At 60.4% G+C, this 42,467-nt stretch carries 37 protein-coding genes; 21 read left to right on the top strand and 16 right to left on the bottom strand.

Translation table 11 applies throughout. The annotated features are described in order from the left end of the window. Positions 1-1,175, top strand: a 1,175-nt coding sequence (locus tag NCR98_RS32775) for a hypothetical protein (RefSeq protein WP_250528543.1), incomplete at its 5' end; no start/stop codon positions are given. Between the two features lie 217 nt (positions 1,176-1,392). Here NCR98_RS32775 and NCR98_RS32770 read toward each other — a convergent pair. Continuing rightward, positions 1,393-2,475: a DUF1521 domain-containing protein gene (locus NCR98_RS32770; RefSeq protein ID WP_250528542.1), complete on the bottom strand. Its 1,083-nt coding sequence runs from the start codon at positions 2,473-2,475 to the stop codon at positions 1,393-1,395. Positions 2,476-3,052: 577 nt separating this feature from the next. On the opposite strand from NCR98_RS32770, the gene NCR98_RS33610 reads away from it, so the two are divergent. The 5 genes from NCR98_RS33610 to NCR98_RS32745 all read left to right on the top strand — a co-directional run bounded on the left by NCR98_RS33610 (position 3,053) and on the right by NCR98_RS32745 (position 9,888). Continuing rightward, entirely contained in the window at positions 3,053-4,519 is a 1,467-nt protein-coding gene (locus NCR98_RS33610) for a YadA family autotransporter adhesin (RefSeq protein ID WP_350029552.1), read from the top strand. A 146-nt stretch (positions 4,520-4,665) separates the two neighbouring features. After that, on the top strand, positions 4,666-5,211 hold the full coding sequence (locus tag NCR98_RS32760) for a fimbrial protein (RefSeq protein ID WP_250510015.1): 546 nt from the start codon (positions 4,666-4,668) through the stop codon (positions 5,209-5,211). Between the two features lie 82 nt (positions 5,212-5,293). Beyond that, positions 5,294-6,037: a fimbrial biogenesis chaperone gene (locus NCR98_RS32755; protein ID WP_250528540.1), complete on the top strand. Its 744-nt coding sequence runs from the start codon at positions 5,294-5,296 to the stop codon at positions 6,035-6,037. A gap of 219 nt (positions 6,038-6,256) precedes the next feature. Then, positions 6,257-8,770 carry a fimbria/pilus outer membrane usher protein gene (locus NCR98_RS32750; protein WP_250528539.1) on the top strand — a complete coding sequence of 838 codons (2,514 nt, stop codon included), beginning with the start codon at positions 6,257-6,259 and terminating at the stop codon, positions 8,768-8,770. Continuing rightward, entirely contained in the window at positions 8,767-9,888 is a 1,122-nt protein-coding gene (locus NCR98_RS32745; RefSeq protein ID WP_250528538.1) for a fimbrial protein, read from the top strand. Before NCR98_RS32750 ends, NCR98_RS32745 begins: the two co-directional genes overlap by 4 nt. 351 nt (positions 9,889-10,239) lie before the next feature. Here the strand turns inward: NCR98_RS32745 and NCR98_RS32740 are convergent, their stop codons facing one another. The 12 genes from NCR98_RS32740 to NCR98_RS32685 all read right to left on the bottom strand — a co-directional run bounded on the left by NCR98_RS32740 (position 10,240) and on the right by NCR98_RS32685 (position 23,774). Further along, the gene (locus NCR98_RS32740; protein ID WP_244828222.1) at positions 10,240-11,220 is read right to left on the bottom strand and encodes a UDP-glucuronic acid decarboxylase family protein; all 981 of its coding nucleotides are present in this window, start codon (positions 11,218-11,220) and stop codon (positions 10,240-10,242) included. Positions 11,221-11,241: 21 nt separating this feature from the next. After that, entirely contained in the window at positions 11,242-12,201 is a 960-nt protein-coding gene (locus tag NCR98_RS32735; RefSeq protein ID WP_250528537.1) for a glycosyltransferase family 4 protein, read from the bottom strand. Continuing rightward, complete coding sequence (locus NCR98_RS32730) at positions 12,188-13,252, bottom strand: glycosyltransferase family 9 protein (protein ID WP_250528536.1); 1,065 nt, start codon at positions 13,250-13,252, stop codon at positions 12,188-12,190. Before NCR98_RS32730 ends, NCR98_RS32735 begins: the two co-directional genes overlap by 14 nt. Beyond that, the gene (locus NCR98_RS32725; RefSeq protein WP_250528535.1) at positions 13,249-14,316 is read right to left on the bottom strand and encodes a glycosyltransferase family 2 protein; all 1,068 of its coding nucleotides are present in this window, start codon (positions 14,314-14,316) and stop codon (positions 13,249-13,251) included. The genes NCR98_RS32730 and NCR98_RS32725 overlap by 4 nt, the downstream gene beginning before the upstream one ends. Further along, positions 14,313-16,058, bottom strand: a complete 1,746-nt coding sequence (locus tag NCR98_RS32720) for a carbamoyltransferase family protein (RefSeq protein WP_250528534.1) — start codon at positions 16,056-16,058, stop codon at positions 14,313-14,315. The genes NCR98_RS32725 and NCR98_RS32720 overlap by 4 nt, the downstream gene beginning before the upstream one ends. Before the next feature lie 12 nt (positions 16,059-16,070). Then, positions 16,071-17,234, bottom strand: a complete 1,164-nt coding sequence (waaF, locus tag NCR98_RS32715; RefSeq protein WP_250528533.1) for a lipopolysaccharide heptosyltransferase II — start codon at positions 17,232-17,234, stop codon at positions 16,071-16,073. Then, positions 17,231-17,818, bottom strand: a complete 588-nt coding sequence (locus NCR98_RS32710; RefSeq protein ID WP_250528544.1) for a D-glycero-alpha-D-manno-heptose-1,7-bisphosphate 7-phosphatase — start codon at positions 17,816-17,818, stop codon at positions 17,231-17,233. Before NCR98_RS32710 ends, waaF begins: the two co-directional genes overlap by 4 nt. Continuing rightward, complete coding sequence (locus tag NCR98_RS32705) at positions 17,818-19,098, bottom strand: glycosyltransferase family 4 protein (protein WP_250528532.1); 1,281 nt, start codon at positions 19,096-19,098, stop codon at positions 17,818-17,820. Before NCR98_RS32705 ends, NCR98_RS32710 begins: the two co-directional genes overlap by 1 nt. Before the next feature lie 189 nt (positions 19,099-19,287). Beyond that, a complete protein-coding gene (locus NCR98_RS32700; RefSeq protein WP_250528531.1) occupies positions 19,288-20,196 on the bottom strand; it encodes a glycosyltransferase family 2 protein in 909 nt (302 codons plus the stop codon). Then, positions 20,193-20,912 carry a PIG-L deacetylase family protein gene (locus NCR98_RS32695; protein ID WP_250528530.1) on the bottom strand — a complete coding sequence of 240 codons (720 nt, stop codon included), beginning with the start codon at positions 20,910-20,912 and terminating at the stop codon, positions 20,193-20,195. The genes NCR98_RS32700 and NCR98_RS32695 overlap by 4 nt, the downstream gene beginning before the upstream one ends. A 75-nt stretch (positions 20,913-20,987) precedes the next feature. Next, positions 20,988-21,995, bottom strand: a complete 1,008-nt coding sequence (locus NCR98_RS32690; protein WP_250528529.1) for a hypothetical protein — start codon at positions 21,993-21,995, stop codon at positions 20,988-20,990. A 162-nt stretch (positions 21,996-22,157) separates the two neighbouring features. Further along, positions 22,158-23,774 (bottom strand): FAD-dependent monooxygenase, encoded by a 1,617-nt coding sequence (locus NCR98_RS32685; RefSeq protein ID WP_250528528.1) that lies wholly within the window; start codon positions 23,772-23,774, stop codon positions 22,158-22,160. A gap of 219 nt (positions 23,775-23,993) precedes the next feature. Here NCR98_RS32685 and NCR98_RS32680 point away from each other — a divergent pair, with 219 nt between their 5' ends. The 12 genes from NCR98_RS32680 (at position 23,994) to NCR98_RS32625 (ending at position 36,040) form a co-directional block, all read left to right on the top strand. Continuing rightward, on the top strand, positions 23,994-25,322 hold the full coding sequence (locus NCR98_RS32680) for a glycosyltransferase family protein (RefSeq protein WP_250528527.1): 1,329 nt from the start codon (positions 23,994-23,996) through the stop codon (positions 25,320-25,322). 196 nt (positions 25,323-25,518) lie between these two features. Continuing rightward, on the top strand, positions 25,519-27,354 hold the full coding sequence (atzF, locus tag NCR98_RS32675) for an allophanate hydrolase (protein ID WP_250528526.1): 1,836 nt from the start codon (positions 25,519-25,521) through the stop codon (positions 27,352-27,354). Beyond that, positions 27,351-28,448: a BMP family ABC transporter substrate-binding protein gene (locus tag NCR98_RS32670; protein ID WP_250528525.1), complete on the top strand. Its 1,098-nt coding sequence runs from the start codon at positions 27,351-27,353 to the stop codon at positions 28,446-28,448. The genes atzF and NCR98_RS32670 overlap by 4 nt, the downstream gene beginning before the upstream one ends. 26 nt (positions 28,449-28,474) lie before the next feature. After that, the gene (locus tag NCR98_RS32665) at positions 28,475-29,608 is read left to right on the top strand and encodes an ABC transporter permease (RefSeq protein ID WP_244828204.1); all 1,134 of its coding nucleotides are present in this window, start codon (positions 28,475-28,477) and stop codon (positions 29,606-29,608) included. Beyond that, complete coding sequence (locus tag NCR98_RS32660; RefSeq protein WP_250466969.1) at positions 29,601-30,527, top strand: ABC transporter permease; 927 nt, start codon at positions 29,601-29,603, stop codon at positions 30,525-30,527. Before NCR98_RS32665 ends, NCR98_RS32660 begins: the two co-directional genes overlap by 8 nt. Before the next feature lie 23 nt (positions 30,528-30,550). Next, positions 30,551-31,243 (top strand): biuret amidohydrolase, encoded by a 693-nt coding sequence (biuH, locus tag NCR98_RS32655; RefSeq protein WP_250528524.1) that lies wholly within the window; start codon positions 30,551-30,553, stop codon positions 31,241-31,243. A gap of 4 nt (positions 31,244-31,247) precedes the next feature. Beyond that, complete coding sequence (locus tag NCR98_RS32650; protein ID WP_250528523.1) at positions 31,248-32,834, top strand: ABC transporter ATP-binding protein; 1,587 nt, start codon at positions 31,248-31,250, stop codon at positions 32,832-32,834. A 19-nt stretch (positions 32,835-32,853) separates the two neighbouring features. Further along, a complete protein-coding gene (locus tag NCR98_RS32645) occupies positions 32,854-33,852 on the top strand; it encodes a formamidase (RefSeq protein ID WP_250528522.1) in 999 nt (332 codons plus the stop codon). A 4-nt stretch (positions 33,853-33,856) separates the two neighbouring features. Next, complete coding sequence (locus tag NCR98_RS32640; RefSeq protein ID WP_250466976.1) at positions 33,857-34,522, top strand: cysteine hydrolase family protein; 666 nt, start codon at positions 33,857-33,859, stop codon at positions 34,520-34,522. Further along, on the top strand, positions 34,519-34,923 hold the full coding sequence (gene hpxZ / locus NCR98_RS32635) for an oxalurate catabolism protein HpxZ (RefSeq protein WP_244828195.1): 405 nt from the start codon (positions 34,519-34,521) through the stop codon (positions 34,921-34,923). The genes NCR98_RS32640 and hpxZ overlap by 4 nt, the downstream gene beginning before the upstream one ends. 139 nt (positions 34,924-35,062) lie before the next feature. Next, positions 35,063-35,719, top strand: coding sequence for a GntR family transcriptional regulator (locus tag NCR98_RS32630; RefSeq protein ID WP_250493385.1), 657 nt, complete (start codon positions 35,063-35,065; stop codon positions 35,717-35,719). Between the two features lie 141 nt (positions 35,720-35,860). Continuing rightward, positions 35,861-36,040, top strand: coding sequence for a hypothetical protein (locus tag NCR98_RS32625; protein WP_250528521.1), 180 nt, complete (start codon positions 35,861-35,863; stop codon positions 36,038-36,040). Here the strand turns inward: NCR98_RS32625 and NCR98_RS32620 are convergent, their stop codons facing one another. After that, the gene (locus tag NCR98_RS32620; RefSeq protein ID WP_250528520.1) at positions 36,041-36,427 is read right to left on the bottom strand and encodes an HPF/RaiA family ribosome-associated protein; all 387 of its coding nucleotides are present in this window, start codon (positions 36,425-36,427) and stop codon (positions 36,041-36,043) included. It lies immediately after the preceding gene. 103 nt (positions 36,428-36,530) lie between these two features. After that, positions 36,531-37,412 (bottom strand): LysR family transcriptional regulator, encoded by an 882-nt coding sequence (locus NCR98_RS32615; protein ID WP_244828187.1) that lies wholly within the window; start codon positions 37,410-37,412, stop codon positions 36,531-36,533. A 130-nt stretch (positions 37,413-37,542) separates the two neighbouring features. Between NCR98_RS32615 and NCR98_RS32610 the strand changes: the two genes are divergently transcribed. Beyond that, positions 37,543-38,313, top strand: a complete 771-nt coding sequence (locus NCR98_RS32610) for a TerC family protein (RefSeq protein WP_250528519.1) — start codon at positions 37,543-37,545, stop codon at positions 38,311-38,313. A gap of 28 nt (positions 38,314-38,341) precedes the next feature. On the opposite strand, the gene NCR98_RS32605 is transcribed toward NCR98_RS32610, so the two are convergent. Further along, entirely contained in the window at positions 38,342-39,955 is a 1,614-nt protein-coding gene (locus NCR98_RS32605) for a Na+/H+ antiporter (protein WP_250528518.1), read from the bottom strand. 131 nt (positions 39,956-40,086) lie between these two features. Here NCR98_RS32605 and NCR98_RS32600 point away from each other — a divergent pair, with 131 nt between their 5' ends. Together NCR98_RS32600 and NCR98_RS32595 are read left to right on the top strand one after the other, a co-directional pair. Further along, a complete protein-coding gene (locus tag NCR98_RS32600; RefSeq protein ID WP_244828184.1) occupies positions 40,087-40,290 on the top strand; it encodes a hypothetical protein in 204 nt (67 codons plus the stop codon). 123 nt (positions 40,291-40,413) lie between these two features. Next, positions 40,414-42,252 carry a glycoside hydrolase family 15 protein gene (locus NCR98_RS32595; protein WP_250528517.1) on the top strand — a complete coding sequence of 613 codons (1,839 nt, stop codon included), beginning with the start codon at positions 40,414-40,416 and terminating at the stop codon, positions 42,250-42,252. Positions 42,253-42,467: the final 215 nt, after the last annotated feature.

The following is a 42,467-nucleotide window of genomic DNA, read 5'->3' as shown; positions in this document are numbered from 1 at the left end:
ACTCGGGCTCGGGCAAGGTGTCGTCACACACTCATTTCAACGAGGACGGTAGCCGTACGTTGGATACGATCGACGCGGGCGGGAAAGCAACGCGCATGAGCGCGACCAATGACGGTCAACGGTCCACGGCACAACCCGCGACGTTCAGCGCAGCGGAACAGCAAGCATTGAAGGAACATGGCGAGCGTGCGTCGAAGATCGTGCCGCCGCAGCCCGTCGGCGCAGATACCGCATTGGGCAATCAGCGGACCTACTTCGACCCGGCCTCGAATCGGCTGACGAATCAGGACATCAAAGAGCCTGACGGCAGCACGACGAGCTATGCATATGACTCGATGAACCTGGTGGGCTACGAGCAGCACTTCGACCCGAACGGGCGCATTGTTTCCTCCAAGCACTACGCCTCGCACGTTGGTCCAGACCTGATTACTCAATACGCGCCTGACGGCAGCCGTCAGGTCATGAGGCCAAACAATGGTCAGCCCGTAATAGAGCACTACAACGCGGACGGACAACTGACGCAAAAACAATCGCTCCTGGACGCTGGATTTCGAACAGACAACTACGACGCGCAGGCCGGCCGCGTGGTCAACACGAATATGCGGAACAAGGACGGCAGTTATTCTGACTACGCGTACAACGATCTGGGTAACGTAGGTGCAAAGTTCGACTACGACTCAAACGGTAGAGCCGTCTCGTCTGTCGCCTTCGACCGCAATGAAAACTCCGGCACGATCACGGCTGTGAACTATAACGCGGACGGCGGCCGTGACGTCACAAAGACGAACAGCGCCGGAACCACTGTCCGTTCCATCGGCGGCGAGGGTCGCAACTCGAACACGCAATCTCGTCCGATGACTTCGGCTGATCGTGCAAGTTTAAATCAATGGATGTGGGGCGCAGGCATGACGCCCGGACGGGGCGCGAACGAGCAGCAGACGCAAGCACAACCGCAACCGCAAGCACAACCGCAAGCGCAGACGCAGACGCAGACGCAAGCACAACCGCTGACGCAAGCACAACCGCTGACGCAAGCACAACCGCTGACGCAAGCACAACCGCAACCGCAAGCACAGCCGGAAAGTGGCTCGAATGCGGGAGCTTCCGTTGACCAGTCGACGGCGGCGTCTCCCAATGACGCAGCTGAAGACACTTCCTCGGGCGATGATGCCTGAGTAGCCGAGCGTTAATGTGCCGCCACCTCACAGCGTTGTCAGCGGTGAGGTGGCGGCTCTCGAGCAGACGAGCCGTATCGAAAGAACCGTCCAGTTAGCGAAAGTGAGACGCGCATGCCGCGCTGTGCGCGATCAATTGGCGTGATGCCAGCGCCGCCGCCGGCGGCAGCTTCCGCTGACGCCGGCAGCCGACGCGCAAGCGCGCCGGGAAGGCTACTTAAGCCTTGAAGTCCGATGCGGTCACCGCCTGATGCGTCTGCGCATTGATCCACCCCGTGCCGCTCGAACTCGCGAAGAGGTTCATCCCATCGCGCGGAGTCTGCTGTGCCAGCGCGAAGCCGTCCTGACTGCGCTGCACGCTGAGCGGGGCGCTGTCTTGCTCGCTCAACCCCTTGACGACATATGCCCGATTACCCTGCGTAACCGTCACGTTATCGGCGAAGGATACGTTCGAATTGCCGTTAGCCGGTGTCGTGCCGATGCTCACGCGGGTGTGATCCGGCAAGTTGAAGTCGATCGAGCCATTGAACATCCCGCTCGTCTGGTTCGGTGTACCCGAATTGAGATCGATATGCGGATCGCCCCAGACCTTGGTTTGATTACCCGTCTTCTCATCGGTAAGGTTGATCGAGGACTTGGATTTGTCGAAGTCCAGCTTGTAGTCACCAAGGTCGATGGACGATTTGCCGTCGTGTACGCCCGTGTCCGACCATTGGCTTTGTTGACCCGCCGCGCCGTCACAGGCGTCCCCACGCATCCGGTTCAGATAGCTGCTCGATTGCATGCTGCTGTATTGCATGTCCTGTCTCGGACTCTCACGCTCGAAGTACGAGTAATTGGCCGAACTCGCCGACCGGCTGAATCCGTCCGGGCCGCGTGACATCTGCTGCGAAGAATCACGAAAGTCGCCGCGCATCTGGTTCGAAAAGCCGCTCGGTAGCATGCTGTTGTACTGCATGTCCCGGCCAGGACCCTGACGCTCGAACGACGAGTAGCTGGCCGAAGTCGCCGACTGGCTGAATCCGTCCGGGCCGCGCGACATCTGCTGTGTCGAATAACTGAAGTTCGAACTGGACATGCTGCTGCCACCGAATGCACGCGGCATGGCCGGCTGATTGAAGGGCTGACTGAAAGACTGGTCGAACGGCTGATTGAGCGACATGCCACCGTAGGGCATGGACATCATCTGAAGCGGCCGATTGCTCAAAAAAGACGAGTTCTGTTCGAAACCGGTAGTCGAGGACGGAAACCTCGGCAGGTTCATCGAGAACGAGGCACGGCTGTCGAAATTTGCTTGCATGGTTAGATATCCTTGTAAATAGGCGGATGTGCATAACTGAGTATCACAGAGCATCGGCGACCAATTTCCGTGATGGCTCGAAATTGCTCTGCAGAGGCAGTGTAGGTTTCGCAGATCTGCCCATGCACTAAATATTCAACGCGCGCGAAAGAAATCCGACATCGGGGGTCCCCGTCGAACGACATCGCTCGCATGTCTTGCCCCAAAAACGCACAAGTAATGAAGGAGTATCACCTTCGTCGCGTCCGGGATTTGTACGCTTCAGTCATGCGAATCACCTTCATGTTGGATGCCGCGTGCATTCGAGAAGTCGACCAAAATCTAATGAGGAAAACGAGTGACGTCATCCCGCGAATCGATCCACGTTGAACCAGCGCATGCCGCGGGTGTCGTCAAGACGGGCAGAGTGCGCAATGTCAAGCTCTTCAAACCGCGCGCGCTAACCGGTGCCGCGAAGGCTTTGCTCGTCGTGGGATTTGGCGGCACGGTTTCGTACGCTTCGGCGCAAGCCAGTGGAGACGCAGGTCACGAAAACGCAAGAGCGGCCAGAACGCGCGGTGATTATTCGTCGGTGGGCATGGACGATTCGAAATCGTTGAAGGCAGGCGCCATCGGCTCAGGCGTGTTGCAAGTCGAGTCATCCGAGCCGCTTCGATCGTTCGATTCCCCCAAGCTTCATTTGCAAGGCTGGCCGCACGATTCATCATTCGCGCAACGCTTCTCTATTAGATCCGATGCAACGGCAAGCAACGAGCTGCTGGCTAATACGATGCATACGCGGCCTCAACATGCCGTGTTCTTCGCCGCACCATTCGTGAGCAATGGGCTTGATAAAACCCCCGATTACGGCAAGGTATTCGACACGCACATGACCGTGCGTTCGTCCACGCCTTTATCGAACGACGCATCAAAACGACGCGCGCCACCGGACAAGCTTGCGGGCCATGTGCAAAGATTCACTAAGCGGCACGCCGCCCACGCGCGAGTTCATCAAGGCGTTGGGACACCGATGCATTCCAACCGAACGAGGCGGGTTGCGCCGCGAGTCGCGCATCACGCTGAGGGCGCATGGAAGCATCGTCACCACGCAGTCGTTTCGGGCAGCGGCATGGTCACCGCGCGGGTTGATGACATCGCCGCGCACTTGGATCATACGCGGCACGACGCGCCGGAAACGTCGCTTTACGCACTGGGACAGCAGCGCGCTGCGCAGATGCCACAGATGACACCAGCTTTGATGGCCGACGTCGGCAATGTCACCACGGCCGCAACCCATCCCACGAGTCGACTCGTCGCTACCATGTTGAGAGCGGATGAACCGGAAATCGTTCTCGGCGATGTGGTGAGTCGTTCCCTGGATCGAAAGCCAACAGTACGTTTGGAGGAGGCCAGAAGCCCCATAACGAGTCTTGCCTCGCGGCCTGACTCAACGCCGCCAAATGCCGTAGACGTAAGCCATGCCGCGCAACGACCCGAACTGGCAGAAGGGCCACACGTTGCAGTGCGGGCATTGATTGGCTCTCCTTCGACCAAAAAGACGGCAACCGCAGCGGTGGGCAACGATGCAATCGCCCTTGGCGCACATGCGAGCGCTTTTGGCGATTCCGCGATGGCAAGCGGCGAAAATGCCGTGGCAATAGGTGCGAATTCGCTAGCCGACCGGGATAACACGGTGTCGGTCGGCAGCACGGGCCACGAGCGCCAGATCACGAACGTCGGGGCTGCAACGACGCGCACCGACGCAATCAACCTTGGACAACTCAACGACGCCCTCGGCGGCGTGAACGGTCGTATCGACGATGTCGATCGCGCCGCGCGACGCGGCATTGCAGCGGCTTCGGCACTCAACATTGCCACGCCGTATTTGCCGGGGCGGACCACGTTCAATGCAGGCATGGCGAGCTATCGCGGTCAGGCGGCGCTCGGTATAGGCGTTTCAAGCTGGAATCGTAAGGGAACGGTGAACTACAACCTTGGCGTTTCGACAGCGGGCGGCAATAGCACCATCGTGCGCGTCGGTATGGGCATCGTACTAGGCGCGTGAGCGAAGAGGGAACTGCGAATCTCTACAACATCGAGGAGGAGCCGGGGTTGGCCAGATGACCCAACGATCCATTCGGAATCGAACTGGCAGTTTATGTAGTACTACCAATATCGCAAGAAAATCAAGTGATGTGGAGAATTTATCAAATGAAGAAATCTGTTGTCGCAACGCTTTTCGCGGGTGTCTTTGCCGTGTTTACCGGCAGTGCTTTCGCATCTGACGGAACCATCACGTTCAACGGCGCGCTGACTGCCTCCACCTGCGCCATCAACGGCAATGGGACTTCGGCCAAGGACTTCACGGTCAAGCTGCCGACGATCTCGACCAGTACGCTGAAAGCCGCAGGCGAGACAGCCGGAACGACGTCCTATCAGATCGCTTTGACGGGATGCACGCCGGTGACGAGTTCCAGTAAGGCAGCGGTCTTCTACGAAGCGGGCACCTCGGTCGATCCCGCCGACGGCCGACTGACCGTCACGGCTGGCGGTGCCAGCAACGTCAAAATGCAGTTGTTGAACCTGGATGGCAGTCGAATCAAGGCGGGCTACTCGACCGATCTGCAAAACTCGAAGGCTGCCGACATCTCGTCCGGTTCGGCAACGCTTAGCTACAACGTTCAGTACTACGCAACTGGCGTAACAACCGCCGGTGCGGCCAACTCTTCTGTCGTTTATAGCATCGACTATCAGTAAAGCGACACGCGGGCCACGGAGATCGTCATGTCATCGCGGCCCGCCGTTCACTGCAACATCTTGACGACGAGACACAACGCCAATGAAACTCGCGATAAAGATCCTCACGATTGCAACCCTGAGCACGGTGATGCTCGGGCGCACGCACGATGCCGAAGCATCGGTGGTTATTGCAGGAACTCGCGTCATCTATAAGCAGAGCGACTCCGAGGTCACGGTCAAGTTGACCAACAACGGCAAGCTCCCTGGCCTGGTGAAGGTGTGGATCGACAAGGGGAATCCGGACACCGCGCCTGACACCATCGAGGTTCCGTTCGCCATCACGCCGTCCATCATGCGGATCGATCCGGACAAGTCCCAGACTTTGCGGATCATGTCATCAGGCGAGCCTTTGCCCGCGGATAGGGAATCGATCCTTTACTTGAACGTGCTGGAGGTTCCGCCGAAACCAACGGGTGATGAGGCGGACGCGAATCAGCTACAACTTGCGTTCCGCTCACGTATCAAGTTCTTTTATCGTCCAAGCGCACTGAAGGGGCAGCCTGAAAGCGCGGCCGGACAGATCGTGTGGAGCATTAATCCTAGCGACGCCGCCAACAAGATCGCGGCATTCAATCCCAGCCAGTACTTCGTCTCTTTCGATCGAATCACGCTAACCGACGGCGCGCGCACCGCCGTGTTTGATGAGGGCGGGATGGTTGGTCCAGGTGAGACCCGAGTCTTCGCGCTAACCGGCGACATTTTGGGTCCAGGCGCGAAGTTGCACTACACAGCAATCAACGATTACGGCGGACCACAAGAGGGTGAGGCCGACTTGCAGCCGTGAGCAGGAGATATCGAAGCTGCTGACACACAAACGGCAATGCGGTTTTGTAGCGAACCAAACGCCAATCATACAGACAGGACGCGTTGATGCAGGCCAGGTCTCATGCGTAAGGCTTGCCTTTGAGATGGAATTTCGGAATCCGTAATGAAAGCAAGAAAACATAAAAGCAATGAGCCTCAACCGAGGCTCAAGCCAATAAGTGTCTGTACGATACAGGCATTGGCGGCGATTGGTGTAAGCGCTCATGCGTGGGGTGCATCCGCGCAAGTTGCAGCGGTCGAATTCAACGAGCAATTTCTCGACACGGGCGACGGCGGGAAAGTCGACATCTCTCGCTTCAACCAAGGACAGCGCGTATTGCCTGGCGCCTATCGCTCCGACCTCTACGTGAACGATGTCTGGAAAGGCAAGCTCGATATCGAGCTACGCGAATCCACGCCCGGGACCGGGACAGTGCATCCGTGCGTCACGACCGGATGGCTCGAAAAGTCCGGCGTGGACCTGAGGAAGCTCTCGTCCGAGGCATCCGCAAGGCTAGAGAACGACAGCGGGGAATGCCTTGAACTTCCCGATTTGATACAGAATGCGACTGCAACGTTCGACAGCGGCGAACAGCGGCTCGATGTAAGCGTGCCGCAGATCGTCATGCTCAAACGTGCGCGTGGCTATGTCGATCCGAAGTATTGGGATGATGGCGTGCCAGCCGCGTTGCTTCAATATTCCGCAAACGCTTATCACAGCGAGTCGGGAAGCGCCCGAACCGACACGCAATACCTCGGCGTCAACGCCGGTCTCAACGCCGGACCGTGGCGCTTTCGCTATCAGGGAAACCTTACGCGCGGGAATCTCGGCGGGCAGCATTATCAAAGCGTGCAGACTTACGTGCAGCGCGCGTTCAAGGACATCAAGAGCCAATTCATTGCAGGCGACACCTTCACCGACGGCGCGCTGTTCGACAGCTACGGCGTGCGAGGCGTGACGCTAGGCACGGATGACCGGATGGTTCCCGAGTCGCAGCGCGGCTATGCGCCAGTCGTTCGGGGCATTGCAAGCAGCAATGCGAAAGTGCAGATTCGCCAGAACGGCAACGTGATCTACGAGACGACGGTCGCGCCCGGTGCGTTCGAAATCGACGATCTCTACCCCACGGGCTATGGTGGAAATCTGGAGGTACTTGTTACGGAGGCGGACGGTACGACCCACGTTTCCTCGATTCCATATGCCGCTGCCGTCAACGCGCTGCGCCCCGGTGTAACACGCTATAGCGCGGCAATTGGCGAGTATCGCGACCCGGCCGTGAGAATTCATCCGTTCGTATCTCAGTTCACGGTTCAGCGCGGCATGAGTAACCGTGTGACGCTGTATGGCGGTATCACCGGTGCGGACATGTATTTCTCCGCGCTCGCCGGCGTGGCGCTCAATACAAAATTCGGCGCATTCGGGTTCGACGTGACGGAATCGAGCGCGAGCTTCAAGGGCTTCGGAACACGGAATGGGACGAGCGTTCGCCTAAGCTATGCCCGAATGTTCGAGCCGACCAACACCAACATTGCAATCGCGGCCTATCGATATTCGACTGGCGGTTTTCTGAGCCTGCCAGATGCGGCCACGACGCGTCAACTAATCAGCGATCATCAGCTCGGTTCGATGTCCGCTCCTCAAAAGTCGCGCTTGCAGTTCACGCTGAATCAAGGACTAGGCGATAGCGGACGCTTTGGCGCCATCTACGCGGTGGGCTCGCTCACGACATACTGGAACCGGACATCGCGCGATACGCAGTTTCAGCTCGGCTACAACAATAGCTGGAAGCGCCTGACCTACGGCGCGTCGGTCATCCGTCAATACCAGGTGGACAACAAGCGATGGGATAACCGCTTCATATTAACGGCGATGGTGCCGCTCGGTTGGGGCTCGCACGCTCCTCAGTCGTCGACCAGCTTTCAGCACGACACCGGCAACGGCAACTCCAGCCTTCAGGAATCGGTGACGGGCACGCTTGGCTCGGACAGCGCGCTTTCATATGGCATGAATGCGTCGTTCAGCGATGGCGATCGAACGAGCGGCAATACAGCCAGCGTGGGTGGAAATCTAGGCTATGTATCGCCATTTTCCTCGCTGTCGGTCAATGCAAGCAAGGGACGCGACTACTCGCAATACGGCGCGGGCATTTCCGGTGGCGTGGTGGCCTGGCAAGGCGGCGCGGCATTCGCGCCAAACATGAGCGACACCGTCGCCGTCATCGAAGCGAAAGACGCGGCGGGTGCACGGCTCGCGAATGGCGCAGGTCTTCGTGTCGATCCATGGGGACACGCCATCGTCTCCGGCGTGCAGCCTTATTCCGACAACGAGGTCGAGATCGATCCTAAAGGGCTACCGCTCAACGTGCAACTCAAGTCGACCGTACAACGCGCTACGCCGACTGCGGGCGCCGTGGTGAAACTCGAGTTCGACACTGAGAACATGGGCAAGCCCGCCCTGATGCATGTTCTTCAGGCAAGCGGCAAGCCGCTTCCGTTCGGCGCGCAAGTTTCGGATGGCAAGGACGACACCGTGGGCACCGTGGCGCAGGGCAGCCGCATCATTGCCACCGGACTCAAGAGCGATGAGGGAACGCTCAATGTCAAATGGGGAGACGCTCCCGAGCAGCGTTGCGTGGTTCGCTACGCGTTGCCAAAACTGCCGCTGGCCAGCACGCCTAATTCACTTAGCATAGCTGATGGAGTCTGCCGATGATCCTCGACAGATCACTTGAGATCATAACTTCGATGAACCGTTTAAACACAATCGTCCGTGCCGTTGCACGGCATGCAGCGGCCTGGCTTATGCTGGCCGGAATGATTCCTTCCGCCGCATGGGCCAGCGCGTCTTGCCATTCCAACTACAGCGCATTCACGCTTTCTTTTCCGTCTACGATAGCCGTGGCGCGCGACCTGCCCGACGGATCGCTTCTGAGTGCATGGTCCGTGTCTGCCGCCACTCCAAACTATTGGACCTGCACTGTGTCCGATGGCTGGTACACCGGCACCGATTTCGAGCTGGCAGGTATCGTCGCCGGTGCGCCAACCCGCTACAAAGCCTCCTACAATGGCGTCGAATTTTCGGTCTATGCGACTAATGTGCCTGGCATCGGGATCGCACTTGGAGGAACAGTCTATGCCGCTAAAACGCAATACGGCCCGTGGGACTTTCCGGTTTTAGGATACGAGAGAAACAATGTCGGTAGCCCGGTGGACAATGGCGGACAGCTCATAGCGGCCCTCGTGAAGATCGGTGACGTTACCCCGGGTACAGTTTCCGGATTGATCGCGAGGGCGTTCTCGTGGGAGACCGCCGGGAAAAGTCCTCCTGGATACAACGCGGCTTCGGGTTCGATCGACTTCAACATGACGCCGGTGATCATCACCGTTCTGACATGCCGCACACCCGATGTAACGGTGCCAATGGGCACGCTAGCCCTCGCGGACCTGCCGGCATTGGGACCCGCACCGCGCAAGTCGGCATCTTTCAATCTGAGCTTTGACAACTGTCCCGCAGGCACGCCCGTGGAGGGCACTACGGCGGGCATGATCCATAGTGTTCAATACCGGATCGATCCGGCGAATGGGACGGTGTCGGGCTTCAGCAATGTTGCGGCACTAAGCGGCACGCCTTCGGCAGGAGGCGTCGGCATTCAGCTATTCGACAGTGCGGGCGCGGCAATTCCGTTTGGAACGAACCTTACCTTGAATGGTTTCAACGGAGCAGTCGCTTCGAGTTACACCGTCGCAATGACCGCACGTTATTACCGGACAGGTCCGTTATCCCCCGGTCCGGCCAACACGACAATGACAATGACCATGTACTACCAGTAGTAATGCGATCGACGTGAAGATGTGCGCTCCCCAACCTCGCGGAAGGGGCAGATCGGCTCACTTGCGGGCCACTTTCATTTACTTGTTTAACCGAAGGGAGTTTCAAAATGGAATCTATCAAGCGCGATGCCTTGGCTTACGCGTCGGTGGCCGGTGGCAGCGCGAAGGCGTCGAGTAGTTCGTCTGCGTCGACGAACGTGAGCATCGTAATAAGTGCACCGGTTCCACATGGCAACCAGAAGGGATGATGCATTAGCCCATCCGTAAAGCAGGCAAGACCTGCGTTTCGCTTGTCTTCAAAGCGAAGGCCGCCTTCGATTCTCTGAAAGCGGCCTTCGTCCTACCTCGCATTCAACTGGCCAACGTCGCCATCGTGCGTTGCGCCTCCGTGATCTGGCGGAAGTACCGCGCCGTGCGCTGCAAGCCTTCATCGAGTTCCGTCACGGGTTGCCAGTCGAGCAGCGTGCGCGCCTGCGTGATATCCGGTTGACGATGCCACGGATCATCCATCGGCAATGGATGAAACACGATCTCGGAACTCGAACCCGTCAACGCGATGATGCGTTTAGCAATGTCCAGCATCGAAAGTTCGTGCGGGTTGCCTAGATTGACTGGACCCGTGACGTCATCGGGCGTGTTCATGAGGCGGATGAAGGCGTCGACCATATCGTCGACATAACAGAAGGAGCGCGTCTGCGTGCCTTCGCCATAAACGGTGATAGGCTCGTTGGCGAGCGCCTGCATCATGAAGTTGGACACCACGCGGCCATCGGTGGGATGCATGCGCGGCCCATACGTATTGAAGATTCTCGCGATCTTAATGTTGAGGCCATGCTGCCGCCGATAATCCATGAAGAGTGTTTCGGCGCAACGCTTGCCTTCGTCATAGCAAGAACGCGGACCGATAGGATTTACATTGCCCCAATAAGCTTCTTGTTGCGGATGCACGCGTGCGTCACCGTACACTTCACTCGTCGATGCCTGAAAGATGCGCGCCTTTACACGCTTGGCGAGACCCAACATGTTGATCGCGCCATGCACGCTCGTCTTCGTGGTCTGAACGGGATCGTACTGGTAATGAATGGGTGAAGCGGGGCACGCGAGGTTATAGATCTGGTCCACTTCCACATAGAGCGGAAACGTCACGTCGTGGCGCATCAGTTCGAAATTCGCGCTGTCCAGCAGATGCGCAATGTTGTCCTTCGTGCCGGTATAAAAATTGTCGACGCACAAGACATCGTGTCCTTGAGCGAGCAGGCGTTCGCATAGATGCGAGCCGAGAAACCCCGCACCTCCCGTGACCAGAATGCGCTTGCGAAAGGCTTCCTTCATGGCTGTTCTCTAAAATGATATTTAGCTGCAGACGTGACGCAGCGTGGCTTCCCACTCGGCTGCGAAGCGATCGATATGAAAACGTTCCAATGCCACCTTGCGTGCACCTTCACCGAGCCGGCGGGCCTCGGCGGGATCGCGTAGAAGGTGATGCATGGCATCGATCAACTGGTCCGTATCGGAATGGATGAAGCCGCTCTCGCCGTTGCGAATGACGGTTGCAAGCTCGGTCGTCGCGAGGCCGACAATAGGCATGCCTATCGTCATCGCCTCGACGATTGCGAGACCGAGGCTCGTCCAGCGAATCGGATTAAAAAAGAAACGGTATTGCGCGCTGAAAGACGCGAGATCAAGATTGCCGATCTCGCCGAGTCCTCCCGCTGCGTGAGCATCCATGCCGACTAGGTCGAGCGGCACACGCCGCGCGGCTTCGGTGAATACATCGTGACCGAGCCTGCGTCCACGCTGCTTCAGATGATTGATGATGACAATGCCGCGTTCTTTCTCGCCGCTATAGCGCACGCTGTCGGGCACCACAACACCATGTTCGATCACCTGCGTCGGCGTCTCGCCGCTGTCCCACATGAGGCGGTTGAAGTGGGTCACATGCACGAGCAGGGTGTCGCGGTCTTGCACCCAATGCCGCTGTTCGAAGGCATTTTCCTGCGGCGGATCATGCTCGATATAGACGCGCGGCAAGCGGCGTTGTGCGTTGCTCAAGAGGTTCAAGCGGTCGTCGTCCCAATGCGTGCGATGCTGAAAGAGCACGACATCGAAATCTTGCGAAGCCAATTCGTCATAAGGCACTTCGTGGACATTGTCGCCCCACGGCAAGACGCCGACCTTGCCCGCGTAGCCCGGAGGATGGCCGGGCTTCGTGACGAGATAGAAGTCGTGCTTCGCTTGACTCAAGTAGTACATGTAGTTGCCGTGCACGTGCCATGTCAGAACACGCAGGCGTCGGTTGTCAGCAGTGAGCATGGATCGGGGCCGTATGAAATCGAGGTTCGGGCAGCTGCGCATGTGCGACATCCAGTACCTGTGCAACACTGATATTCAGCGCGCATGGATGCCCATACGGGCAGTCGCGAAACGAGCAGGGACGACAGGACGGATAATCCGCCAGCACGCGATGACGTTGATGGTCGAGCGGCGCCCAGCGGCGCGTGTCGCTACCTGACGCGATGACGACGCTTTTCGTGCGCATTGCCGCCGCGATATGCGATATGCCGGTGTCGTTGCAGACAACGAGTTGCGCCTTCGCTACGAGCGCGGCGAGGCCGCCTAGCGATGTCTTTCCGGTCAGGTCGATTGCATCGCAGCCTTCCAGTGCCCGCGCTATATGCGACGTGATCGGCGCTTCTCCCGCGCTGCCAGTCAATGCGATCTGCCAACCCGCATGGGCAAGCGATAAAGCCACTTGCGCAAAGCGTTCGGCGGGCCAGCGGCGTGAAGGCAGTTGCGAACCCGCATGCACGAGCACGAGTCGCGTGGAATCGAGTTCATAAGCATTGAGCAACCAGGCGCACTCTCGGATGTCTTCGTCGCTCAATGGGATGTCGAGATCGGTATGGCTTGCATCGATACCGAGCGCATCCATCAGCGCGTTATAGCGTGCTATCTCGGGTAGCGTATCGGGCCAGGGAATGAAGACGCCTTCGCGCATCGCTTCATCAGGCTTCAGATAGCCGGCGTTCAAACGCGCGCCCATTTGTTCGACGATATCGTTCGCCACACCGCCGCTGCCATGCAGCTGAATCGCAAGATCGAAGCGGCGCTCCTGCATCGCGCTCCAGAATGACGGCAAACCCGCATCGGTTTCTTCCTGCTCGGGAAAACCGACAGCGCCGGGAAAGGGAACGAGTTCATCGATCAGCGAACGATAGCGCGTCACGAAACTGCTTGCCCACGGTAGCCCTATCAGCACGATATGCGCACGCGGATGAGCAGCTCGTAACGCGCGCAACGCGGGGACGCAGCAGAGCATGTCGCCAAGCTGCAAAGCCCTGAAAATAGCGATGCGTTCGATCATACGAACACCACGCGAAATTTGAAGGCGCCGTATAGCCGCCAGTAGATCGAGAGAAACGGAATCCACAGCGACGTCCACGCCATTTCGAGCACGTGCGATGGCGTAAGCGCTGTCTTCATCAGGCGCTTGACACAGAACCAACCGCTCATGGCGAGCCATGCAATCACGCAGGCAATGGCGAGCGAGTCGAAACGCAGTGCGTAAGCGACGATGGCCGCCACGACCACCGCGAGGATCATGTAATACAACACGGGCGGCGTGCTGCGTATGCGCGATTTGAACAACGCAGGATGCTTCTTGTAAAGCAACGCATCGAACTGACTCTTCTTCTGTTGCGACAAGCTCACGCCCCAACGTGCGGGGCGCACGGGGTGCAACACCATCGCATCGTGCGAACGGACGATATGCGCGCCGCTGCGCAGGAGTTGAAATTGCAGATCCGAATCTTCGCGCCACGCAGATGTAAAACGCGCATCGAATCCGCCTATACGGTCCATCGCGGAGCGCTTGACGAAGGTATTGGCCGTTGCGAACTCTGCGCTCGAAAGACCTGCCGCGTCCTGCTCGTAGTCGGTCGGCCGCGCGGGAAGCGGCACGACGATGCGTCCCGACACCGCATCCGCGCCGGCATCGAGCGCGGCGACGCCCGCACTTAGCCACTGCGCATCGGGGATGGTGTCGTCATCGGTGAATGCGATGAAACGTGACTGCGCCGCACGCCATCCCGCGTTGCGCGCACCCGCAGGCCCTTGCGTCGCGGTGACGGGAACATAGCGAATACGCGGGCCGCGCGGCTCGGTTGTCTCGCATTCGCGCGCAAGCGCCATGACCTTGGCGCGCGTGGCATCATCGGGACCGTCGTCGCAGACGATGATCTCGTAACGCGATGCGCGCATGTCCTGCGCCATCACCGCGCGCAAGCATCGTTCGAGCATGTCGGGACGACGATAAGTCGGCACGACTACGCTCACGTCGTACGCGAACGATGATGGCGTTACCGCGCTCTCGCTCCTTTCGAAAGCGTCGGCGCCATCGAAGGTAAAGCCGCCGGAAACCGTGCTCATGCGTGTGCTCCCGGTTTTTCGATCAAGAAAGAACCGATGACAAGCGCATCCAGCGGTGACGTCCAGAAAGATTCGAGCGCATCGCGCGGCGAGTTGACCATCGGTTCGCCACGCGTGTTGAACGACGTGTTGACGAGCACCGGTACGCCCGTGCGTGCCTTGAATGCGGCGAGCAGGTCGTAATAGAGCGGATGTTGCGAGCGGTTCACGGTCTGTACGCGCGCCGTGCCATCGATATGCGTCACGGCCGGAATCTTCGGCTTCATCTCTTCGCGCACGTCGAAGACGAAGAGCATGAAAGGCGCCACGCATGCATCGACGAACCAGTCGACCGCGTGTTCTTCCATGACCACCGGCGCAACAGGACGGAAGTCTTCACGATCCTTGATCTCGTTGAGCTTCGCTTGCATGGACGGATCGATCGGCGATGCAAGTATCGAACGTGCGCCGAGTGCGCGCGGTCCGAATTCCGTGCGGCCCTGATACCAACCGATCACGCGATTCCGCGCGAGCAGATCGGCTGTTTCGCCCGCGACGTTATCGAGCTTCCGATACGGCGCCTTGGCCCACTTGAGAAACTGTTCGACTTCATTGTCGTCATAACGCGGGCCGAGATATGCGTGATCCATGCGCCATTTGCGGCTGCGGTCGCCTTGCTTCTCTCGTTCGCGATAGTCCGTCCAAAGCGCCGCGCCCAGCGCGGTACCGGCATCGCCGGCCGCAGGTTGCACCCAGATCTCTTCGAACGGGCCACGGTCGCGCAGACGCGCGTTCATCACGCAATTGAGTGCCACGCCGCCTGCCATCGCGAGCTTCGATAAACCAGTTCGCTCGCGCAACCACTTTGCCAATTCGAGCGCCGTGTCTTCGAGCACGATTTGCAACGAGTGCGCGATATCGTAATGATGCTGATCGAGCGGACCGCCGCGCTCACGACGCCGACCGAAGCGTTCTTCCAGGCGCGGGGCATCGACGGTATAAGTGCCGTCATGGCGATATTTCACGATCTCGCGAAACTGGTCCACGTAAGCCGGCTTGCCGAACGAAGCCAGCGCCATGACCTTGTATTCGTCCGAGGAATGCAGAAAGCCCAAATAGTCGGTGACGGTCTCATAGAGCAGCCCAAGCGAATGCGGCAGTTCCACCTGTTTGACGCGCTCGTACTGTCCGTTGACGAATTGCCCGAGACTCGTTGTTACGCCTTCACCGCGTCCGTCCATGGTAAGCACGGCGGTATCTTCGAAGGGCGCAGCGAGAAACGCGCTCGCTTCATGCGACAGATGATGATCGACGTAATGCCAGTCGAAACGCGGCGCGCGGCCGCCGCTTGTGAAACGCTTCTTCAGATGATGCGGCGCGCCATCCACCAATTGACCGCGCGCATTGACGATATAGCTTAAAAAGAGCGGGTCCCAAGGCGATTCGGATGGGTTGCCGCTCGAATGCTCGGACGGCATGAACGGCAACGCAATGCTCGCTTTAGGCTGCCGTGGCATGGCGGAAAGCAAATGCGGGTCGTATGAATAGGCGACATGATCGACATCCGCCAGTTCGATACCAGCCTCTTTAAGGCAATAGTCGATAGCGTCGAAGGGCAATTGCCATGTCGAAAACGGCACCGGACGCTTCGCATGCTTGACGTGCGTGAAGCGTTCGTCTTCCGCTGCCGCAACAACGACACCGTCCTTGATCAGCGCAGCCGCGCTGTCGTGATAGACCGCATTGATTCCGAGGGTGTACATGGAAAGCGAACCTTATGGATGGATCGAGAGAGGGGCGGCAGCGTCTGCGCGGGCATCGCAAAGCAACATGACAGCGTCGATTACTTCATCTACGCTCACGCCGAGGAGGCACAAATGATGTCCTTCGGGACAGATGCTGCGATAGCACCACCGGCACGGCACATCGTGATTGAGCACGCTATGCGGCGTCTGCCATGGCGTATGTTGCGGATTGGTGAGTGCATAGAGATCGACTACAGGCGTGCCGAGCGCAGAGGCAATATGAACGGGACCGCTATTGTTTGAAACAAGGACGCGTGCGTGCTTCACGAGAGCGGCCAGTTCGCCGAGGTCGAGTGCGCCCGACAGGTCGCTGATGCCGCCGTGACCGCCGCTTACCTCGCGACACAATTCCGCTTCGCTTGCCGAGCCCGTGACGACGACTGGCCAGCCCGTGCGCGCGTTGAGCGCTTGCGCGACCTCCGCGAAGCGGTCCGGCGGATAACGACGCGATGCTGCCGTTGCACCTGGATGCATCATGAAAAATGGCGCATGAGGATCGATGCCGCGTGCATCGAGCTTCTGCGCAAGCGATGCCTCATCGCCGTCGCGAACCGTGAAGCGCATGCGTCTATCATCGGCGCGTGCGCCTACCTGAGCGACCAACGCAAGCTGACGCTCGACCTCGTGACGTGTGCCGTTCTGCGGTTCAGTTTCGGCGACCCAGTCGGTGAGCAAACCGTAGGGATTCTCGCGGCAATGCGCCAACCTTCGAGGGATACCCGCAAGATGACAAAACATTGCGGCAGGCAAAGGATTCTGGCTATAGACCGTGAAGATCACGGCGGCATCGAAGCCGAGCGTTCGAATGCGTTCGAGCATCGCAAGATCGCGACTCGCGTCGATGGGCGTGTCATGCTTGACCCACGGCGCGTCATACTCGATCACGTCATCGATATCTTCGATGAAGCGCGCGGCCATCGCACCCGAACGCGATGCAAGCAAGCTCAGATGCCGTCCGGGATACGCATGTTTGAGAGCGTGCAGAGCAGGCGTCGTCATCAGCACGTCGCCGAGATTGTCGGTACGTACGCAGAGGATGCGCTTGACGTTCTCGCCCCAGACGCCTTGCGGACGCGACTCCGGTGCGCGCGCGTGAGGCGCGATGGCGACGACAGGGATTCGCTCGCGCTTCACGCTGCAAGCTCCCCATGCCATGCCGATTCAATCATGCCCGCTGCTTCGTGCATGTCTTTCGCAATGGCGTCGGGCTCGCGCAGTGGGCCACGCTGCCATAACGTCTCGTTGCCATTGTCGATAAGCACGGCGCGGCAACCTGCACGATGACCCGCTTCGACATCGTCGAGTATGTCTCCGACGAACCAGCTACGTGCAAGATCAAGACCGAGGTCACGCGCCGCGCGTTCGATCATGCCGGGCGCTGGCTTGCGGCATTCGCATATTTTCCGGTATTTCGCCACCGTTCCTTGTGGATGATGCGGGCAGAAATACACGCCAGCGAGTCGCGCGCCTGCGCGCGCCGCAAATTCATGCAGCGTGCGTTCGACATCGACGAGCGCCGCTTCATCGAACTTGCCAAGCGCCACGCCGCTTTGATTGCTGATGACGACGACCGGTACGTCCAAGCGTGCGAAGAGCGCGAGCGCATTGACGGCGCCAGGTGCAAGACGCATCTTCAGCGGGTCGACGTTGTAAGGCACGTCGTCGAGCAAGGTGCCGTCCTTATCCAGAAACACGGCAGGGCGAAGGAGTGTCGGCATCATGCGGAAGCGCCACCGTAAGCACTGCGCTCATCGAGCACATTGTTCGAAAATTCCACTTCCGCCACGCGCGCGTAGACGCGTTCGAGCGCTTGCGCGACGCCGGTCCATGTGAACATCGAGCGTGCACGTTCCAACCCCGCCGCGCCCATGCTTTCGGCGAGCGCGGGATCGCGCTTGAGCATGGCAAGCGCGGCCGCCAGTGCATGCGGGTCTTTCGGCGGAACGAGCAGGCCAGTCTCTCGATGAGCGACCGAGTAGCGAATGCCGCCCACATCCGCGCCGATTACAGGCGTGCCACAGGCCATGGCCTCGAGCGGGGTAATGCCGAAGGGCTCGTACCAGGGCGTCGTGACGAAGACATCCGCCGCGTTATAAAACTCCTTCAAACGCTGGCGTCCATGACGTCCGAGAAAATTGACGCGGTCTTCCACGCCGCATTCGCGGGCTATTCCGCGCAGTCTGCCGATTTCCGGTGTCGCGATTTCGTTGGCCTCATCCGAGTTGCCGCCGATCACGTAAAGATGCGCGTCTTCGTTCAGCTCGCGATTGCACACGCCAATCCCGCGCACGACATTATCGATCCCCTTGCGCGGCACCATGCGCCCGAGTTGCAATGCAATGAACTTGTCCTGCGGCCAGCCGAGCCGCTCGCGCGCTTCATGCTTGTTGATCGGATGAAACTCCGCGCTGTCGAAGCCGCATGGCACGAGGTCGATCCGCTGACGCTCCGCCTGATAGAGCGCGATGAGATCGGCAGCATCTTGCGGACATTCGGCGATAACGGAATCCGACTCGCGAACGAGCGCATCTTCTATGTCGAAGCGCTCGTCGGGAAAGCCATCGCCTGCGCCTTGATGAATGCGTCGCACGCGACCGAGCGCGTGGAACGTGGTGACGAGCGGCGTGCCGAGTGCAGCCTTGATCCGCATGCCGACGAGTCCCGACATGAAGAAGTTTGCATGGACCACGTGATAGGGCGTTTCCTCTTTCTCGAAGAACCCGATCATGAAGCGCGCGAATTCGTCCATGAACGGAAGTAATTGCTCCTTGGGCAATTGCACGGGCGGCCCTGCCGGAACATTGATTACGCGAATTCCTTCGAAGCGCGAGACAAGCGGAAGTAAAGAACGATCGCGACGCGTGAACACATCGACTTCATGACCGCTGCGTGCAAGTTGCCGCGCTACGTGCGCGACATAGATGTTTTGTCCGCCGCTATCGACGCCGCCCGCCACTGCGAGTGGAGAAGCGTGTTCACTGATTAGTGCGATCTTCACTGTGCCCGTCCCCATCACGAAGGTCCAAAGTAGGCTCGTCGCGCTTGATCGTGCGAGTCCTTCGGAGTCGTGGAGTTAGAGCATTCGTTGTGCCACTGAAATGGAAATACGCAGAATCGTTTGTTCGTTGTCGGACGAAAGCAATTTCGTTTTGGGTTCGCACACGGCCGAATCCGTGCTGGTGCGCTTCTATATCGCGCTGGCAGTGGATGAGCGGCGCCGGTCGTCATCGCGGACGACTGCGCGCATCAGCAGGACGCTGCGTGCAACCACACGCCGTTTCGACAACGCCCACGGCAAACCGCGCAACATTGCGAGCGAATCGCGTAAGAGCGTGCGTTCACGCCGCATGATGAAGAAGGCATTCAGACTTGAACGCAGCGCTTCGGCAAGCGGCAGGCGCAACCAAGCGACCCATGCCTCATTCCGCGCAAGGAGACGCCTGCGCAGCGCACTGTCGCGTATTTCCGATGGATGGTGATGCAGCACGAGCTCATCGGCATAGACGAGCGCATGGCCGCTGCTCAGAATATCGAGTGCCAGAAGCGACTCTTCGCCGCCAATGAAAAGCTTCGGCTCATATCCGCCCATTTCGCGGTAGACGCTTGTGCGGAATACGCTCGCACCCGCCATGAAGCCGATCAGCGCAGGCCCCGGCAGCCCATGCGACCCGAGCGGACTCACGCGCATGCGCTCGCAGGTTTCGTCCGTCGATTCGGCATCCCCGACGACCACGCGAGCGCTTAAAACAGCCACGCGAGGCGACGCATCGAGTATCTGTACTGCGCGCGAAAGCGAGCCAGCTTGCCACCAGGTGTCGTCATCGCAGAAGGCAACGTATTTTGTCCGTACACGCGCCACGCCGAGATTGCGTCCAGCCGCGCCCATGTTATCGGGCGCAATCACGAGATCGACCGAGGGAAATTTTTCTGCAATACGGCGGGCCGTATTATCGGAGGAGGCATTGTCGACCACCACGATACGAACGGGATCGGGCAGGGCGGCAAGTTTTGCGATCGTGCGCAGTACGACATCGGCACGATTATAGGTAAGGACGACAACGCTAAGGCGTACGGACAAAACGTCGTGCGCGCTCATCGGCCATCCTCGCAGCGTTCGAGCGTCCAGTAGCGCTCAGAAAGAAAAACGTCGTCATAGCCGCCGGGGCCGAAGGCCTTCAGTTGGCTCGTATAAGCCTGCACGGCGTTTCTCTTGGCTGCATGCGCGCGTTCGGCATCCGCGGGATTCGTCGTCGCGGCTTCATAAGGCGTTGCATCGATGCCGATGCCGTGCAGATCGACGAGACGCCGCTGCACCAGACCGCGCATTCGCCGATATAACCCTTCCTCATAGCCGATGCAGGCGAGCGCGGGATATTCGAGCCATGCATCGCAAGCGGCAAAGTGCGTGAGCGCATGGTCCGAATGAAACAGGCCGAGTGGAATCAGCAGAAGATCAGGGCGATATTCGCGCACCACATGCAGCAGTGCATCGCGAATCGCCGCGCGCGTCGGTTTTGCCGACTCCGGCGCATGCGGCACATATTGCGAATCGAGAAAGCCGAGATTGACTGAACGCGCGCTTAGCAATCCGAGCGCCCGCTCGTCCTCGTCGATGCGTGAGCGCATCGCTTCGTGAGCGCTACTGAAACCGCAATGCAGGTCCCAGTCCGTCGTCAAATCTTCTTCCGGGCTACCGGTGAAGACATTGCAGACGATAGTCTCGTCGGATGCAGCGAGCAGGGCGCCGCAACCGAAGACGGCGTCGTCGAGATGTGGCGAGACCAGGAGAACACGGGAGCGCATTTCAGGCATGGGGACAGGTCCACTTGCGAATGACGGCAGCTACGCCGCAATCGCCGGACCCGCCCGCCTTGCGTTTGCGCCATGTCAGAAGCGCATGCCGATACCCGCTTCGATGATGTCCGAATCGCGGTCATAACGCGTGACCATGCGATTCCATGTCAGCCGCGCGAGCCATCGGTCGGTAAAGCGATAACTCGCCGATGCCGACACCACTCCCGCGAAACGGCCATCGCCCGTGCGGTTTTGCGGCAAATCGTCGTTCTGCGTGATCGACAAATAAGGACCCGCGCCCACGCCGAGCGTGAGTCTGTCGTTGAAGAATGCGCGCGTGGCCCAAAGCTGTGCCGCAATGCCATCGCGACGCGACTGCACGTGACCGCCTTCGTGCAGATACGACGCGGTGAAGTCGACGTAATGCCACAGTCCGCGCCTGTACTCGACGCTCTCCGAGAGATTCGATTCCGAGTCTAGACTGTTGAGGATCGTGCGCCCGAGCATGACCGTAACTTCGTTATTGGTGACGTTCGTGCTGCGCGACGGCGCGTAGGCGCGCGGACCGCGACCATCCGGCGCGTCGAGCTGGTAGCCGATACCGAACAGAAGCGCGGTCGTGTCCGGACCGCCGAACGCCTGCACGCGGTTGAGCTTCATCTCCGCGATCCACCGGTTATCGAAGTAGTACGCGGCGCGCAACGTGAACATGCCGCCCCAACCGTGCGAATTCGAATAGCCGCTGCCGGCTTCCGCTTGGCTCGTATCGAAGTAACGGTAGGGACCGGCGCCCGCGGAAAGTTCGAGCCGGTTGTTCCAGAGCGGCAAACGGCCCCACAACTGCACGGCCTGACCATCGCGATGATGATCGGGAATGTGGCCTTCGTTGAGCCACGAAAAACTCCAGGCCGCATAGCGTCCAAGGCCTTCCCGATAGTTCGCTTCCCATGAATAGCTGTTCTGGCTGCTGCTCTTGAGCGGCCCGGCGAGCACCGAAAATTCCTGAGCTTGTGCGCTTGTGACCGTGCCCGCAAGGGCAGCGCCAGCAATCGTCCAGGCAGCTAACTTGCGAGATCGTCTTTTGATCGAAGTAGTAGTCATCAGGTGGAGTTAAATGCGCATTGTTTGCATTGGCAGCATAGCGGCTATAAGCGGCTTTTGCCCAGATGACGCTTTACCGAATGTTCTTGCATTGAGTCGATGGCTCGACGCGGTGCCTTTGGAAGCTGTCCTCGGCACTGTAAAACGTTTGCGGAGGCGAATTCACGCGCGCTGCGGGCTTCCGAGCGTTGTGGTGAGCCATGATTCAAGCGTCGTCGCGCTAGCGCCTCTGAAACCGATGTGACCATCCGGACGCAGGGCCCAGATCATGCCGCTGCGCGCGCCGAAAAAAGCCGCGAATTCACCCGCCGCATCTGCGAGAACGGCGTACGTCTCGCTGCATTCAGGCGATTTTCCCGCCGTAATCAGCACCGCATTGCCTGCGTCACCCAGCATATCGCGCCACGCTTGAAACGCTGCGTCGAACGATTCGCGTGAGTCGCCGTTCATGTCGCGATCCAGATACCCGACGAGCGTATGCCGCCCGCGACCGATATGGTCGCGCAGTCGCACGGCATGCCCGACGAACGCTTCAGCGAGCCCGCCGCATTCCGGTACGCGATCCCCAGGCGCGGGAAAGCCGGGCGCAATCTGCGCGCTGATCTCGTCGTTTGCATCCGCCACGATTGCACTGCCGCGATATCCGACGAGCAACTGTGTTTCGCGCATCGCGGGCCGCACTTCGCCATGCACGAGCACGGTGTTCAAGGCGCGGCTCGTTGCTTCGACCACATCCAGTCCGACCGGCCGACGTTCGGCTTCGTAGCTCGACAACAGTGTTTCGTTCGCGATACCGCGCGCCACGAGCGCGAGTTTCCACGCGAGATTGTGCGCATCCTGCAAGCCTGTATTCATGCCCTGGCCACCGACGGGCGGATGAATGTGCGCGGCATCGCCCGCAAGGAACACGCGTCCGCTCGTGTACTTTTGCGCAATGCGATGACTCACGCGGTACACGGACGACCACCGCATCGACGAAAGTCTCGTTCCCGGCGGAAGTAACGGCAGCATGATGCGTTCTACGTCGGCAAACGCGGGCGCGGTTTCATTGACGAGGCGCGCGGCATCGTCGTCGCCGAGGATCATGGAGAGGCGATAACGGCGGGCCGAACCGCGCACCGGCAGCGCGGCAATCGTCGTCGCACCACGAACGCCTTCCACTGCGGACAGGTTGAAACGCAGCATCGGTCCGCGCTGAACGTGCCAGTCGACATCGAGATCGGCGAGCATGAACGTCTGCGGATACTGCCCGCCTTCGAACGGTACGTTCAGATGATGCCGCACGGTGCTCCGTGCGCCGTCGCAACCGACCAGCCACCGGCAGCGGATTTCACGCATGGTGCCGTCGGCGTCTTGCATGCGAGCGAGGACGCTGTCGCCGGTATCGTCGAAATCGATGAGGGTTGTCCCGTAGTGCACGTGCCCGCCCATACGCGCGAATGCCGCTTCCAGAATGCGCTCGGTTTCATATTGCGCGAGTGAGAGTGCGCCATAAGGCAGACCCTCGCGCGGCACTTCGACGCTGAAAGCTAGCGTGCCGTCCTTATAAGTATCGGCGCCAGTGAGCCAGACACCCGCATCGATGGCTTCACGCGCGATGCCCAGATCGTCGAAGACTTCGAGCGTGCGCGCGGTCACGCCCAGCGCCTTTACGAAGAACGCGCGGTTGGCGCGCGCGTCGATCACTCGCGCGTCGATGCCGTCGCGGCGCAGTTCGGTTGCAAAGAGGAGACCGACAGGTCCCGCGCCGGCGATAAGAACGTCGATGGTATCGGGCATGGAGAGCGTTCTCCTGAGCGTTTAGCCGAGGTCGTTCTGCGAGGATAACCGTGCATGCGTCGCCGCGGCTAGTGATTTATGGCGCATGAAAGGAGGGCATGTATTCGCACGCGTCCTACACTTTATTTGAAGCACGCGGCTCGCTCAATAATTTGCAATTTCGACCCGACGGTTGGCTATGCTCATGCCTTCATTTTCATTTACGCTGGTTTAGCAATCATGGTCACGCTGGTCAGTTGTTTCTTCAATCGTAACGCTCACGAATCGCTCGTCAATCACGCGAAATATTGCCGTCGCGCGGGTGCTCGTCACCGCTTCGAGCCGGTCGCGGCGGGAGCTGCATCGCTTGAACTGAGGATCGTTTATAAATATCAGTTGCTGTGCGATCTCATGGTCCGCGCAGCCGATAACGAGCTCTTGATCTTCGCTACCGAGAACGCGCTCTTCTTGCGCTTCGACGATTTCGAATCGATGATGGCCGGACGCGATGCCCTCGTGACGACAGGCCATTTCGGCATCAACAGCGAGATAGTGGTGCTGAGAAATACCGAAGGCAATCGCGTCATTGCAAGGAGCATGGCCGCGAAGGTTCGGGCGTATTACGACTATGGCCAGTTCGTCACGGAAGATCAGTTGCTCGAAGCGCTGCCCGTACAGAGCGAAGCCGATAGCGTCAACGAAAGATTCCCGATCGTCTCGGCGTGTTCGACTCAGTTTCCCGAGTTGAACGCTTCCCCGATCGTGGCGTTGTCGCTTGTCTTCACCCCGCGCCTTTATAGCAAGTACGGGCCGCGTTGGGGAACGACGCTCGCTCGGCATGTGAACGCGTGTCACGCTAGCGCACAGCGGTTCTTCGAAATAGCGCCGCCCGAAGGCGTGTCGTCTGAAGCGCTATCGATCTATCAGCCAGGCCAGCGTATCGCCGTGGTCATGCTCTACACACCGAACATAGCGAATTACGCATGTTTTGGCGAAGCGAGCCTGCGTGATTACTGCGAACAGCACGGCTACACCTTGTACATGCATCGCGAGGTGCCGGCCGACTTTGCTCGCGAAGCGTGTGGCAACTGGGCCAAGCCATTTCTGCTCAGCAAGTACTTGCCGCATCACGACTGGGTCTTCTGGATCGATGCCGATATTCTCGCGACCAATCGCACCGTCAAGCTCGAAGACTTCATGGACGGACGCGAGCGCGTGCTGAGCGCGGATATCGCCGGCTGGCCTTTCAACTCCGGCGTCATGGGCTTTCGCAATACCGACGTCAACGCGCGCGTGCTGCAGGGCACGCTCGACCGTATCCGCGGACTGGACGATCTAAGCTGGACCTTTTCCAATCATGGCGATCAGGCGCACTTCATGTTCGAACTGGAAGCGAACGGCGTCTTGCCAGTGCGGGAATCGACCGAACTGGTCAGTTTCCGTGAACTGAATACGCCTTGGTATTACGCAGACCAGAACACGTTCCTCTGCCATTTTCATGGCATCGGCAGCGAGTTGCGGATGCTGTTCATGTCCATGAAGGGCGTGCCCGAAGGCGGGTTCGACTGAAGTCTTTCGCGCACTTCAAGCGGGAGCCGCGCACCAACTTGAACGCTGCGCGAACCATGTTGGGACGTGATCAGTCCTCTTGCATGAGACACCACACCACGCACGAAGCCTCATGGATAAAGGCTTTTGAGCGTCATGGCGTTGACTGGCACAGATGCTGCACAGTGACGTTCAACTTGTATTCAAGATTGAACTCATGTCCTACGACCTGCTTTCAGGCGTGTACGCGCTTATCGAATCGTATAGGCAAGGCAGCACTGATCCGATCGCCATGATCGAAGAAGTGCTGCGCAGGCTCGATGCAAGCAATCGGCCCGAAGCCTGGCTGCTGCGCGTGCCTCATGCCGACCTTCGTGCGCGTGCCGCGAGCCTTGCGCATGAACTCGCCGAAGAGGGCGGCGCGATCTTCGCGCGCAAGCCGCTTCTCGGCGTGCCCTTCGCGGTGAAGGACAACATCGACGTGGCAGGCTTGACCACCACCGCCGCGTGCCCCGCATTTGCCTATACGCCGCAAGAGACGGCGTTCGCCGTGCAGCGTTTGCTCGATGCGGGCGCGGTGCTTATCGGCAAGACCAATCTCGATCAGTTTGCAACGGGCCTCGTCGGTACGCGCTCGCCTTTCGGCGCGGTACGTCAGGTCGATCACGACGCATACATCTCGGGCGGATCGAGCTCGGGTTCGGCGGTAGCGGTCGCGGCGCGCATCGTCGCGTTCTCGCTTGGAACCGATACAGCGGGCTCCGGCCGTGTGCCAGCAGGCTTTAACGGTCTCGTCGGTCTCAAGCCGACGCTGGGTCTCGTCAGCAAGCGCGGCGTGGTGCCCGCATGCAAGAGCCTCGATACGATCTCGATCTTCGCGCATGACGTAGCCGACGCCTGGCACGTCCTCTCGACGATGGCCGCGTTCGACGCAGCCGATGGCTATTCGCGCCGCATTCCTTCCTTGCCGGTTCTGCCGCTTGCGCCGCAAGCCTTGCGCGTCGCCATTCCCGACACGCTGGAATTCTTCGGCGATACCGTTGCCGCCGATGCCTTCGCCGCGACACTAGAAAAGCTCGCGCTCAAGCCGTCGACGTTCGCCTTTGCGCCAATGCAGCAAGTCGCTGCGCTGCTTTACGACGGTCCGTGGGTCGCAGAACGGCGCGCCGCGTTAGGCGACTTCTTCAAGACGAATCACGACGATATCGACCCGGTGGTCGCAAAGGTGATCGGCAAGGCCAGCAACTTCAGCGCCGCCGATAGCTTCAACGGCCAGTATGAACTTGCACGCTTGAAGCGCCACGCCGAAGCGCTCTTCGAAAGCGTGGACGTGTTGATCGTGCCGACCACGCCGACGCATCCGACCATCGATGAAGTGCGCGCGAACCCTATCGAAGTGAATAGCCGTCTCGGGCTTTACACGAACTTCGTCAACCTGCTCGATCTGTGCGCGCTCGCGGTGCCGGGCGTTCCGCGCGCCGATGGCTTGCCGGCCGGCATCACGCTGATCGCGCCCGCTGGCGCAGATCAGCGGCTCGCCATGCTCGGTGCGCAGTTCGAAGGCATGCAGAAGCAAGATGCCATTGCAGCCAAGCCATTGCCGTTCAACGAGCCGACCGTGCAGCTTGCGGTGGTTGGCGCGCATCTACGCGGCATGCCGCTCGAATGGCAGATGCGCAAGGCCGGCGCGCGCTTCGTCGAAGCGACGACGACCTCGGCGAACTATCAGCTCTTCGCGCTTGCGAACACGCAGCCGCCGAAGCCGGGCCTCGTGCGCGTGAATTCTGCGGGGCAAGCCGGGCAGGCCATTGCCATCGAAATTTGGGACATGCCCGTGCGCACCTTCGGCGCGTTCGTCGAAGCGATTCCGGCGCCGCTTGGCATTGGCAGCATCGAGACGGCGGATGGCCGCATCGTGAAAGGCTTCATTTGCGAACCGCTTGCCGTCACTGCCGAAAGCGGCGCGCGCGACATCACGCGTTTTTGCGGCTGGCTCGCCTGGCTCGACAGTCAAACCTCCAACGACCCAACCACACAGGAATTGAGACCATGACCAACCGCCGTGAGTTCATCAAGGGCGCGGGCGCGCTCGCGCTCGGCAGTGCATTGCCGTTCGATCTGGCGTTCGGCGCGAGCAATCTCACGGTCGGCGTGATCTACGTCGGCGCGCGCGGCGACTACGGCTATAACCAGGCGCAGGCGCAAGCCGCCGCAGTCATCAAGAAGCTACCCAACGTGAAAGTGGTCGAGGAAGAGAACGTGCCCGAGACCGTGGCCGTGCAAAAGACCATGGAAGCGATGATCGAGCAGGACGGCGCCACGCTCATCTTCGCGACCTCGTTCGGTTATTTCGATCCGCACGTCCTGAAGATGGCCGCGAAGTATCCGAAGGTGCGCTTCGCGCATTGCGGCGGATTGTGGAAGCAAGGCAACCCTTCGAATATCGCGAGCTACTTCGGTTATATCGACGAATGTCAGTATCTGAACGGCGTCGTCGCGGGTCATATGAGCAAGAGCAAGAAGCTCGGCTTCGTCGCGGCCAAGCCCATTCCGCAGGTGCTGCGCAACATCAACGCGTTCACGCTGGGCGCGCAATCGGTCGATCCGGCCATCACGACGAACGTGATCTTCACCGGCGACTGGTCGATGCCCGTCAAGGAAGCAGAAGCGACCAACAGTCTCATCGATCAAGGCTGCGATGTGCTTACGTGTCACGTCGATGGTCCCAAGGTCGTCATTGAAACAGCGGAGAAGCGCGGTGCGATGAGTTGCGGTTATCACGCGAGCCAGGCCGCGCTCGCGCCGAAGGGTTATCTCACGGGCGCGGAATGGGACTGGGCGACGCCCTACAAGGACCTCGTCACGGATGCGCAAAGCGGCAAGCCGCAGCCCAACATTCTGCGCGGCGGCCTCAAGGAAGGCTTCGTGAAGATGTCGCCATACGGCGCGAAGGTCACGGCCGATGCGAAGACCAACGCAGACGCCATCAAGACGAAGATGGTCGCGGGCGACTACGCCATCTTCAAGGGGCCGATGAAGGACAACAAGGGCGGCACGGCAATCGCGGCGGGCACGAGTCATCCGCAGACGGACATCGCGCTCGAGAGCATGAACTATCTCGTGGCGGGTGTGGTGGGGCAAATCTAATTATCTGCAATCGATAGGAGCCGCGGATGTCCACTGTGATCGGTTCGAATTCAGGCGCGCTCGGTCCACGGCTCCTGCTCGGCGTCTTGCCCGCGCTGCCCACGTTGTGCGCGCTCGTCGGCACGCTGGTGCTGTTCTCGCTCTTTCTGCTGGTGCAGGGACAGCCTGCGCTGGATGCGCTCGGGCTCATCGTGCAAGGCGCATTCGGTTCGTCGTTTGCGTGGCAGAGCACGTTGCTGCGCGCGGCGCCGCTCATGCTGACCGCGTTGTGTGTCGCGTTGCCGGCTCAAGTCGGTTTGATCGTGATTGGTGGCGAAGGCGCGCTGGCGCTCGGCGGTCTCGGCGCGGCCATCGTGCCGTCCATCGTTCCTGCATCGTTGCCGTGGTTCGTCGCCACGCCGCTAATGGCGGTCGCCGGAATGCTCGCGGGCGCGCTTTGGATCGGTGCCATCGGCGCGATGCGGCAATGGCGCGGCGTCAACGAGACCATCAGCAGCCTTTTGATGTCGTATATCGCCATCGCGCTCTTCAAGCATCTCGTCGAAGGCCCGTTGCGCGATCCGGCAAGCCTCAACAAGCCCTCCACGCCTCCCGTTCCCGATGCCTTGATGATCGGCTCGCTGCCCGGCCTCGACGTCCACTGGGGCTTGCTATGGGGCGCGCTGGCATGTGTGGCCGCGTGGGTCTTCGTGCGCCAGAGCACCAAGGGCTTCGCGATGCGTGTGGCAGGCGGCAATCATCACGCGGCGCGTCTGGTCGGCTTGCCGGTGACGAGGCTCGCGCTCACGGCTTGCATGCTCGGCGGCGCGGCGGCGGGACTCGCGGGCATGTTCGAAGTCGCGGCCGTGCAGGGCAGCGCGAATGCGTCGCTGCTCGCGGGTTATGGCTATGCGGGCATTCTCGTGGCCTTCGCCGCGCGTCAGAATCCGCTCGCGATCATCCTGTGCGCGGTGCTCGTCGGCGGGATTGAAGCAAGCGGCAGTTTGCTGCAACGGCGCCTCGGCCTGCCCGATGCCACCACGCTCGTTCTACAAGGTCTGTTGTTCGCCAACCTGCTCGCGTGGGAAGCGCTCGGCGGCAGGATTACCGCGTGGCGCGTGAAGTTGCAGGCAGCGGCGCTCGCGCGTTCCACGGTTCGACTGGAGGGGACTCATGCCTGATGCTCAATCGCCCGCTGTCGTGCTGTTGCTCTCGCTGTTCGCGGGCGCCATTCGCGTGAGCACGCCTTATCTTTTCGTGAGTATCGGCGAATGCCTGACCGAGAAGGGCGGGCGCGTCAATCTCGGGCTCGAAGGCATTCTCGTCTCCGGCGCGATGACGGGCTACGCGGCGGCTTATCTGTCGGGCTCACCGTGGATCGGCGTGCTTGCGGCAGCGGCCACGGGCTTCGTGCTCGGTTGCCTGCATGGTCTCGTCTGCTCGTTGCCGCGCGTGTCGGACATCGCGTTCGGCATTGCGTTGATGCTTGCGGGCACCGGCCTCGCGTTCTATCTCGGCAAGCCCTTCATCGAACCGCAAGCGCCGATGCTGCCTTCCATCGATCTCGGCGGCTGGAGCGCATCCGCGCAATTGCATAACGCGTTGCATATCAATCCGCTCTTCGTGATCGGTGTGTTGCTCGCGTTCGCGTTGCAATGGGGCTTGCGTCATACGCGCTGGGGCATGGCCCTGCGGCTCGTCGGCGAGAACGCGGAAAGTGCGCGCGCCATGGGCTATCCGATCACGCGTGTGCGTATCGTTGCCACGGCCGTGGGCGGCTTGCTGGCGGGCGTGGGCGGCGCGTATCTGTCGCTCGTCTATCCCGGCAGCTGGAACGAAGGCCTGTCGAGCGGCCAGGGTCTCATGGCCGTCGCGCTCGTGATCTTCGCGCGCTGGCAGCCGCTGCGCTGCCTGTGGGCCGCGCTCATCTTCGGCGCGGCAGGCGCGCTCGGTCCCGCGTTGCAGGCCATAGGCGTGACGAGCGGCTATTACCTCTACAACGCAGCGCCCTATGTCCTCACGCTCGCGATTATGGTCATCAACTGCCGTCCCGACCGTACCCTTGCCGGCGCGCCCGGCGAACTGAGCCTCACACGCTGATGTCATCTTCCGGAGAAACGCTCATGACCCGCTTCATCGAGGCTCGTCCCTATCCGTGGCCCTACGACGGCAACCTGCGCGCCGATAACACCGCGCTCATCATCATCGACATGCAGACGGACTTCTGCGGCATCGGCGGCTATGTCGACAAGATGGGCTACGACCTTTCACTCACGCGCGCGCCTATCGAGCCGATTAGGAACGTGCTCGAGCTCATGCGCGAACAGGGCTTCACGATCATTCATACGCGAGAGGGGCATCGGCCGGATCTGTCGGATCTGCCTGGCAACAAGCGCTGGCGCAGCCGGCAAGTAGGCACGGGTGGCGTGGGTATCGGCGACGACGGTCCTTGCGGCAAGATCCTCGTGCGCGGCGAACCGGGCTGGGAGATCATCGAAGAACTCGCGCCAGTGGCGGGCGAAATCGTCATCGACAAGCCGGGCAAGGGCTCGTTCTGCGCCACCGATCTCGAACTCATCCTGCGCACGCGCGGCATCGTGAATCTCGTGCTCACGGGCATCACCACCGACGTGTGCGTGCATACGACGATGCGCGAGGCCAACGACCGCGGCTTCGAATGCACGCTGCTCGCCGATTGCTGCGGCGCCACCGACAAGAGCAATCACGACGCCGCGCTCAACATGGTGCTCATGCAGGGCGGCGTGTTCGGCACGGTATCGGACTCGGCGTCGATGCTCGCCACGCTCGGACGCTAACGCCATGACGCCCGCTCGCCAAGCTCTGGGAGTCGAAGTGGTCGGCGCGACCAAGCGTTTCGGCGCGTTTACCGCGCTCGACGATGTCACGCTAAAAGTGCGACCCGGCACCGTACATGCGCTGCTCGGCGAGAACGGCGCGGGCAAGAGCACGCTCGTGAAGGGACTCGTGGGATACGGCGTGCTCGATCAAGGCGAGATCGTCGCGGATAGCCGTCAAGTGAAGATCGCTTCGCCGCGCGATGCGCAGGCGCTTGGCATCGGCATGGTGTATCAGCATTTCACGCTGGCAGCGGGGCTTTCCGTTGAAGAGAATCTACTGCTCGCGCGGGGCCGGTTGTCGTGGAAGATCGACTGGCCGAAGGAACGCGCCGCGCTCGATGCCTTCATGCGCGGCATGCCGTTTCGTCTTGCGCTCGATACGCCCGTCGCGAGTCTTGCCGCTGGTGAAAAGCAGAAGCTGGAGATACTCAAGCAACTCTATTTGCAGCAACGCTTCCTGATTCTCGACGAACCCACTTCGGTGCTCACGCCGCAAGAAGCCGACGAAGTGCTGGGGTTGATGCGCGATCTTGCTTCGAGCGGCGCGTTGACGGTCCTCATGATCACGCACAAGTTCCGAGAGGTGATGTCTTATGCCGATGACGTCACCGTGCTGCGCAAAGGCAAACTCGTCGGAACGAGCCGAGTGGCGGACACGAATCGCGACAGCCTTGCCGCGATGATGATGGGCGGCGACGCGCCTCATGCCGCAACGGATGTCGAGCGTCCACCGCGCAAGCCGCTCGCTGTCGATGCACCCGTGCGTCTCGCGTTGTCCGGCCTATGCGTCGTGGATGATCGCGGACATATGGCCGTGCGTGAAGTGTCGCTTGCGGTGAAGTCGGGCGAGATACTCGGCATTGCAGGCGTGTCGGGCAATGGACAGAAGGAACTGATCGAAGCGCTCGTCGGCCAGCGCCGTGTGCATGCAGGCGAGATGCGCATGCATGGCGAACCCTACACGGCGACACGCGACGAGATGACCCGTCTGCGGGTTTTTGCGTTACCCGAAGAGCCGCTGCGCAATGCATGCGTGGCGGGCATGAGTATCGCGGAGAATCTTGCGCTGCGCGATTTCGATCGCGCGCCGATGAAGCAAGGCGGCTGGCGTCTGGACCGCCGTGCTATGCGTGAACGCGCGGAACGCTTGATTGCCGACTTCAACGTGCGCCCGCCCGTGCCTGCGCGCGCCATCGGCACGTTGTCGGGCGGCAATGTGCAACGCGCGGTGCTGGCGCGTGAACTGGGGCAAGCGGTGGATGTGCTGATCGTCGCGAATCCTGTGTTCGGGCTGGACTTCGCATCGGTCGCGGATATCCATGCGCGCATTCTCGCCGCACGCGACACGGGCGCCGCCGTGCTGCTCGTGAGCGAAGACCTCGATGAACTGCTGGAACTCGCGGATCGCATCGCGGTGATCGCCGAAGGGCGGCTCGTGCATGAAAGCGCCGCGAGTACCGCGGATCGCGTCACGCTGGGGCGGCACATGGCCGGTCACGGTGACAGCATGGATAGCGGTGCGGCCGAACCCGTCACCGCGCATGCGTGAACAACAAGGAGCGTAACGAATGAGTTCGAGCGGACTGGGCGGTCTCAACAAATCGCCGCAAGGAATGGTGATAGGTCTCGTGCAATTGCAGAATCCCGACGTTGCGACGCCCGCGGATCTTGCGGCGCAGACGCGGCGTATCGTCGAGATGGTTGGCAAGGCGCGGCGCAACAATCCGGCGATGGACCTCGTCGTGTTCCCCGAATACGCGCTGCACGGCCTCTCGATGCGTATCGACGACGACATCATGTGCGATCTCGATGGTCCCGAAGTGCGGGCTTTCGAGGACGCGTGCATCGAACATCGAATTTGGGGCTGCTTTTCGATCATGGAGCGCAATCGCGGAGGCAATCCTTATAACAGCGGTATCGTTATCGACGAACAAGGCGAGATCAAGCTCTATTACCGCAAGCTGCATCCGTGGGTTCCGGTCGAACCGTGGGAACCGGGCAATGTAGGCGTGCCGGTTTGCATCGGACCGAACGGTGCGAAACTTTCCCTGATCATCTGCCATGACGGCATGTTTCCAGAGATGGCGCGCGAGGCCGCGTATAAGGGCGCTGAAATCATTCTGCGCACGGCGGGCTACACCGCGCCCATTCGCCACGCATGGCGCATCACGAATCAATCGAACGCATTTCAGAACCTCGCGCAAACGGCAAGCGTTTGTCTCTGCGGTACGGATGGTTCGTTCGATTCCATGGGCGAAGGCATGTTCTGCGACTTCGACGGCACCATCATGGTCGAGGGCAGTCATCGGCCGGATGAGATCATCACTTGCGAAATGCGCCCGGACCTCGTTCGCGAAGCGCGCGTGCATTGGGGCGTGGAAAACAACATCTACCAGTTCGGGCATCGCGGTTATGTCGCCGTGAAAGGCGGTGCGCGCGATTGTCCCTACACGTTCATGCAGGACATGGTGCGCGGCGAATATCATCTGCCGTGGGAAGACGAAGTGAAGATAACGGACGGTCAATCGTGCGGTTTTCCCGCACCCGCACGCCATTACAAGGGCTGACCACATGCCGACCTTGAACGGCGCAAAGCCGTCCCCTTACACGTTCGATGCGAACACGACCGCGCTCGTCGTCATCGACATGCAACGCGATTTCATCGAGCCGGGCGGCTTCGGGGAAGCGTTGGGCAACGACGTGTCGCTGCTGTCGTCCATCGTGCCGACGGTGCAGCGTCTTCTCGAACATGCGCGCGAACAAGGCTGGTCTGTGGTGCATACGCGCGAATCGCATGCCGCCGATCTGTCGGATTGCCCGCCCGCGAAGCGCTTGCGCGGAGCGCCGCAGGCACGTATCGGCGATGAAGGACCGATGGGACGCATCCTCGTGCGCGGCGAGCCGGGCAACGCGATCATCGATGCACTCGCGCCCGTCGAAGGCGAGCTCGTCATCGACAAGCCGGGCAAGGGCGCCTTCTACGCGACGCGCCTCGCCGAAGAACTCGCAGAGCGTTCGGTCACGCATCTCGTGTTCGCGGGCGTGACGACCGAAGTCTGCGTACAGACCAGCATGCGCGAGGCCAATGACCGCGGCTATGAATGTCTTCTTATCGAAGACGCGACCGCGAGCTACATTCCCGCGTTCAAGGACGCGACCATCGACATGATTCGTTCGCAAGGCGGCATCGTGGGCTGGACCGCGACGCTCGCCGACTTAACGGAGAACCGAGCATGACGCTTGCGGTGAATCGCGCCGAGGTGGTTGCGGAAGTAAGCGCCGCGTTCGTCGCATACGAACGTGCGCTCGTCGATAACGATGTCGAGACCATGAACATGCTCTTCTGGAATGCGCCCGAGACGGTGCGTTACGGTATAGCCGAAGTTCAGCACGGCGGCGAAGCGATTCGCGCGTGGCGTGAAGCGGCCGCGCCGGTGCCGCCATCGCGACGGCTGCATGGCACGGTGGTGACGGCTTTCGGGGACGATCTCGCGACCGTGAGCACCGAATTCACGAGCGACGTCACGCCCTTGCTCGGTCGCCAGATGCAAACGTGGGCGCGGCTGGGCGACGCATCGTCCGCGTTCAACGGATGGATCATCGTGGCGGCGCATGTCAGCCTCATCGACGCGCCGTAAAAGGGCGATAATCGTTGCATCATGATGGAGACACGGCATCGGCTCGCTTAAAACTCGCGGAACCGCAGCGCTCGCATTCGAGGCACCGGACGCGACGCTCACGCGGACTGTCCAGAGCGCCAACCCGCTAGCGGAACAGGTGTACCAGCTTCTCAAGCAGGACATCTTCAATTTCCGGCTATTCCCGGGCGATCGCTTTTCGGAGACCGACATCGCGCAACATTACGGCGTGTCGCGCACACCCATGCGCGACGCGCTGTTCCGCCTGCTGCGCGAAGGTTATCTCGAAGTTGGTTTCCGGCGCGGCTGGAAAGTGTCGGACATCAACTTCGACCAGCTAGACCAGTTGTATGACTTGCGTATCGTTCTCGAAGTCGCCTCGCTCGACAAGCTCGGTAATACGCCGCCGCCTTATCCTCATATCGATGCACTGAAGGAAGTGTGGTGCGTCTCGCCCGAAGCGCGCGAAAGCGATCCCGTCGCCATGTTCAACATGGACGAGAATTTTCATCGCGGCATTGTAAGCGCGACGGGCAACGCGGAAATCCTGCGCGTGCACGACGAAGTGACGGAGCGGATCAGGATCATGCGGCGGCTGGACTTTCTGAAGGCACACCGCACCAGCGCGACTTACGAAGAACACTCGACCATGCTGAATTACATCGATCGCGGCAGACATGGCGAAGCCGCTATGCTGCTGCGCGCGCACATCACGCAGAGCAAGCTCGAAGTGCGCAAGATCACTGTGTCGATGCTATCCGAGGCGCGTGACCGAAAGCTGCCCTTCGTGAACTGAAGTACCTCAAGAAGCCATTCGATCTCACAGGAACGGCCAATGACGGAGGTCGTGCTGAAGACGGCCGCCCAAGCGCCTACTGGTAACGCGGGCCTGGCGTTTGCTGCATTTTCGTGCCGACCTTTTTCAAAGGAGCTCGACATGACATCCGTTCCCCGCGCAACTGCCGACGACATGGACGAACCGCAGGGTAAGCCCGCGAGCCCCAGCACCACACAGACGGACGTCGACACAGCAGAGAAGCAAAAGCACGAGGACAGCGAGAACGCACTGCCCTCGTCACAGGACAAAAATCCTGTGCCGCCCGACTCGACGCGCTGATCATGCGCCAGCAGGCGTGAGTGCTTGATCCGCTGTTTCGTCCGGCGCAAGCTTGTAGGCAACACTTTGCGCACGCACTCGCCGCGCGAGTTTCGCACTCTGGCGCTTACGCACCAGCGTGCGCGCTGCGCGTGCCAAGGCAAGATCGATTGCGCCTCGCCAGTCACGCGCTATCGATGTTGCCACCACGGTATTGCTCCGGTCTATCTGCACTTCCACCTGACAGCGCTTGTCGACGCCGCCACGCGGGCCGTTGATATCGGAGAGACTGACGGTGGCCTTCGAAATCAGCCATGCAAGCCGGCGAAACACGAACTCACTGCGCGTCTTGGCGAGCTCGTGCATGGCGATAGCTTCAGGTTCACGCGATTTGAAAAGGACCTTCATGTATGCCTCCTCGTTGGATATGAACCAGCGTAAGGTTCGGCAAGCGTATGAAAAAGCAGGGTAAGCAGAACTCGAACTTCGGAAAAACCGAAGTTGCATTAGTCTAGGAAGCTGCCCGAGCCAGCACTTCCTGAGTCAAAGGATGATGCCTTCCACGTCGCGACACGATCGCGTAAATCTCTTCTTTCACTTCCTCGGAACGGCCTAGCCAGCGAAGACCGCGTAACAACGGCGTCTCGCCCGCACCGAATTCGGCCAGCGGAAACACGCCGAGCCCACGCGCACCGAACACGGCCATCAAGGCGCTATCCTCGAATTCGCCGACAATGCGCGGCACGATACGCTCCGTCTCCAGCCATCTGTCCAGACGCGCGCGCAACGACGAGTGTCCGGTTGGCAAAAGCATGGGCAATGCGGCGAGGCTGTCGGGAAATTGATCGACCGCGCTCTTGCGCACGACAGACGCCGGCCCATACCAGTCAACGGGCGAGGCGATCAACCGCTCGCTCGTCAAACGCAGATTGTGATTGTGCGGTGCAGGCTGGCTTGCAAGCACGAGATCCAGCCGATGCAGCGCAAGCTCGCCGAGCAGTTCGTCGGTCTCGCCTTCGTGACACAAGAGACGCAGCGCCGGATTGCCGAGTACGGGTTCGAGCAGCGCATGCGCCGCCAGCTTGGATATGCCATCCGACAAACCCACGGCAAGCCGCGCAAGCTTTCCGCTTGCGGCCTCGCGCACTTCGTCCGCAATATGCTGACCAATCTGAAAAATTTCCTCGGCGCGAGCGTAGGCCGCATGGCCGGCTTCGGTCATCGTCACGCCGCGTCCCGATGGCTTCAGCAACTGATGACCGAGCGATTTCTCGAGTTCGCGCACTTGTGCGCTGATGGTCTGCACGGCCATGTCGAGCCGTTCCGCCGCGCGTGCAAAACCGCCTTCCTTGACCACGACCCAGAAGTAATGCAGATGTCGATAGTTGAGCATGCGATTGATGCCTCCATCCATGGATTCGAGAAAACCGAAGTATGGATTCGATTATCACTGATTTTTCCGATCACGTAATTTCGCCATCATCAGGGCTCGGTCACCTATCGACAACAATATCCCACTGCTTATGGAATACCTTCTCGCGCTCGCTACCGACCCCGCCGTCTGGGCTGCACTCGTCACGCTCATCGTGATGGAAGTGGTGCTCGGCATCGACAATCTGGTCTTCATTTCGATACTCAGCAACAAGCTGCCCGAAGCGCAACGCGCACGCACGCAGCGTCTCGGCATCATGCTTGCGCTCGTCATGCGGCTCGTCTTGCTCGGCACGGTGGCGTGGATTGCGCAACTGACTCAACCGGTGTTCACCGTGTTCGAGCACGCGTTTTCATGGCGCGATCTGATCTTGCTCGCGGGCGGTCTCTTCCTGGTATGGAAGGCCACCACCGAGATGCGTCATCACGTGAACAAGGACGCGCATGCGCCGGGCGCGGTATCGGGCGTAGCCAGCCTGACGGCATGGGCGGCCATCGGTCAGATTCTGTTGCTCGATCTCGTGTTCTCAGTCGACAGCATCATCACGGCGGTCGGCATGACGGAGCATCTGCCGATCATGTTTATCGCAGTGATTTCCGCGGTCGCCACCATGCTGTTCGCCGCACAACCGCTGTCACGCTTCATCGAGCGCAATCCGACCGTGGTCACGCTGGCCTTGAGCTTCCTGCTCGTGATTGCGATGACGTTGATCGCCGAAGGCTTCGGCACGCACGTACCGAAGGGTTATATCTATGCGGCGATGGGTTTTGCGGGCTTCGTCGAAGGCTTGAATCTGCTGTCGAGGCGCGGCAAGAAGAAGCCGCGCGAAGACGCGGCGCGGCTCGATGGCGTGTCGGGCTAAGCGACACGATACGAGGCTTCGCGGCGGTTTATCCTCTTGCGAGCAACGCCGAGACTTCCTGCAGATCGAACTCGCGTTCGAGCGAATGCAGCAGCGAATCGTGGATCAGGCCGCCGCGATGCATCTTGAGTAGCTCGGCGCGACCGGCCGCAAGGCCCGCGAGCACGACATCGTAATGAGCACGGCGGGCATCGACCGGAAAATCATCCAGCGACTGGAAGCGTTGCGAGAGGCTCGCCCGATACGAGTATTGCTCGAAGAGACGCGGATGGATCACGTTGCCCTGCGCATCGTGGACGAGCGGGCGGATCGCTTCGAGTTGCGCCGCTTCCAGGCGCGACCACGCTTGCGGCTCGCTCAGATGACGCTTCGAGCGCTCGGGGCCGCCTTGAATGGCGAGGAGGGCGATCAACGGGCCGATAGTCGTGCCCTGCAGCAGCACCGTGACCAGAATGACGGCAAAGCCCGCGAAGAGAATGAGGTCGCGTCCGGGCATCGAATCGGGCAAGGACAACGAGACAGCCAGCGTTACCACCCCGCGCATGCCTGCCCAGCCGATGACCGTGGCCGCGCGCCAGTTCGGAACGATCGCGTTCGGCTCACCGTCCTCGTTGCGGTCCTTTCGCCCGGTGGCGTGCCATATCGCGCTTTTGACAGCTTCCACGGCATAGACCCACACGAAACGCGACAGGACCACGACGGCGATCACCGCGCCCGTCGCTGGCGCGAGCAATTCGAAGGCGTTGCCTGCGCCGCCCAGACGCGTCACGATACCGCGCAGCGACAGTCCGATCAGCACGAACACGAGCGATTCCAGCACGAACACGACCACTTGCCAGAACGCCGTGCCGCGCATGCGCTGCGCCGCCGAGAAGACGTCATGCTGATGCCAGCCGACCACCATCCCGCACGTGACGGTCGCGATCACGCTCGAAACGCCCAGCTCTTCCGCCGCGATGTAGCTGACCCACGCGGTGAGCATCGATGTCGTGATGACGAGGTAATCGTCCTCGAGCGCGCGCAACAGCCGCACCGCGATGAACCCCGCCACCACGCCCACGATCACGCCGCCGACCGCGAGCACGGCAAAGCTGCCGAGCGCACGCGGCGCGCTGAACATGCCGCTCAATGCGGCGGCCACGGCAAAGCGAAACAGCACAAGACCCGCGGCGTCGTTGAGCAGACTTTCGCCTTCGAGCAGCACCATGAGCCGTCGAGGCAACGCGACGCGTTCCAGCACGGCCTTCGCGGCGACGGCATCTGGCGGGGATACCACGGCACCGAGCGCGAAGCACGCGGCCCAGGGCAGGGCGGGCACGACCAGATGCACGGCATAACCGACCGCGAAGGTCGTAAAGGCGACCGCGCCTATGGCGAGCAGCATGATGCCGCTGAGATTACGCTTGAAGTCGTCCCATACGAAGAAATACGCGCCATACATCAAGAGCGGCGGCAGAAACACGACGAGCACGAGTTCCGGGTCGAGCTCGAAATGCGGCGTGCCGGGAATGAATGCCATGGCCGCGCCGCCCACCAACAGCGCGGCTGCGGGCGGCAGATTCAGGCGCCGCGCCAGCACTTCCAGCGCGATGATGGCGATGAGCGAGACAAGCACCAGATTGAATGCCGACACAGCATGCATGAGTAGATTCCTGGCGGATGGTGGCTATGTTGTGCCTTGCACGGACGGAAATCCGTTAATCGGCTATCTTCGAGTCTTGGCGACCGGGCGTTTTCGCGTGCCGGCAACATCGTATCCGATTGGGAGCCTGGATGAAGCGAAACACGTCTGGAGTGGCAGTGGTGGCGGTGCTCGTGGCCGTCGTCGTGGCGGCGACGGTTTATATCGCGAGCTTCGGCAAGTCGTCGCGGCATGCCGAACTGAATGCCGAGCCTGCGCAAGCTCTTGCCATCGAAGCGTCCGCGCCGGTAGCCAGCGGTGCGTCGGAGGCCGACGCGCGCACTGCGGCGCGTTAGATGTCGACCGACATACGACAGAAGGACGACAAAAACGGGAACGTGTCTTGCGTGTTCGGCGTGATCAGGCAGACCGACCGACTCGCATTACACACAGGCTGAAGTCAGGCCAAAGGCATTCTCATGGGCCATCCATCCCAAGAAGTTCCGCCTAAAAAGATTCCCATCGATGCACGCGGCATGATCGGCAACATGAAGACGGCCGCTCTCGTGTCGTTGCGCGGCGCCATCGACTTCATGTGCTTTCCGCGCATCGATTCGCCGACGCTCTTCGCCGAGCTTCTCGATGGCGAGCACGGCGGCGCATTCGCGATCACGCCAAGAGAGGAGCAGGCGAACGTCAAGCAGATGTATCTGCCCGAAACGAACGTGCTGCTCACGCGTTTCATGACGCACGATGGCGTATGCGAATTGCTCGATCTCATGCCGGTGCCATCGGGCGAGGCGAGACTCGATGCCGTGCCCAACTGCGTCATGCGTATCGTGCGGCTCATTCATGGAACCATGACGCTCGATGTGCGTTGCGCGCCGCGCTTCGATTACGCGCGCATTCGCCATGGCGCGCGCGCAGTGACGAAGGGCATCGAGTTCATTCCGGACGACAAGACCGCGTCCGTCCAGTTGCTGGCAAGTGTCCCGCTGGACATCCAGAATAACGACGCTTACGCCACGCTCGAATTGAAGGCTGGCGACTCCGCATGCTTCGCGCTCGGCGCAGGCGACGACTTGCAAAAGCTCGAATCGAACTTCGAGAGCATCCTTGCCGAGACCATCGATTATTGGAAGGAGTGGTCGTCGCGATCGACGTATCGCGGACGTTATCGCGAAGTCGTGTTGCGTTCGGCCCTCACGTTGAAGATGCTCAGCTCGGACGAGTTCGGCGCTATCGTTGCCGCACCGACCTTCGGCTTGCCGGAGTCGCAAGATGGATCGCGTCGCTGGGACTATCGTTTTACATGGATTCGCGATGCCGCGTTCTCGGTCTATGCGCTGCTCAGACTCGGCTACACGGGCGAAGCGGAACGCTTCATGAAATGGATTGGCGAGCGCAATCGCGATTGCAGTTCGGACGGCTCCTTGCGCGTGATGTATGCCGTCGATGGTGAAACCGCGCTCGAAGAAGCGGAGCTCAGGAACTTCGCCGAGGCCACGCAGGCGAAGGTCGTGGTCGGTAACGAGGCGCGCGAGCAGATGCAGCTCGATGTCTACGGTGCGTTGCTCGATTCGCTATATCTCTACAACAAGTACGGGGCGGCTATCTCGTATGAAGGCTGGAAGCATGTGACGCGTACCGTCGACTATGTGGTCGAGCACTGGCGCGAAGCCGATCACGGTATCTGGGAGTTTCGCAACGGCACGCGTCCGTTGCTGCATTCGCGGCTCATGTGCTGGGTCGCGGTGGATCGCGCGTTGCGGCTCGCGGAGAAGCGTTCGCTGCCTGCGCCGCTTGCAAAGTGGTTCAAGACGCGCGATGAGATTCATCGCGACATTCACGAGGAGTTCTGGAACGAGGAGTTGAAATCGTTCGTGCAGACGCCGGGTTCAGCGACGCTCGATGCCTCCACGTTGATGATGCCGCTCGTGCGTTTCATCGGTCCGAAAGATCAGCGCTGGGTCGGTACGCTCGATGCAATCGGCCGCGAATTACGTGTCGATCCGCTGATTTTTCGCTATACACGCGGCTCGACGCTCGATGGATTACCGGGCCTGGAAGGCGGCTTCAGCGCATGTTCGTTCTGGTATGCGGAAGCGTTGGCGCGCTCCGGCCGTGTGGATGAAGGCCGGCTCGTGTTCGAGAAGATGCTCGCATATGCAAACCATGTGGGGTTATTTTCTGAGGAAGTAGCGACCAATGGCGAGGCGCTGGGTAATTTTCCACAAGCGCTGACGCATCTGGCTTTGATCAGCGCGGCTTATCAGTTGGATCGGGATCTGGACCGGGTGCATGTGGCGTGGACTTGATGCTAGCCTGGCCGCGGCGCGACATCTGAGCGTGTGGCCAGCAACCAATGTCGAGACCAGATTCAAATGATTGCCGCAGCCCCTGAGCAGGACATCAGGATATCGCCCATACAACAAATGTTGCTGCTAAGTTCAAAGGTCGGGGTTGCCGCTAAGTAGAGATGTCGGGTTTTGAACGGATGTTTCTGTTCAGGTTGTGGGGTTGGGGCGGCGCA

Origin of the sequence: Caballeronia sp. GAWG2-1, assembly GCF_023631405.1 — a bacterium.
In the GTDB taxonomy this organism is placed as follows: Bacteria; Pseudomonadota; Gammaproteobacteria; order Burkholderiales; family Burkholderiaceae; genus Caballeronia.
The sequence above is the reverse complement of the archived record's forward strand: the minus strand, read 5'-3'. Positions and strand labels throughout refer to the sequence as shown.

Coding starts and splice junctions, on each gene's coding strand:
- NCR98_RS32770 (WP_250528542.1), bottom strand. CDS start 2,475: ATGCAAGCAAATTTCGACAGCCGTGCCTCGTTCTCGATGAACCTGCCG.
- NCR98_RS33610 (WP_350029552.1), top strand. CDS start 3,053: ATGGACGATTCGAAATCGTTGAAGGCAGGCGCCATCGGCTCAGGCGTG.
- NCR98_RS32760 (WP_250510015.1), top strand. CDS start 4,666: ATGAAGAAATCTGTTGTCGCAACGCTTTTCGCGGGTGTCTTTGCCGTG.
- NCR98_RS32755 (WP_250528540.1), top strand. CDS start 5,294: ATGAAACTCGCGATAAAGATCCTCACGATTGCAACCCTGAGCACGGTG.
- NCR98_RS32745 (WP_250528538.1), top strand. CDS start 8,767: ATGATCCTCGACAGATCACTTGAGATCATAACTTCGATGAACCGTTTA.
- NCR98_RS32740 (WP_244828222.1), bottom strand. CDS start 11,220: ATGAAGGAAGCCTTTCGCAAGCGCATTCTGGTCACGGGAGGTGCGGGG.
- NCR98_RS32735 (WP_250528537.1), bottom strand. CDS start 12,201: ATGCTCACTGCTGACAACCGACGCCTGCGTGTTCTGACATGGCACGTG.
- NCR98_RS32730 (WP_250528536.1), bottom strand. CDS start 13,252: ATGATCGAACGCATCGCTATTTTCAGGGCTTTGCAGCTTGGCGACATG.
- NCR98_RS32725 (WP_250528535.1), bottom strand. CDS start 14,316: ATGAGCACGGTTTCCGGCGGCTTTACCTTCGATGGCGCCGACGCTTTC.
- NCR98_RS32720 (WP_250528534.1), bottom strand. CDS start 16,058: ATGTACACCCTCGGAATCAATGCGGTCTATCACGACAGCGCGGCTGCG.
- NCR98_RS32710 (WP_250528544.1), bottom strand. CDS start 17,818: ATGCCGACACTCCTTCGCCCTGCCGTGTTTCTGGATAAGGACGGCACC.
- NCR98_RS32700 (WP_250528531.1), bottom strand. CDS start 20,196: ATGAGCGCGCACGACGTTTTGTCCGTACGCCTTAGCGTTGTCGTCCTT.
- NCR98_RS32695 (WP_250528530.1), bottom strand. CDS start 20,912: ATGCCTGAAATGCGCTCCCGTGTTCTCCTGGTCTCGCCACATCTCGAC.
- NCR98_RS32690 (WP_250528529.1), bottom strand. CDS start 21,995: ATGACTACTACTTCGATCAAAAGACGATCTCGCAAGTTAGCTGCCTGG.
- NCR98_RS32685 (WP_250528528.1), bottom strand. CDS start 23,774: ATGCCCGATACCATCGACGTTCTTATCGCCGGCGCGGGACCTGTCGGT.
- NCR98_RS32680 (WP_250528527.1), top strand. CDS start 23,994: ATGGTCACGCTGGTCAGTTGTTTCTTCAATCGTAACGCTCACGAATCG.
- atzF (WP_250528526.1), top strand. CDS start 25,519: ATGTCCTACGACCTGCTTTCAGGCGTGTACGCGCTTATCGAATCGTAT.
- NCR98_RS32670 (WP_250528525.1), top strand. CDS start 27,351: ATGACCAACCGCCGTGAGTTCATCAAGGGCGCGGGCGCGCTCGCGCTC.
- NCR98_RS32665 (WP_244828204.1), top strand. CDS start 28,475: ATGTCCACTGTGATCGGTTCGAATTCAGGCGCGCTCGGTCCACGGCTC.
- NCR98_RS32660 (WP_250466969.1), top strand. CDS start 29,601: ATGCCTGATGCTCAATCGCCCGCTGTCGTGCTGTTGCTCTCGCTGTTC.
- biuH (WP_250528524.1), top strand. CDS start 30,551: ATGACCCGCTTCATCGAGGCTCGTCCCTATCCGTGGCCCTACGACGGC.
- NCR98_RS32650 (WP_250528523.1), top strand. CDS start 31,248: ATGACGCCCGCTCGCCAAGCTCTGGGAGTCGAAGTGGTCGGCGCGACC.
- NCR98_RS32645 (WP_250528522.1), top strand. CDS start 32,854: ATGAGTTCGAGCGGACTGGGCGGTCTCAACAAATCGCCGCAAGGAATG.
- NCR98_RS32640 (WP_250466976.1), top strand. CDS start 33,857: ATGCCGACCTTGAACGGCGCAAAGCCGTCCCCTTACACGTTCGATGCG.
- hpxZ (WP_244828195.1), top strand. CDS start 34,519: ATGACGCTTGCGGTGAATCGCGCCGAGGTGGTTGCGGAAGTAAGCGCC.
- NCR98_RS32625 (WP_250528521.1), top strand. CDS start 35,861: ATGACATCCGTTCCCCGCGCAACTGCCGACGACATGGACGAACCGCAG.
- NCR98_RS32620 (WP_250528520.1), bottom strand. CDS start 36,427: ATGAAGGTCCTTTTCAAATCGCGTGAACCTGAAGCTATCGCCATGCAC.
- NCR98_RS32615 (WP_244828187.1), bottom strand. CDS start 37,412: ATGCTCAACTATCGACATCTGCATTACTTCTGGGTCGTGGTCAAGGAA.
- NCR98_RS32610 (WP_250528519.1), top strand. CDS start 37,543: ATGGAATACCTTCTCGCGCTCGCTACCGACCCCGCCGTCTGGGCTGCA.
- NCR98_RS32605 (WP_250528518.1), bottom strand. CDS start 39,955: ATGCATGCTGTGTCGGCATTCAATCTGGTGCTTGTCTCGCTCATCGCC.
- NCR98_RS32600 (WP_244828184.1), top strand. CDS start 40,087: ATGAAGCGAAACACGTCTGGAGTGGCAGTGGTGGCGGTGCTCGTGGCC.
- NCR98_RS32595 (WP_250528517.1), top strand. CDS start 40,414: ATGGGCCATCCATCCCAAGAAGTTCCGCCTAAAAAGATTCCCATCGAT.